General features: G+C 70.4%; 48 protein-coding genes and 2 tRNA genes (2 of these 50 running past the window's edge). 21 read left to right on the top strand and 29 right to left on the bottom strand.

Going from position 1 to position 57671, the window contains the following annotated elements:
• The 6 genes from ITJ54_RS13370 to ITJ54_RS13395 all read left to right on the top strand — a co-directional run.
• On the top strand, window positions 1-198 hold the final stretch of the coding sequence (locus ITJ54_RS13370) for a carbohydrate ABC transporter permease (protein WP_194629042.1). 681 nt of this gene lie to the left of the window's left edge; 198 of the gene's 879 nt are visible here — the last part of the coding sequence; the start codon falls outside the window, past its left edge; its stop codon occupies window positions 196-198.
• Entirely contained in the window at window positions 195-1160 is a 966-nt protein-coding gene (locus tag ITJ54_RS13375) for a carbohydrate ABC transporter permease (protein ID WP_228509408.1), read from the top strand. Before ITJ54_RS13370 ends, ITJ54_RS13375 begins: the two co-directional genes overlap by 4 nt.
• Window positions 1160-2533 carry a glycoside hydrolase 5 family protein gene (locus ITJ54_RS13380; RefSeq protein WP_194629043.1) on the top strand — a complete coding sequence of 458 codons (1374 nt, stop codon included), beginning with the start codon at window positions 1160-1162 and terminating at the stop codon, window positions 2531-2533. The genes ITJ54_RS13375 and ITJ54_RS13380 overlap by 1 nt, the downstream gene beginning before the upstream one ends.
• A 25-nt stretch (window positions 2534-2558) precedes the next feature.
• Window positions 2559-5582, top strand: a complete 3024-nt coding sequence (locus ITJ54_RS13385; protein WP_194629044.1) for an alpha-mannosidase — start codon at window positions 2559-2561, stop codon at window positions 5580-5582.
• Between the two features lie 13 nt (window positions 5583-5595).
• Window positions 5596-6576: an endo-beta-N-acetylglucosaminidase H gene (locus ITJ54_RS13390; RefSeq protein WP_228509409.1), complete on the top strand. Its 981-nt coding sequence runs from the start codon at window positions 5596-5598 to the stop codon at window positions 6574-6576.
• 100 nt (window positions 6577-6676) lie between these two features.
• Window positions 6677-7624, top strand: a complete 948-nt coding sequence (locus ITJ54_RS13395; RefSeq protein ID WP_194629045.1) for a hypothetical protein — start codon at window positions 6677-6679, stop codon at window positions 7622-7624.
• 9 nt (window positions 7625-7633) lie between these two features.
• Here ITJ54_RS13395 and ITJ54_RS13400 read toward each other — a convergent pair whose 3' ends face one another.
• Window positions 7634-9538 (bottom strand): glycoside hydrolase family 2 protein, encoded by a 1905-nt coding sequence (locus tag ITJ54_RS13400; protein WP_194629046.1) that lies wholly within the window; start codon window positions 9536-9538, stop codon window positions 7634-7636.
• 50 nt (window positions 9539-9588) lie between these two features.
• Here ITJ54_RS13400 and ITJ54_RS13405 point away from each other — a divergent pair, with 50 nt between their 5' ends.
• On the top strand, window positions 9589-10614 hold the full coding sequence (locus ITJ54_RS13405; RefSeq protein WP_194629047.1) for a LacI family DNA-binding transcriptional regulator: 1026 nt from the start codon (window positions 9589-9591) through the stop codon (window positions 10612-10614).
• Window positions 10615-10796: 182 nt separating this feature from the next.
• On the opposite strand, the gene ITJ54_RS13410 is transcribed toward ITJ54_RS13405, so the two are convergent.
• The 6 genes from ITJ54_RS13410 to ITJ54_RS13435 form a co-directional block, all read right to left on the bottom strand.
• The gene (locus ITJ54_RS13410; RefSeq protein ID WP_194629048.1) at window positions 10797-13151 is read right to left on the bottom strand and encodes a glycoside hydrolase family 31 protein; all 2355 of its coding nucleotides are present in this window, start codon (window positions 13149-13151) and stop codon (window positions 10797-10799) included.
• Complete coding sequence (locus ITJ54_RS13415; protein ID WP_194629050.1) at window positions 13151-14059, bottom strand: carbohydrate ABC transporter permease; 909 nt, start codon at window positions 14057-14059, stop codon at window positions 13151-13153. The genes ITJ54_RS13410 and ITJ54_RS13415 overlap by 1 nt, the downstream gene beginning before the upstream one ends.
• Window positions 14056-15012: a carbohydrate ABC transporter permease gene (locus ITJ54_RS13420; protein ID WP_194629052.1), complete on the bottom strand. Its 957-nt coding sequence runs from the start codon at window positions 15010-15012 to the stop codon at window positions 14056-14058. Before ITJ54_RS13420 ends, ITJ54_RS13415 begins: the two co-directional genes overlap by 4 nt.
• Before the next feature lie 31 nt (window positions 15013-15043).
• Window positions 15044-16354: an ABC transporter substrate-binding protein gene (locus ITJ54_RS13425; RefSeq protein ID WP_194629054.1), complete on the bottom strand. Its 1311-nt coding sequence runs from the start codon at window positions 16352-16354 to the stop codon at window positions 15044-15046.
• 391 nt (window positions 16355-16745) lie between these two features.
• Window positions 16746-17153, bottom strand: a complete 408-nt coding sequence (locus ITJ54_RS13430; RefSeq protein ID WP_194629056.1) for a DUF3566 domain-containing protein — start codon at window positions 17151-17153, stop codon at window positions 16746-16748.
• 177 nt (window positions 17154-17330) lie between these two features.
• Window positions 17331-18155 carry an alpha/beta fold hydrolase gene (locus ITJ54_RS13435; protein WP_194629059.1) on the bottom strand — a complete coding sequence of 275 codons (825 nt, stop codon included), beginning with the start codon at window positions 18153-18155 and terminating at the stop codon, window positions 17331-17333.
• Window positions 18156-18363: 208 nt separating this feature from the next.
• On the opposite strand from ITJ54_RS13435, the gene ITJ54_RS13440 reads away from it, so the two are divergent.
• Window positions 18364-19590 carry an endo-1,4-beta-xylanase gene (locus tag ITJ54_RS13440; protein WP_194629061.1) on the top strand — a complete coding sequence of 409 codons (1227 nt, stop codon included), beginning with the start codon at window positions 18364-18366 and terminating at the stop codon, window positions 19588-19590.
• Here ITJ54_RS13440 and ITJ54_RS13445 read toward each other — a convergent pair.
• Window positions 19582-19652: transfer RNA gene (locus tag ITJ54_RS13445), tRNA-Gly, on the bottom strand. The two genes, ITJ54_RS13440 and ITJ54_RS13445, sit on opposite strands and share 9 nt — an antisense overlap.
• A 49-nt stretch (window positions 19653-19701) precedes the next feature.
• On the opposite strand from ITJ54_RS13445, the gene ITJ54_RS13450 reads away from it, so the two are divergent.
• The 3 genes from ITJ54_RS13450 (at window position 19702) to tig (ending at window position 21535) form a co-directional block, all read left to right on the top strand.
• The gene (locus tag ITJ54_RS13450) at window positions 19702-20058 is read left to right on the top strand and encodes a hypothetical protein (protein WP_194629063.1); all 357 of its coding nucleotides are present in this window, start codon (window positions 19702-19704) and stop codon (window positions 20056-20058) included.
• A gap of 57 nt (window positions 20059-20115) precedes the next feature.
• Window positions 20116-20192, top strand: a tRNA-Pro gene (locus ITJ54_RS13455).
• A 35-nt stretch (window positions 20193-20227) separates the two neighbouring features.
• Window positions 20228-21535, top strand: coding sequence for a trigger factor (gene tig, locus ITJ54_RS13460; protein WP_194629065.1), 1308 nt, complete (start codon window positions 20228-20230; stop codon window positions 21533-21535).
• Window positions 21536-21619: 84 nt separating this feature from the next.
• On the opposite strand, the gene ITJ54_RS13465 is transcribed toward tig, so the two are convergent.
• From ITJ54_RS13465 to ITJ54_RS13535, 15 genes are all read right to left on the bottom strand, one after another.
• Window positions 21620-22504 carry a carbohydrate ABC transporter permease gene (locus ITJ54_RS13465; protein WP_323741721.1) on the bottom strand — a complete coding sequence of 295 codons (885 nt, stop codon included), beginning with the start codon at window positions 22502-22504 and terminating at the stop codon, window positions 21620-21622.
• Window positions 22501-23577 carry a carbohydrate ABC transporter permease gene (locus ITJ54_RS13470; protein ID WP_194629067.1) on the bottom strand — a complete coding sequence of 359 codons (1077 nt, stop codon included), beginning with the start codon at window positions 23575-23577 and terminating at the stop codon, window positions 22501-22503. The genes ITJ54_RS13465 and ITJ54_RS13470 overlap by 4 nt, the downstream gene beginning before the upstream one ends.
• Before the next feature lie 3 nt (window positions 23578-23580).
• Window positions 23581-24906 (bottom strand): sugar ABC transporter substrate-binding protein, encoded by a 1326-nt coding sequence (locus tag ITJ54_RS13475; protein ID WP_194629069.1) that lies wholly within the window; start codon window positions 24904-24906, stop codon window positions 23581-23583.
• A gap of 287 nt (window positions 24907-25193) precedes the next feature.
• On the bottom strand, window positions 25194-26381 hold the full coding sequence (locus tag ITJ54_RS13480) for an ABC transporter permease (RefSeq protein WP_194629072.1): 1188 nt from the start codon (window positions 26379-26381) through the stop codon (window positions 25194-25196).
• Window positions 26378-27181, bottom strand: coding sequence for an ABC transporter ATP-binding protein (locus ITJ54_RS13485; protein ID WP_194629074.1), 804 nt, complete (start codon window positions 27179-27181; stop codon window positions 26378-26380). The genes ITJ54_RS13480 and ITJ54_RS13485 overlap by 4 nt, the downstream gene beginning before the upstream one ends.
• Complete coding sequence (locus ITJ54_RS13490) at window positions 27178-28194, bottom strand: peptidoglycan-binding protein (RefSeq protein WP_194629076.1); 1017 nt, start codon at window positions 28192-28194, stop codon at window positions 27178-27180. The genes ITJ54_RS13485 and ITJ54_RS13490 overlap by 4 nt, the downstream gene beginning before the upstream one ends.
• Before the next feature lie 32 nt (window positions 28195-28226).
• Window positions 28227-28763: a hypothetical protein gene (locus ITJ54_RS13495; RefSeq protein WP_194629078.1), complete on the bottom strand. Its 537-nt coding sequence runs from the start codon at window positions 28761-28763 to the stop codon at window positions 28227-28229.
• A gap of 47 nt (window positions 28764-28810) precedes the next feature.
• Window positions 28811-29974: a sensor histidine kinase gene (locus tag ITJ54_RS13500; protein ID WP_194629079.1), complete on the bottom strand. Its 1164-nt coding sequence runs from the start codon at window positions 29972-29974 to the stop codon at window positions 28811-28813.
• The gene (locus ITJ54_RS13505; RefSeq protein WP_194629080.1) at window positions 29971-30624 is read right to left on the bottom strand and encodes a response regulator transcription factor; all 654 of its coding nucleotides are present in this window, start codon (window positions 30622-30624) and stop codon (window positions 29971-29973) included. Before ITJ54_RS13505 ends, ITJ54_RS13500 begins: the two co-directional genes overlap by 4 nt.
• Before the next feature lie 57 nt (window positions 30625-30681).
• Window positions 30682-31242, bottom strand: coding sequence for a DUF2231 domain-containing protein (locus ITJ54_RS13510; RefSeq protein WP_194629081.1), 561 nt, complete (start codon window positions 31240-31242; stop codon window positions 30682-30684).
• Between the two features lie 67 nt (window positions 31243-31309).
• Complete coding sequence (locus ITJ54_RS13515; RefSeq protein WP_194629082.1) at window positions 31310-33478, bottom strand: ATP-dependent Clp protease ATP-binding subunit; 2169 nt, start codon at window positions 33476-33478, stop codon at window positions 31310-31312.
• A gap of 91 nt (window positions 33479-33569) precedes the next feature.
• A complete protein-coding gene (locus ITJ54_RS13520) occupies window positions 33570-34979 on the bottom strand; it encodes an MFS transporter (protein ID WP_194629083.1) in 1410 nt (469 codons plus the stop codon).
• 126 nt (window positions 34980-35105) lie between these two features.
• Complete coding sequence (gene tatA / locus ITJ54_RS13525) at window positions 35106-35396, bottom strand: twin-arginine translocase TatA/TatE family subunit (protein WP_416354908.1); 291 nt, start codon at window positions 35394-35396, stop codon at window positions 35106-35108.
• A gap of 144 nt (window positions 35397-35540) precedes the next feature.
• Window positions 35541-37025 (bottom strand): sugar transferase, encoded by a 1485-nt coding sequence (locus ITJ54_RS13530; RefSeq protein ID WP_194629084.1) that lies wholly within the window; start codon window positions 37023-37025, stop codon window positions 35541-35543.
• A gap of 110 nt (window positions 37026-37135) precedes the next feature.
• Window positions 37136-39826, bottom strand: coding sequence for a glycoside hydrolase family 2 protein (locus ITJ54_RS13535; protein WP_194629086.1), 2691 nt, complete (start codon window positions 39824-39826; stop codon window positions 37136-37138).
• Window positions 39827-40053: 227 nt separating this feature from the next.
• Here ITJ54_RS13535 and ITJ54_RS13540 point away from each other — a divergent pair, with 227 nt between their 5' ends.
• Window positions 40054-40473, top strand: a complete 420-nt coding sequence (locus tag ITJ54_RS13540; protein ID WP_194629088.1) for a pilus assembly protein CpaE — start codon at window positions 40054-40056, stop codon at window positions 40471-40473.
• Window positions 40474-40546: 73 nt separating this feature from the next.
• A complete protein-coding gene (locus tag ITJ54_RS13545; RefSeq protein ID WP_194629090.1) occupies window positions 40547-41377 on the top strand; it encodes an aldo/keto reductase in 831 nt (276 codons plus the stop codon).
• Window positions 41378-41472: 95 nt separating this feature from the next.
• On the opposite strand, the gene ITJ54_RS18345 is transcribed toward ITJ54_RS13545, so the two are convergent.
• Window positions 41473-42612 carry a class I SAM-dependent methyltransferase gene (locus tag ITJ54_RS18345; RefSeq protein WP_323741722.1) on the bottom strand — a complete coding sequence of 380 codons (1140 nt, stop codon included), beginning with the start codon at window positions 42610-42612 and terminating at the stop codon, window positions 41473-41475.
• A gap of 115 nt (window positions 42613-42727) precedes the next feature.
• Here ITJ54_RS18345 and ITJ54_RS13555 point away from each other — a divergent pair, with 115 nt between their 5' ends.
• A complete protein-coding gene (locus ITJ54_RS13555) occupies window positions 42728-45151 on the top strand; it encodes a hypothetical protein (protein ID WP_194629092.1) in 2424 nt (807 codons plus the stop codon).
• A gap of 75 nt (window positions 45152-45226) precedes the next feature.
• Here the strand turns inward: ITJ54_RS13555 and ITJ54_RS13560 are convergent, their stop codons facing one another.
• From ITJ54_RS13560 to dnaK, 4 genes are all read right to left on the bottom strand, one after another.
• A complete protein-coding gene (locus ITJ54_RS13560; protein WP_194629367.1) occupies window positions 45227-45637 on the bottom strand; it encodes a heat shock protein transcriptional repressor HspR in 411 nt (136 codons plus the stop codon).
• Between the two features lie 119 nt (window positions 45638-45756).
• Window positions 45757-46767 (bottom strand): DnaJ C-terminal domain-containing protein, encoded by a 1011-nt coding sequence (locus tag ITJ54_RS13565; RefSeq protein ID WP_194629094.1) that lies wholly within the window; start codon window positions 46765-46767, stop codon window positions 45757-45759.
• A gap of 41 nt (window positions 46768-46808) precedes the next feature.
• Entirely contained in the window at window positions 46809-47438 is a 630-nt protein-coding gene (locus ITJ54_RS13570; protein ID WP_194629096.1) for a nucleotide exchange factor GrpE, read from the bottom strand.
• A gap of 3 nt (window positions 47439-47441) precedes the next feature.
• Window positions 47442-49313: a molecular chaperone DnaK gene (gene dnaK / locus ITJ54_RS13575; RefSeq protein ID WP_194629098.1), complete on the bottom strand. Its 1872-nt coding sequence runs from the start codon at window positions 49311-49313 to the stop codon at window positions 47442-47444.
• Between the two features lie 859 nt (window positions 49314-50172).
• Here dnaK and ITJ54_RS18135 point away from each other — a divergent pair.
• The 3 genes from ITJ54_RS18135 to ITJ54_RS13590 all read left to right on the top strand — a co-directional run bounded on the left by ITJ54_RS18135 (window position 50173) and on the right by ITJ54_RS13590 (window position 54488).
• Window positions 50173-52488, top strand: a complete 2316-nt coding sequence (locus ITJ54_RS18135; RefSeq protein WP_194629100.1) for an Ig-like domain-containing protein — start codon at window positions 50173-50175, stop codon at window positions 52486-52488.
• Window positions 52489-52617: 129 nt separating this feature from the next.
• Window positions 52618-54057 (top strand): polysaccharide biosynthesis tyrosine autokinase, encoded by a 1440-nt coding sequence (locus ITJ54_RS13585; protein ID WP_194629102.1) that lies wholly within the window; start codon window positions 52618-52620, stop codon window positions 54055-54057.
• Entirely contained in the window at window positions 54054-54488 is a 435-nt protein-coding gene (locus tag ITJ54_RS13590; protein ID WP_194629105.1) for a DUF3060 domain-containing protein, read from the top strand. The genes ITJ54_RS13585 and ITJ54_RS13590 overlap by 4 nt, the downstream gene beginning before the upstream one ends.
• Window positions 54489-54607: 119 nt before the next feature.
• Here the strand turns inward: ITJ54_RS13590 and ITJ54_RS13595 are convergent, their stop codons facing one another.
• Window positions 54608-55141 (bottom strand): acyltransferase, encoded by a 534-nt coding sequence (locus ITJ54_RS13595; protein WP_194629109.1) that lies wholly within the window; start codon window positions 55139-55141, stop codon window positions 54608-54610.
• Window positions 55142-55198: 57 nt separating this feature from the next.
• On the opposite strand from ITJ54_RS13595, the gene ITJ54_RS13600 reads away from it, so the two are divergent.
• The 4 genes in view from ITJ54_RS13600 to ITJ54_RS13615 are tightly spaced (each overlapping or abutting the next) and all read left to right on the top strand, a layout consistent with a single transcriptional unit that may run on beyond the window.
• Window positions 55199-56305 carry a glycosyltransferase gene (locus ITJ54_RS13600; RefSeq protein ID WP_194629111.1) on the top strand — a complete coding sequence of 369 codons (1107 nt, stop codon included), beginning with the start codon at window positions 55199-55201 and terminating at the stop codon, window positions 56303-56305.
• Window positions 56302-56757: a polysaccharide biosynthesis protein gene (locus ITJ54_RS13605; RefSeq protein ID WP_194629113.1), complete on the top strand. Its 456-nt coding sequence runs from the start codon at window positions 56302-56304 to the stop codon at window positions 56755-56757. Before ITJ54_RS13600 ends, ITJ54_RS13605 begins: the two co-directional genes overlap by 4 nt.
• Complete coding sequence (locus ITJ54_RS13610) at window positions 56754-57278, top strand: glycosyltransferase (RefSeq protein ID WP_194629115.1); 525 nt, start codon at window positions 56754-56756, stop codon at window positions 57276-57278. The genes ITJ54_RS13605 and ITJ54_RS13610 overlap by 4 nt, the downstream gene beginning before the upstream one ends.
• Window positions 57275-57671 carry the start of a hypothetical protein gene (locus ITJ54_RS13615; protein WP_194629117.1) on the top strand. Its footprint extends 482 nt past the window's final position, so the window shows 397 of its 879 coding nt (coding positions 1-397); it begins with the start codon at window positions 57275-57277; the stop codon falls past the right edge of the window. Before ITJ54_RS13610 ends, ITJ54_RS13615 begins: the two co-directional genes overlap by 4 nt.

The following is a 57671-nucleotide window of genomic DNA, read 5'->3' on the forward strand; positions in this document are numbered from 1 at the left end:
AGCGAGCTCTACATCCTGACGAACGGGACGGGCGGCCCCGGCGGTCAGGACAACTCCCTCGTCATGCTCATCCAGCAGTACGCACGGGGGTTCACCGGCAACCTCGGGTACGCGTCCGCGCTGAGCCTCCTGCTCTTCGCCGTGACGCTCATCCCGATGCTCGCCCTCGCGCGGATGAACAGCAAGGCGGACCGATGACGAACACCACCGACACCAGCGAACCGACCCTCGGCGGGGTGCAGGGCACAGCCAGCCCGACGCCGGACGTGACCGGCGCGACGGGCGGAGGGGGAGCCTCCAGGCCGCCCCGCAAGCGACGCCGCGTGGTCTGGGGCGTCATGTCCACCCGCGAGAAGGCCATCCGCTACGTCCTGCTCATCGTGGTGCTGTTCATCACGATCGGCCCGTTCCTCTGGCAGCTCTCCACCTCGCTCAAGGGCCCGGGGGAGGACATCTACACGGCGAACCCGTCGTTCATCCCGAGCCAGCCGACGATCGGCAACTACCTCCGGGTGGGCGACGCGATCCCGGTGTTCGGCTACATCGGCAACTCGCTCATCGTCGCCGCGATCGACGTCATCGGGAACATCGTGTTCGCGACCCTCGCCGGGTTCGCGCTCGCCCGGCTGCAGTGGCGCTTCCGCAAGGCCGTGCTCGGCCTGTTCCTCGCCACGCTCGTGCTCCCCGGCGAGGCGACGATCATCTCCCAGTTCGTCACCGTCAAGGACCTGGGCCTCGCCGACAACCTGGTCGGCGTCGCCCTGCCCGGCATGATCGCGGCGCTCAACGTGCTGCTCATGTTCAACGCGTTCCGGCAGATCCCCGAGGAGATCGACCAGGCCGCGGTGATGGACGGCGCGAACGCCTGGCAGCGGCTGCGGTACATCTCGCTGCCCGCGGTCCAGGGCACGATCGCCGTCATCGCGATCTTCGCCTTCATCGGCGCGTGGGACGACTTCCTCTGGCCGCTCATCGTCCTGCAGTCCCCGGACAAGCTGACGCTGACCGTCGGGCTCGAGTACCTGCGCGGCACGTTCGGCACCGACCAACGCCTGATCGCGGCCGGCACCATGATCGCGTTCATCCCGATCGCCGTGATCTTCGCCGTCCTGCAGCGCTTCTTCTTCAAGGGCGTCGAAGAGGGCGGCGTGAAGGGCTGATGCGGTTCGGCGTCAACTACACACCGTCGGTCGGCTGGTTCCACTCCTGGCTCGACTTCTCGGCGGACGACACCGCACGCGACCTCGAGGCGATCGCGGGACTCGGCGCCGACCACGTGCGGGTCTTCCCGCTCTGGCCGGTCGTCCAGCCGAACCGGACGCTCATCCGGCCGCAGGCGCTCGCCGACGTGGCGCGGGTCGTGGACATCGCGGCGTCGTTCGGCCTCGACGTCAACGTCGACGCCCTGCAGGGCCACCTGTCGAGCTTCGACTTCCTGCCGTCCTGGCTCGACTCGTGGCACCGGCGCAACATGTTCACCGACCCCGACGTCGTCGCGTCCACGGCCGCGTACGTCGAGGCCCTCGCCGCGGCGGTCGCCGACCGGCCGAACCTGCTCGGGATCACCATCGGCAACGAGGTCAACCAGTTCGCCCACGCCCCGCACCCGGCCCCGCACGCGATCACGGCGGAGCAGGGACACGCGTGGGCAGCGGCGATGGTCGCCGCGGCCCGGTCCGGGCTGGCATCCGCCGGCCGGGAGGCCCGGAGCAGCTCCGACGCGCCGGTCGCCCCCGGCAGCGGGTCGGCCCCGGCACCCCTGGTGACGGTCGCCCAGTACGACGCCGCCTGGTACGACGACGCCCAGCCCTTCGGGCCGGAGCACGCGGCTGACCACGGCGACGCCACCGTCACGCACTCGTGGGTGTTCAACGGCTCGGCTGCGGTGCACGGTGCCCTGGGCGCCGGGTCCGTGCGGCACGGGGAGTACCTGCTGCAGCTCGCCGCCGCCTGGAACCGCGACGCCGCCCGGCCGAACTGGCTGCAGGAGGTCGGTGCCCCGACGAACGTGGTCGACGTCGCCGACGCACCGTCCTTCACCGAGCAGACCATCCGGCACGCCCTCGACGTGCAGCACCTGCTCGGCGTCACGTGGTGGTGCTCCCACGACGTGTCCCGGTCCCTCGCGGACTTCCCGGAGCTCGAGTACGACCTCGGCCTGCTGACGAACGACGGCCGCGTGAAGCCGACGGGGGAGCGCTTCCGTGCCATGGCGTCCGCGTTCGGCAACGGCGCGTCCCCGGCGTCGACCGCGCCGAGCGTCGGGCTCGTGCTCGACGACGTGGCCCCGGACGGCGCACCCCGGGGCGGTGTCCGCGCCGACTGCGCCCCCGGCGGACGCTTCGCCGCCGCGTGGCTCGCCGTCGCCGAGGAGCACGGCGTCGGCCCGCAGGTCGTCCTGCGCTCCCGGCTCGGCGACACGGACCTGCTGGCCGCCCGCGGGGTGACGAGCACGATGGACGTGCCGACCGACCTCGACGCGAGCACCCGACACACCCCGATCTCGGTCGCGCACCCCGCGACCATGCCCTGACCCTCCCCAGCCCCCGGAAGGCACCATGCACGACGACATCCCCCTCACCATCGGCCGCGCACGACGGGTCCTCGACGAACGCATCACCCCCGCGGTGCACGCCACCGCGACGCCGCTCGACACCGCCTGGCACGAGCTGCCCGGCGAGCCGATCGCCCCCGCCGAGGGGCTCGCGCTGACGTTCGAGCCGTACGAGGTCGGCACGCCGTGGGGCGCCGCGTGGGGCACGACCTGGTTCCGCCTGTCCGGCACCGTCCCCGTCGCCTGGGCCGGGCGCCGCGTCGAGGCCGTCATCGACCTGGGCTTCGACAAGAACATGCCGGGCTTCCAGTGCGAGGGCCTCGTGTACCTGGCCGACGGCACCCCGGTGAAGTCGATCAACCCCCGCAACCAGTGGGTGCTCATCGCCGAGGAAGCCGTCGGCGGGGAGACCGTCGAGTTCTTCGTCGAAGCGGCGTCGAACCCCGTGCTGCTCGACTACCACCCCTTCCTCGTGACGCAGGAGGGCGACATCCAGACCTCGTCATCGAAGCGGCTCTACACGTCGCGCCGGATGGACCTCGCCGTGTTCGAGTCCGCCGTGCACGAGCTCGCACTCGACATCGACGTGCTGCTCGAACTGCAGGAGGAGCTGCCGCAGGGACCGCGTCGGATGCGCATCTTGCAAGCCCTCGACGACGCGCTCGACGCCCTCGACCTGCAGCACATCGCCGAGACCGCGCCCGACGCCCGGGCTGCACTCGTCGACGTGCTCGCCGCGCCCGCCGAAGCGTCCGCACACCGGATCTCCGCCGTCGGCCACGCCCACATCGACTCCGCCTGGCTCTGGCCGGTACGCGAGACGATCCGCAAGGTCGCCCGGACCACCTCCAGCATGACCGAGCTCATCGACCAGACCGACGACTTCCTGTACGGCATGTCCAGCGCGCAGCAGTACGCCTGGATCAAGGAGCACCGCCCCGAGGTCTACGCGAAGGTCAAGGACGCCGTCGCCGCCGGTCGGTTCCTGCCGCTCGGCGGGATGTGGGTCGAGTCCGACACCGTGATGCCCACCGGCGAGAGCATCGTCCGGCAGTTCTCCCAGGGCCAGCGGTTCTTCGAGCGCGAGTTCGGCATCCGGCCGAAGGGCGTCTGGCTGCCCGACAGCTTCGGGTACTCGCCGGCGCTCCCGCAGCTGATGCGGCGCGCGGGCTTCGAGTGGTTCTTCACGCAGAAGATCTCGTGGAACCAGGTCAACAAGTTCCCGCACCACACGTTCCTCTGGGAGGGCATCGACGGCTCGCGGGTGTTCTCGCACTTCCCGTCGATGGACACCTACAACTCCCGGCTCTCCGGGTCCGAGGTCGCCAAGGCCTCGCGCCAGTTCCGCGAGAACCGGCTGGCCTCCGGCTCGATCGCCCCGGTCGGCTGGGGCGACGGCGGCGGCGGCACCACGCGCGAGATGACCGGTACCGCTGCGCGCCTGGCGGACCTCGAGGGCAGTGCCCGCGTGACGTGGGAGCACCCGGACGCGTTCTTCGACCGGGCGAAGTCCGAACTGGAGCACCCGCCCGTGTGGGTCGGCGAGCTCTACCTCGAACTGCACCGCGCGACCCTCACCAGCCAGCACCAGACCAAGCAGGGCAACCGCCGCAGCGAGCACCTGCTCGTCGAGGCCGAGCTCTGGGCAGCGACCGCCGCCGCCCGCACCGACTCCGCGTACCCGTACGAGGAGCTCGACGCGCTGTGGCAGCAGGTCCTGTTGCAGCAGTTCCACGACATCCTGCCGGGCACCTCGATCGCGTGGGTGCACCGCGAGGCCGTCGAGCGGTACGCGGAGATCGCGGACCGCCTGGAGGCCCTCATCGCCTCCGCCCTGTCGGCGCTCGCTGGGAACGGGGACCGCACGATCGTCGTGAACCCGGCCCCGAGCCTCCAGGGCGGTGCCCTCGCGCAGAGCGCGGTCCTGACCAGCGACCTCGAGGCGACGACCCCGGTCACGCTGACCGAGGCCGACGGCGGGTTCGTGCTCACGAACGACCTGGTGCGCGTCGTCGTCGACGCCCGCGGGCTCGTGACGAGCGCCGTGGACCTGTCCACCGGCCGCGACGCGATCGCCACCGGCCAGGTCGCGAACCTGCTGCAGCTGCACCAGGACTTCCCGAACATGTGGGACGCATGGGACGTCGACCGGTACTACCGCAACCGCGTCGAGGACCTGGTGTCGGTGACGTCGATGTCGTCCTCGGTGGACCACGCCGGTGTCGCCCGGGTCGTCGTGTCCCGGGCCTTCGGCGATTCGACCGTGACGCAGGAGATCGTGCTCGAGCCCGGGTCGCGGACGCTCGAGTTCGACCAGACGACGGACTGGCACGAAACCGAGAAGTTCCTCAAGGTGGCGTTCCCGCTCGACGTCCGCGCCGAACACACCGTCGCCGAGACCCAGTTCGGCGCACAGAAGCGGGCGACCCACACGAACACCTCGTGGGAGGCCGCCAAGTTCGAGACCTCGATGCACCGCTACGTGCTCGTCGAGGAGCCCGGCTTCGGCGTGGCCCTGGTGAACGACTCCATCCACGGGTTCGACGTCACGCGCGACGCGGTCGACGGCCACGTCACGACGACGCTCCGGCTCTCGCTGCTGCGGGCACCGCGGTTCCCCGACCCGGAGACCGACCAGGGCGTGCAGACGCACCGGTACGGGCTGGTCGTCGGCACGGACGTCGTCGGTGCGACCACCGCCGGCATCCTGATGAACACGAGCGTGCGGACCGTCACGGGCGGGTCCGGCTTCGGGCCGCTCGTGCAGGCATCCGGCGACGTCGTGGTGTCGAGCGTCAAACTCGCCGACGACCGCTCGGGCGACCTGGTCGTCCGCGTGTACGAGCCGTCCGGACGTCGGGGGACCGGTGGCCTGGCGGTCGACGGGCCCTTCGGCGAGCCGGTCGAGGTGACGCTGCTCGAGGAGCGCGACCCCGCGCTGCCGGGCGTGGCCGCCGTGACCGACGGGGTGGCCGCCTTCGCGGTCGACGCCTTCGAGGTCAGGACCTTCCGCTTCCCGCGGATCTGAGATGAGGAGTGACATGAAGCAGAGCATGAAGATCGGGATCGTCGCGGCACTCGTGGCGATGGTGGCGGTGCCGATGGTGCCGGCCGCAGCGTCGGCCGCCCCCGCGTCAGCGCAGGGCCACGGCAACGGGCACGGCAACGGCAACGGACACGGGCACGGCAACGGGCAGGGACACGGCAGGCCGGGGCACGGCGTTCCGACGAAGTCGGGTCCGACGAGCATCGCGTACGTCGAGGTCAACAACGACGAGCTGGCGAACGTCGGCCGGTACACGTTGGCGAACGGCGCGAACGCGTTCGACGTGGCGATCATCTTCGCCGCGAACATCAACTACGAGGACGGCAAGGCCGTGCTCGTGAAGAACGAGAACGTGCAGCGCACGCTCGATGCGGCAGCGACGCAGATCCGGCCGCTGCAGGCCAAGGGCATCAAGGTGTCGCTCTCGGTGCTCGGCAACCACCAGGGCGCCGGGCTCGCCAACTTCACCTCGAAGGCCGCGGCGCGGGACTTCGCGGCGCAGGTCGCGGCGACCGTGAAGCAGTACGGGCTCGACGGCGTCGACCTCGACGACGAGTACTCGGACTACGGCGTGAACGGCACCCCGCAGCCGAACCAGCAGTCGATCGGCTGGCTCATCTCGGCGCTGCGGGCGGACATGCCCGGCAAGCTGATCTCGTTCTACGACATCGGCCCGTCGTCCGACGCCCTGAAGACCGCGAACCCGTCGATCGGCAAGAAGCTCGACTACGCCTGGAACCCGTACTACGGCACCTACACGGCGCCGACGATCCCGGGCCTGCCGAAGTCGAAGATCTCCGCGGCGGCGGTCGACATCCAGAACACCCCGCAGGCGACGGCCGTGACGCTCGCGCAGCGCACGAAGGCCGACGGCTACGGCGTGTTCATGACGTACAACCTGCCGGGTGGGGACGAGAGCGCGTACGTGTCCTCGTTCACGAACGTGCTCTACGGCCAGGCGGCGGTCTACAAGTAGGACTTCCTCCCGCGCGGTGACGGATCCGGTTCGCTCCCCTCGGGGACCGCGAACCGGATCCGTCAGGGCTGCGGGCTGCGGGCTGCAATACGGTGTCGGGATGGACACGGACCTCGGGCAGGACGACGGAGTGACGGACGCGGTCAGGTGGGCGCACGAGGTGCTCGCCGAGCAGGGGACCGCGGTGCTCGGGGTCGACGAGGTGCACCGTCGTGCGTGGAGCACGGTCTGGCGGGTGCGCACCGACGCTGAGGTCGACGCCGGCGCCGACGCCGACGCCGACGCCGACGCCGACGCCGACGCTGGAGGGGCCGCGTCGGGGGACCTGTTCCTGAAGACCGCGCCCGCCGGGGTCTCGCCGGAGCCCGCGCTGCTCCAGGTCCTCGCCCTGCACGGGGTCCCGCACGTGCAGCGTCCCGTTGCCGCCGAGGGCGCCCACGTGCTGCTGCCGGACGGCGGCCCGCTCGTCCGGACCGCACCGGACCACGACGCCCGCTGGCTCGAGGTCATGCGGCACTACGCCGAGGTGCAGTGGGCGACCGAACCCGCGGCCGCCGAGGACCTGGTCCGCGCCGGCGTGCCCGACCTCCGGCTGTCCGTGCTGCCCGACGCTGCCGCCGAGCTCGTCGCACGCTGGGTGCCCGAGCGGCCGGAGTTCGTGTCCGTCCTGCGCGACCTGACGGCCGAGCTCGACGAACTGCTGCCGATGGTGACCCTCGACCACGGCGACCTGCACGACGGCAACGCCTTCGCCGCGGGTGCCGTGCCGTTCGACTGGGGCGACGCCTGCGTCTCGCACCCGTTCCTCAGCCTGCTCGTCGCCGGGCAGCAGGAGGTGCCGGGTGCGCTGGCGGCCTACCTCGAGACGTTCTTCGACGAGCCCGGCGCGGCCGAGGACCCGGACGTGCAACACATCGTCGGCCTCGCGACCCGGCTGGCCGTCGTGCCGCGGGCGCTGAGCTGGCAGCGCGCCATCGACGCCGTCGGCACCGCGATGCCGCCCGAGTACGCGGACGCCCCAGCCGACTGGCTCCGCACGCTCGGGTGAGCCTCCCGGCTAGCGCCCCGTGACCGCGCGCCGGATCTGCTCGATCGGGACCTTCGGGCTGCGGTCGGCGTTGAGCAGGCCGTTCGTCTCCTGCATGGTGTCGGTCAGCTGGGTCCAGCACGACCCGGCGAGGAACGAGCTCGCGCGTACGGCGTCGTAGAGCGCGGTGATGCGGGCGACCCAGTCGTCGCCGTCGCTCGCCGCGGTGTAGCCCCAGCCGTCCTCGCGCGCCGAGCCGGGCTGGTAGGCGACCCCGCCGAACTCGGTCAGCATCACGGGCTGACCGGCATCGGACGCCCCGCCGACGAACTGGAAGTGCCCGGACGGCGCGATGCCCGACACCGCGGCGGCGCGTGCGGCGTCGTCGGCGTAGGTGGCGGCGAGCCGGCTGCCGTCGCCCTCGTAGTCGTGGATCGTGACGATGTCGGTGTGCTGCTGCTCCCACCCGTCGTTCGTGATCACGGGGCGCGAGGGGTCGAGCGCCCGGGTCAGGTCGGTGAGGGCCCTGGCGTAGGCCTGCTGCGCCGGGTCGTCGACGACGTGCTGGATGCCCCACGACTCGTTGAACGGCACCCACGTGGCGATCGACGGGTGTGAGGCGTCCCGCTCGACGATGGCGATCCACTCGGCCGTCAGACGCTGCACGGCGACGGGGGAGAACTCGTAGGCGCCGGGGGCCTCGGCCCAGACGAGGAGCCCGAGTCGGTCCGCCCAGTACAGGAAGCGCGGGTCCTCCGTCTTCTGATGCACCCGGGCGGCGGTGAAGCCGAGCTCCTTGATGAGCTCGACCTCACGGCGGTGGGCGAGCGGCTCCGGGGCGGCGAGGTGCGACTCCGGCCAGAACGCCTGGTCGAGCACGCTCCGGACGTCGTACGGGTGGTGGTTCAGCAGGAAACGCCCGCCCCCGACCCCGACGGTGCGCACGCCGAGGTAGCTCGTGACCGTGTCGAGCGCCCGGCCGTCGGCGTCGACGAGCTCCAGGGTGGCGTCGACGAGCCGGGGCCGCTCGGGGGACCAGGTCAGCTCGTCCTCCGCCTGGCCGTTGCGCTGCCGTCCGATCGGCACCGTCACGTCGAGCGTCGGGTGGTGCGAAGCCGCGTCGAACTCGGTCGTACCGAGGTCCTCGTCGCGCTCGTCGAACCGCAGCGCGACGCGCAGCCGGGCCCCGACGGGCGGACGCCCGCGGAACCGGACGCTCAGGTCCACCGCGGTCGGCCCGGCCGGGGTCCACCGGAGTGCGGCGACGGACGCGGTGGGCACGGCCTCCAGCCACACGGTCTGCCAGATGCCGGTGGTGCGGCGGTACCAGATCGCGTGGGCGTCCTGGTGCCAGTCCTGCTTGCCGCGCGGCTGGGTGAGGTCGTGCGGGTCGTCCTCGGCGCGGACGACGAGCCGGTGCTCGGTGACCGGTGCGCCCCCACCCGTGCCGGCACCGGCGCCGACACCGCTGCCGCTGCCGCGCAGCACCTCGGTGACGTCGAACGTGAACGGTGTGTGCCCGCCCTCGTGCTCGCCGACGAACTGCCCGTCGATCCACACCCGGGCTCGGTGGTCGACCGCGCCGAAGTGCAGCAGCAACCGCGGACGATCGACCCCGTGGCCGACGGTGACGAGGTCCTCCGGCCGGATGGTCCTGGCGTACCAGACCACGGGGTGGAAGCCGGTGTCGCCGATGCCCGACGCGGGGGACTCCGGCGGGAAGGGCACGACGATGTCCCGCGCGTCGGGGAAGCCCTGCGCCCAGCCGGCGTCCGAGCCCGCGTCCTCGTCGTCGTGGCGGAAGTCCCACGTCCCCGTGAGGTCGGCCCACGCGCCGCGCAGCAGCTGCGGCCTGGGGTGGGTGCCGTCCTGACGACTGGCGAGCGGGGGAGCGGCAGGGGCGGCGACGGCGACGTCGTCGATGACGGAACTCATGCCCGTAATTTACAGCGCTGTAAATCACCCGTCAACGGTACGGTGACCCGATGGGCAAGGTCACGCTGCAGGACGTCGCCGACCACGCGGGCGTGTCGATGAAGACCGTGTCCAACGTGGTGCGGGGCTACCGGCACGTCAGCACGCCGATGCGCGACCGGGTGCAGGCCGCGGTCGACGAGCTCGGGTACCGGCCGAACGTCTCCGGGCGCAGCCTGGCGACCGGACGCTCCAACATGCTCGCGTTCGCCTTCCCCGATCTCCGTCGGCCCTACTTCGCCGAGCTCGCGCACGTCTTCTCCCGCGTCGCGGTGCAGCACGGCTACCAACTGCTGCTCGAGGAGACCGGCGGGGCGGCGGACGGGGAGCGCTCGGCCGTCCGCGGGCGCGAGGCCGGCGTGGTCGACGGCGTGGTCATCCACCCGCAGATCATGACGCCGGCGGAGATCGACGCGATCCGCGGGGACACCGCCGTCGTGTTCCTCGGCGAGGACGTCCCACCCGAACACGCCGACCAGGTCGCGATCGACAACGTCCGCGCCGCCGCCGAGGCCGTCGACCACCTCGTGGCCCTCGGCCGCCGCCGGATCGGGTTCCTCGGACACGAGGTCGGCCCGGCCTCGCGCACCTCCACCTTCCGCCTCGACGGCTACCACGCGGGCCTGGAGCGGTCAGGGCTCCCCGTCGACGACCACCTGCTCGTCGCCCGCGAACTCGGCGACGCCCGCGGTGCCGAGGAGTCCTTCGGCCGGGCGCTCGACGACGGCCTGGTCATCGACGGCCTGGTCTGCCGCGACGACCTCGCTGCCGTCGGTGCCCTCCGCGCCATGCGGCTGCGCGGCCTCGAGGCCCCGCGCGACATCGCCGTCGTCGGCTGGGACGCCATCGGGCTCGCCGCCAGCCTGGTCCCGAGCCTGACCTCGGTCGCGCCGGACACCGTCGCGCTCGCCGAGACGGCCCTGACGCTGCTGTTCGAGCGGATGGACGGCCACGACGGCCCCGGCCGGACCGTGTCGGTCGGGCACCGCCTGCTCGTCGGCGAGAGCGCGCCGTACCCGGACGGGTCCGTGGACTGACGGCTCGGCCTGCCGGGCCCGCCACGGTGCGTGGTCGGCAACCGACACGGCCAGGAGGCCCGGCACCGGTCCGCCCCGCCGCTCGCGGTCCGGAGCACCAGCGGTCCGCAGCGTCTGCTGACCGTGGCGTCTGCGGTCCGCAGCTTCCCCGGCGGGCCCGGGCCGAGCCTCCCGTCCGGTGGTCAGGCCGCGGGGTGGACGCTCCCCAGCAGCTCGACGAGGGCGGCACGGAGCGGGTCCGGCAGCCCGATCGTCTCGAGCTCCGCGATCCGGTCCGCGCGCGGGGTGTCGCGGGCCAGCAGGGTCCACGCCTCGAGCTTCTCCGGGTTGCCGACCTGCGCGCGTTCCAGTACCTGGCGGACCGCGTCGCGGGCGTCGAGCCCCACCGTGGGCGTGCCGGCGAGCGTGACGGACGCACCCGTGGCGGTGTCGGCCGTGACGTCGACCGAGAACCGGTCGTGGCCCTGGGCGTCCACGTGCTGTCCGGGTGCGGGTGCCGCCAGGAACGTCACGCGCCAGTGCCGCGCTGTCGGGACGGCCGTGCGGTCGCCCTCGGCGGCGTCGATGTGGAACGTCGCCGTGTCCGCGTCCCATGACAGCCGCGTGGTGCAGGTCGAGGCGGGGGCGCCCTCACGGTCCTCGACCAGGGTGAACGAGCCGGAGGCGCCGGGGGCGACGAGCACCTCGAAGGAGGTCGGGTTGACGGTGGCGTCGACCTCGTCCTCGGCGGCCAGGGGCAGCACACCACCCGCGCGGAGCAGCACCGGGACGCCGTCGAGCCCGCGGTGCAGGTCCACCCAGCGGTCGCCGGCGTACGTCGTGCCGGTGAAGACGTCCGTCCAGCTGCCCGGCGGCAGCCAGGCGCGGGCGCGACCGAGCAGCGTCGCGGGGTCGCGTGGCTCGACGATCGGCGCGACGACGAGCTCGCTGCCGAAGGCGTACACGTTCGGCGCGCGGTACGCCTCGTCGCGGTGCGGCTCGAGGTGGTACAGCGGCCGGACGAGCGGGGTGCCAGCGGCGGCGCGGTGGTTCATCGTGTGCAGGTACGGCACCAGGCGGTGGCGGAAGCGCAGGGCGTCGCCCATCGCCGCGCGGGCCTCCGCCGGGAACGCCCACGGCTCCTTGCGGATGAACGGGTTGTTCGCGGAGTGCAGCCGCATGATCGGCGAGAACACGCCGAACTGCACCCAGCGGGTCGCGAGCTCGTCGTCGCGGACACCACGGGTGTGCCCGCCGACGTCGTGGCTCCACCAGCCGTAGCCGATGTTCGCGGCCGTGGCGGTGAACTCCGGCTGGAACGCCAGCGACGCCCACGACACCACGGCGTCGCCGGAGAACCCGACGGCGTAGCGGTGGCTGCCCGGGCCGGCGTAGCGCGAGAACGTCATGCCGGCGCCGCCGTCGCGCGCGGAGTCGAGGTGGTGGAAGTGGTTCAGCAGCCACAGCGGGTCGACGCCGGGCAGGCTCGTCGTGCGGCCCTGCTGCCAGTCGATCCACCAGAAGTCGACGCCCTGCTCCTCGAGCGGACGGTGCAGCACCGCGAAGTACGCGCGGAGGAACGTCGGGGCGGTCGGGTCGAACGGGATCGGGGTCTCCGTCGCCGGGTCGATGCCCATCGCCTCCGCCATCGCGGGGTAGGCGTCCTCGAACGCCCGGACGCCGTCGGCGGGGTGCAGGTTCAGCGTCGTGCGCATCCCGCGGCGGTGCAGCTCCCCGAGGAACGCGGTGGGGTCGGGGATCAGCTCGGGCTCCCACGAGTACCCGGTCCAGCCGTTGCCGAAGCGGTCCGGCACGGAGTCCACGCGGTGCCAGTCCATGTCGATGACGGCGACGGAGAACGGCAGGGACTCCTCGGCGAACCGGTCCATCAGCGCCAGGTACTCGGTGTCCGAGTACGGGTGGTAGCGGCTCCACCAGTTGCCGAGCGCCCAGCGGGGGAGCAGCGACGGCGCCCCGGACACGGCGTAGTAGGCCTGGATGGCGGCCTCGTAGTCCCGCCCGTGGGCGAAGACCGTGACGTCACGGCGGCCGGGCATGCGGGTGCCGATCCAGCCGTCGTCCTCGAACAGGAACGACTCTGAGTCGTCGAGCACGGTGATGCCGTCGCGCGCCAGGAGCCCCTGCTCGAAGGGCATCCGACCGTCCACGTCGTCGAGCGTCCTGCCCGTGCCGCCGAGGTCCCGCGCGGGCTGTCCCCAACGCCAGCGGTTGGCGTCGGGGCCGAACGTCTCGACGACGAAGCCGCCGGGGGAGAACTCCTGGCCGTCGTAGCGGAGCCGGGCTCGTGCCGTGGTGACCTCGACCCCGCTGCCGACGCGGACGACGGTGTGCTCGGGGACGGGCAGGTCGCGGCGGAGGGCGAAGGTCGAGGCACGGTCCTCGAAGCTGCCGTCCGCGCTCCACTCGACGCGGAACAGGCCGTCGCCGAGGACGGTGACGCGCCAGTGCTCGCCCGTCGTCACGGCCGCCGGGTCCGCGTGGGGGGCGGAGCCGGGGAAGGGGCGGATGACGTCGGTGGTGTTCTCTTCGTGGTGCATCAGTTCTTCACCGCTCCCTGGGTCACGCCGCTGATCACCCAGCGCTGGGCGAACAGGTAGACGATGATCGTCGGCGCCATCGCCATCAGGTACGAGGCGAAGGCGACGTTGTAGTTCGTGCCGAACTTGCTCTGGAAGATGTTCTGCACCACCGGCAGCGTCTGCAGCGTCGGGTCCGCGGTGATGAGCGACGGCAGCATGAAGTCGTTCCAGGACGCCAGGAACGCGAAGATGCCGACCGTGGCGTTCATCGGTGCGAGCAGCGGCAGGATGATCTGCCAGAAGATCTGCCACGTGCTCGCCCCGTCGATGCGGGCGCTCTCCTCGAGCTCGACCGGGATCGACCTGAGGTACGCCGAGTACAGCAGCACCGAGAACGACAGCTGGAACATGGCGTGCAGGATGCCCACGCCCACCGGGTTGTCGAGTCCGATCTCGGCCGTCAGCTTGATCTGCGGCAGCGCGATCACCGGGAACGGCAGGAACATCGCGGCGAGCAGGTAGACGAACGACCAGCGGAAGAAGCGTCGGTGCCAGTTCCGGACGATCGCGTACGACGCGAACGAGCTGAGCAGCAGGGTGGCCACCACGGTCAGCGCCGCGACCCCGAGCGAGACGGAGAACGACACCGGGAAGCGGGTGAGCTGCCAGGCCTCGGCGAAGCTCGCCGGGTTGAACGGGTTCGGCAGGGACAGCGCGTTGCCGTCGACGGACTGGGCGCTCGTCTTGAACGCCATGGCGACCGTCACGAAGAGCGGGACGAGCACCGTCAGGGAGGCCACGGCCAGGATCGTGGTCAGGATCCAGTTGGTCCCGCCCAGGCGTCCACGGCGCCGACGCGGAGGCTGGTCGGGTGCGGACGTCTTCGGTGGGCGCTGGGCTGGGGTGCGGGTGTCGAGGGCGGTCATGCGAGTCGCAGGTTCCTTCCGCGGGTCGCCGCGAGCTGCAGCACGGAGATGAGGACGGTGATGATGAAGAAGACGGTCGCGTTGGCCATCTGGTAGGCGTAATCGCCCCCGGTGAAGCCGCTGAAGATCGTCATCGCGACGCTGCTGGTCGCCGTGCCGGGGCCACCGCCGGTCAGGCCCACGATGACGTCGTACGCGCCGAGGTACCCCTTCACGCCGAGCACCGTGTTGATGACGATGAACCCGCTGATGAGCGGCAGGGTGATCGACCGCAGCTGCTTCCACGCGCCGGCGCCGTCGAGCGCGCTGGCCTCGTACAGGTCGGTCGGGATCGAGGTGAGCCCCGCCGTGTAGACCAGCAGCGCCCCGGGCACGGTCTGCCAGGCGGAGACGAGCACGATCGAGACCCAGGCGAGGTTCGGGTCGCCGAGGATGCTCTGCTCGAGCGGCGCGAACCCGACCGAGGTCGCCAGGGCCGGCAGCGTGTTCGAGAACAGGTAGTTGAAGACGTAGGCGACGATGATGCCGGACACGACCATCGGGATGACGAACACCGAGCGGAGCCCGGCGGCGAACTTCACGCGCTTCGTGAGTGCGATCGCCAGCGAGAGCGCGATGGCCTGCGTGACGATGACCGTGACGACGGCGAACCCGAGCGTGAACCCGTACGAGCCGAGGATCGACGGGTCGGACACCAGGGCACGGTAGTTCTCCAGCCCCAGGAACTTCCACTGCCCGAAGCCGAGGTAGTCCGTGAAGCTGTAGAAGATGCCGACGCACGCCGGTGCCACGACGAAGGCCGTGAAGAGCACGAGCGTGGGGATGATGAACGCGTAGTACATGCGCTCGGTGCGGCGCACGGACCCGACGCGGTGGTGCACGCGGGTGGCCGCGGTGGCCGGGCCGGGCGCGGGCTGGTCCGTGTCGGGGGACAGCGGGGTCTGCATGGTCATGAGGGCTCCTGGGGTCTCGGTCGCTGCCGGGTCAGACGGTGGCGGACCGGCCGGCGAGGCGTCGCCAGTCCGCGTCGAGCCGCTGCAGCATCGAGGTGAAGTCACCGCTCCGGATCGCCGACTGCAGGTAGTTGCCGAGGGGGATGGATGTCGGGATGAAGGTGCCGGCGCCCTGGTAGAACGCGGCGTCGTCGACGTAGCTCTGCAGGCCCGCGAGTCGTTCGTCGGACTGCGGCGGGGCGTCCTTCGTCGTCGAGTAGGCCAGGTTGTCGCGGTTGTAGGCGTCGAGCACCTCGGGCTGCATGAGGAACTCGACGAGCTCCTCGGCGCGTTCGACGTTGCCGCTCGCCGTCGGGATCCACAGGCCGAGGTCGATGTTCACGCGGGTCTTGCGGTCGGCGGGGTCGTTCGTCACGGGGAGCGCGAACGTCCCGACCTCGAGCTTGTCGTCGATGAGCGCGATCTGCCCGAGCGCCCACGGGCCCTGCAGGTACATCGCGGCCTTGCCCTTGCCGAACGCCAGGTTGCCGTCGGCGTAGGACCTGGTGGCGTGGTCCGGGTTGAAGAACGTGGAGATGCGCTTCGCCCGCTCCATCGGCACCGCGAGGGTCTTCTCGAACGACACCTCGGAGTCGGGGCCGACGTCCGCGCCGATGGTCTTCATCTTCCGGAAGAAGGCGCCGGGTTCGACCAGGCTGCCGACCGAGTAGTCGAAGAGCCCCTGCCAGAGCGTCCACGTGTCGCGGTCGGTGGCGTAGATCGGCGTGACGCCGTCTTTCTGCAGGGTGGTGCACACGTCGACGAACTCGTTCCACGTCGTGGGGACGGGCAGGTCGTGCTCGGCGAAGATCTTCTTGTTGTAGATCACGCCGGCAGCCGCCAGCGAGTACGGCAGCACGCTCGTCTGGCCCTGGTACGTGGCGTACTGCTGGCCGAGGGTCTTGATGCTGGGGCGTATGCGGTCGGCCGACGGCAGGGAGCCGAGGTCCCGCAGCACGCCGCGCTCGACGTACCGGGCGAGCTCGAGGTTGTCGTTGAAGCAGCCGACGTCGGACGGCTGCCCGCGCACGAACTGCGGGGCGATCGCCGTCGTGCTGTCGTGCACGACCCGGACGCCGGTGTTCTCGCGCTCGAACCGGCGCAGGAGCTTGTCGAAGTAGGCGATGACCTCCTGCTTCTGCTCGTAGAAGCGGATCGTCGTCGCGCCGCCCGAGGCCGCTCCGCCGGGAGCCGCGCACCCGGCGAGCGCCATCGTGCCGAGGGCGATGCCGCCCGCCGCGCTCGTGAGGAACCCGCGTCGACTGAGTGCGGTCCCGATGGTGCCTGTCCTGCTGCCGGCCATTGCTGCTCCCTCTGGCGCTCCGTCGCGCTGGACCATCTTTACAGCGCTGTAAACGCATGTCAACGATGTAACTCGGGCGGGCGTGCAACGGGTCGGGTGGGGGTGGCGAGCGGTCACGACACCCCGCTCAGGTCTGCCGACGGGTCACAGGCCGTCGGTCGGGGCGTCGCGGAGCGACGACCTCCGACTCCTCGGCGGGACGCACTCGGGGCGTCGTGACCACTCGCGTGGCCGGCACGGGCCGGACTGGAGGCTCGGTGCGGGCTGGCACCGAGCCTCCAGTCCGGCGGGTGGCTGCGCCGGGCAGTCGAGGGGGCAGGAATCGTCGGGTGCGGTCAGGTGACCCGACGATTCCTGATCCCTCGGTGAGGGTCTGAGCGTCGTGTCGGGGTCAGTCGTTGGCGAAGCCGACGTTCAGGCCGCCGGTGACCAGCACGCTGAGGTTGTAGAGGATGCTCACCACGGCGCCGAGCACCGTCCCGATGACGACGTCGAGGATGCCGAGGACGCTCGCGAACCCGAGCACCTGGCCCAGCGACACCTCGTTCTCGATCGAGTACGCCTTCTGCTGCAGGACGTCCCGCAGCAGGGCATCGACCTTGTCGAACACGCCGGTCTGGTCGAGGACCATCCACACCAGCGCCACGGCGACGACGAGCACGATCGCACCGGCCAGGGCGATGAGGAACGACAGCTTCACCACGGACCAGAAGTCGAGGTACACCAGCCGGAGCCGGACCTGACGGGTGCTGACGGGCTGCTTCGTCTTCTGCTGGAGCTTCTCGGCGACAGTGGTCATTGCTCGACTCGTCATCTCCGGCCTCGGTGGGCGCGGGTCGGGGAACGGGGTTCCAGTCTGGGAACGGCGAGCCCACGGCACATCGGTCGCGCGACGGACACCCTTCACCGCTGCGGATGACGTGCGGTGCCTGCCGGAGGTGCGGCAGCCGTCGCCGGGCTGCCGCACCTCGGGGCGTCAGGCGCGGAGCCAGGCCAGGATGTCGGCGTTGATCGTGTCAGCCTCGGTCGTCGGCATGCCGTGCGGGAAGCCGGGGTAGGCCTTCAGGGTGCCGTTCTGCACGAGCTCGGCCGAGAGCGGGCCGGCGTCGGCGAACGGCACGATCTGGTCGTCCTCGCCGTGCATGACGAGGGTCGGCACGCTGATCTTCTTGAGGTCCTCGGTGAAGTCGGTCTGCGAGAACGCGACGATGCCGTCGTAATGGGCCTTCGCGCCGCCCATCATCCCCTGACGCCACCAGTTCTCGATGATCGCCTCCGATGCCTCGACGCCCGGACGGTTGTAGCCGTAGAACGGTCCGGAGGGCAGCGCCCGGTAGAAGTTCGACCGGTTCGCGGCGAGCTGGGCCTGCAGGTCGTCGAAGACGCTCTTGGGCAGGCCGCCGGGGTTGGCGTCGGTCTGCACCATGATCGGCGGGACCGCGCTGATCAGGACGGCTCGTGCGACCCGCTCCTCGCCGTACTGGGCGATGTAGTGGGCGACCTCGCCACCACCGGTCGAGTGACCGATGTGGACGGCGTCGTGGAGGTCGAGGTGTTCCGTCAGCGCCGCGAGGTCGGCGGCGTAGTGGTCCATGTCGTGCCCGTCCGACGTCTGGCTGGACCGGCCGTGACCACGTCGGTCGTGCGCGATGACGCGGTACCCCTGGGCCAGGAAGAACAGCATCTGGGTGTCCCAGTCGTCGGCGGACAGCGGCCAGCCGTGGCTGAAGACGATGGGCTGCCCCGAGCCCCAGTCCTTGAAGAAGATGTCGGTGCCGTCGGTCGTGGTGATCGTTCCCATGAGAGCTCCTTTGTGTGCGACGCCGCCAGTACTGGCGACTCCGGGTGGGAGGAGGCCTGGCGACGGTGGCTGCTCGCCGGGTCTGCCCTCAGTGTGGCGACCCTTGGAGCCGTCGACGGGAAAGTTGACACATTGTTCACGAAAGGGCAGCCCGATGCTATGTTGGCGCGCACAACAAAACCCGGACGACGACGTCGGAGGACGCGCGATGACGCACGGAACAGACCACCGCACCGGAACGACGACCCTCACGGTGGTGGACGGGAACGGCGCCCCGGTCCCCGGCACTGACGTCACCGTCGAGCAGACCCGCCATGCCTTCTCCTTCGGCAACATCGGGTTCGACTTCATCGGGCTCGCGAACGGGGAGCCTGGCGTCGGCGACGACCACCTCGCCGACCTCTACGCCGACGTGTTCAACGTGGCGACGCTGCCGTTCTACTGGGGTCGGTTCGAGCCGGAGCGCGGGCACCCGGACACCGCGCGGCTGCTGACCACGGCGCAGTGGTTCCGCGACCGCGGCGTCGCCCTCAAGGGGCACCCGCTCGTCTGGCACACCGTGCAGCCCGACTGGCTGCTCGGCCTGCCGCTGGACGAGGTCGAGGAACTGCAGCGCGCACGCATCCGCCGCGAGGTCAGCGAGTTCGCCGGCCTCATCGACACCTGGGACGCGATCAACGAGGTCGTGATCATGCCCGTGTTCGACAACGGCGACAACGCGATCACCCCGCTCGCCCGGGCTCGAGGCCGAATCCCGATGATCCGGATGGCGTTCGAGGAGGCCCGCGCAGCGAACCCGCACGCCACGCTCCTGCTGAACGACTTCGACCTGTCGAGCGCGTACGAGTGCCTGATCGAGGGCGTCCTCGAAGCCGGTGTGCAGCTCGACGCCATCGGGCTGCAGACCCACATGCACCAGGGCTACTGGGGCGAGGACACGATGCTCGCGATGGTCGACCGGTTCGCTCGCTACGGCCTGCCGCTGCACCTGACCGAGACGTCGCTCGTGTCGGGCGACCTCATGCCCGCGCACATCGTCGACCTCAACGACCACCAGGTCGAGTCGTGGCCGTCCACACCGGAAGGTCAGGCGCGGCAGGCGGACGACGTCGAGCGGCACTACCGGAGCCTCGTGGGGCACCCGTCCGTCGAGGCGATCACGTACTGGGGGATCACCGACGCCGACGCGTGGCTCGGCGCCCCGATCGGGCTCGTCCGCGCCGACGGCACGCCGAAGCCCGCGTACGACGCGCTGCGCCGCCTGGTGAAGGAGGAGTGGTGGCTCGCTCCCACCACGGTGCGCACCGACGAGCGGGGCCAGGTGCAGGTGCGCGGGTTCCGGGGGGAGTACCGCGTCGAGGTGCGTGGGGCGGCGACCGCGTTCACCATCGGTGACGAGCAATCCGAGGTGCGGGTGAATCAACAGAGGGGATGACGGGAATCGAACCCGCGTAGCCAGTTTGGAAGACTGGGGCTCTACCATTGAGCTACATCCCCGCGCCTGCGCACGAGGCGCAGCCCCACCACTGTAGCGGACGAACGGCACGTGAGCGGACGACCAACACCGAAGCGGACGGCTCCCGCCAGCGTGGTCGTGCTCCCGCCGGACGAGGCCTCGCAGCGCACGATCCGCCGCTCCCGGGTCCTCTCCTACGCCCTCGTCGTGCTCGCCGCGGTCGTGCTCTCGCTGCGCCCGGAGGTCCTCGGCGACCCGCAGGCCCAGCCGTGGCACGCGCTCCTGCACGTGTGGCGGATCGTGCTCGGCCTGGTGCTGGCGCTCGCCGCACTCGCCGTGCAGATCGTCGTCGGCGTGCAGTGGCGGAAGGGGCTCGCGGCTGTGGAGGACGACGAGCTTCCCACAGGCCGCGCGGCTCCCGGGGACGGCGCAGCACATCCCCGCTAGACTCATCGGCGTCGCATGCGCCCTACCGGTGTGCGCGAGCACCCTGGCCCAGTCAAACGGGGCGTAGCTCAGCTTGGTAGAGCGCCCGCTTTGGGAGCGGGAGGTCGCAGGTTCAACTCCTGTCGCCCCGACCAGGACACACCACCGCCAACCATCAGGAGAATCCCCCTTGGCCAACAGCACCGTCGACAAGGTGAGCGAGACCCGCGTCAAGCTCACGGTGAACGTGACGCCGGAAGAGCTCAAGCCGAGCCTCGACCACGCCTACAAGCACATCGCCGAGCAGATCAACATCCCCGGCTTCCGCAAGGGCAAGGTCCCGCCGGCGATCGTCGACCAGCGTGTCGGCCGCGGCGAGGTCCTGAACCACGCCGTCGGCGACGCGATCGACACCTTCTACCGCCAGGCGGTCGAAGAGCAGGAGCTGCGCATCCTCGGCCGTGCCGAGGCCGACGTCGCCGAGCTCCCGAACGTCAACGACTTCACCGGTGACCTCGTCCTCACCTTCGAGGTGGACGTCCGTCCCGAGTTCGACCTCCCCGACTACTCCTCGTACGAGCTGACCGTCGACGCGGTCGAGGTCTCCGACGACGAGATCGACGAAGAGCTGCAGAACCTCCGCACGCGCTTCGGCACCCTCGTCACGGTCGACCGTCCGGCCACGACCGGCGACTTCGCCCAGATCGACCTCACCGCCACCATCGGTGACGACGAGGTCGACTCGGCCACCGGCGTCTCCTACGAGCTCGGCTCGGGCGACCTGCTCGAGGGCATCGACGAGGCCCTCGAGTCCCTCACCGCCGGCGAGTCCACCACCTTCGAGTCGAAGCTCGTCGGTGGGGACCGCGAGGGCGAGACCGCTCAGATCGCCGTGACGGTCACCGCCGTCAAGGAGCGCGAGCTGCCCGAGGCCGACGACGAGTTCGCTCAGATCGCCAGCCAGTTCGACACCATCGACGAGCTCAAGGCGGACCTGAAGGAGCAGATCGCGAAGTCGAAGACCTTCGGTCAGGGCTCCGCGGCGCGCGACCAGCTCGTCGAGAAGCTGCTCGAGGACGTCAACATCCCGATCTCCGAGAAGCTCATCGAGGACGAGGTCCACCGTCACCTCGAGCAGGAGAACCGCCTCGAGGACGACGAGCACCGGAAAGAGGTCGCCGAGTCCAGCGAGACCGCCTTCCGCTCGCAGATCCTGCTCGACTCCATCGCGGAGAAGGAGCAGATCCAGGTCTCCCAGGAAGAACTCACGCAGTACCTCATCCAGGCCGCCGCGCAGTACGGCATGGAGCCCGGCGAGTTCATCAAGGTGATCGACCAGAACGGGCAGATCCCCGGCATGGTCGGCGAGGTCGCTCGTTCCAAGGCCGTCGCCACCGTCCTCGCGCAGGTCACGGTGAAGGACTCCAACGGCGAGCCCGTCGACCTGTCCGCGTTCACCGCGGGCGTCGCCGAGCCGACCACGGTCGACGCCGAGTAGTCCGCCGCTCGACGCGACCAGCGTCATCGACAGGAGGCGCGGTGCCAGCTGGCACCGCGCCTCCCGTCCGTCACCCAGGGGGTGCTACCCCTTCACGGCACCGGCCGTCATGCCCGTGACCAGGCGGCGCTGCACGATGAGGAAGAAGACGACGACGGGCAGCGAGAACAGCACGCTCGCGGCCATCAGCCCGCCGAAGTCCGTCCCCTTGTTCGTCGAGAAGCCCGCCAGCCACACCGGCAGCGTGTACATCCCCTGGTCCTTGAGCATCACGTACGCCGTCAGGTAGTCGTTCCACGCCGCGATGAACGCGAAGACGCTCGTGGCGATGACCCCTGGCATGACGAGCGGCAACAGCACGCTCCACATGATCCGGAAGGTCCCGGCGCCGTCGGTCTTCGCCGCCTCCTCGATCTCGATCGGGACCGCGACGAAGAACCCGCGCATCACCCAGATCGAGAACGGCAGCACGCTCGCGACGTACGCCAGGATCAGCCCGAGGTAGCTGTTGAGCAGCCCGAGCGACTGGAACGACAGGAACAGCGGGATGAGCAGCGCACCGGACGGGATCATCTGCACGAACAGGATCCCGACCAGGATCGCCCGGCGCCCGCGGAACCGGAAGCGCGAGAGGGCCGCCGACGCCAGGAACCCGACGACGATCGACAGCAGCACGGCCGCCACCACGACGATCGCCGAGTTGCGGAGGTACCCGAGGAAGTTCTCCTGCGTCAGTGCGCGGGTGAAGTTCTCGATCGTCGGGTGCAGCGGGAACCAGATCGGGGTCATCGTGGTGACCTCGTCCGCCGGCTTGAACGCCGTGTTCACCATCCAGTAGATCGGGAAGACCCACACCAGGCAGAACAGCACCGCCAGGGTGTTGGCGAGCACCCGCGGGCGCTGCTTCCGCCGCCGGACGACGGGCCGCGCCACAGAACCGACTGCTGGACGCACTTCGGTGTCGGTCACAGGTCTTCCTCCCCGCTCCGGACGAGCCGGCGGATGTAGTAGCTGGAGAGCACGCCGAGGATGACGGTCGAGATGACCGCGATCGCCGCGCCCTGCCCGTAGGCGTTGGAGACGAACGACTTCACGAAGGTCCAGATGCCGAGCGTCAGGGTGGCGTCCTCTGGGCCGCCGCGGGTGAGCAACCAGATCTGGTTGAACACGTTGAAGTCCCAGATCACGGACAGGATCGTCACCAGGAGCAGGGTGGGCGCGAGCGCGGGCAGCGTGATCGCCCGGTACATCGCCCACGTGGTGGCGCCGTCGAGCGAGCCGGCCTCGTAGTACTCCGGCGCGATCTGCGACTGGGCGGCGTACAGCGTCAGCGCGACGAAGGGCACCGCCTGCCAGATCACGAGCGTCAACACGATCGTGTAGGCCTGGGCCGGGTGCGACGCCCAGTTGTCCTGCGTGTGGTCGCCGAACACCCGCATCTGCGTGACGACCCAGTTGAGCACGCCGTAGAAGGGCTGGAACAGCCACTGCCAGACCAGGCTCGACGCCACGTTCGGCATCGCCCAGGCCAGCACGAGCACCACGCTGACGACCGTGCGCATCACGACACCGAGCCGCGTGAGCAGCTGCGACACCGCCATCCCGATCAGCAGCGTGCCGAGCACCATCGCCGCGGTGACGACGATCGTGCGCAGGATGACCGGCCAGAAGCTCGCGTCCGTGAGCACGTTCGTGTAGTTCGTGACCCCGGCGAAGCCCGCCTGCCCGGTGAAGATCGCGCGCAGGCCGTACTCCTGGAAGGAGATGACGACGAGCCGGACCAGCGGGTAGACGACGAGTGCGAGCAGGATCACGGCGGCTGGGGCCAGGAGCACCAGCGGTGCCCGCGACGCCGTGACCGGACGCCGCCGGCCGGAGCGCGAGCGACCCAGTCGACCCGAGCGCCCCGGACGACCGGGACGCCCGGGACGCCCACCGCCCGGACCGGCAGCGGGACCGGCGGCGGCAGCACCACCGGCGTCAGCGCCGGCGACCGGCCCGGCAGCTGCCGGACCGGTCGTCGTGTCAGCGGTCGAGGTCATCGACTACAGACTCGCGTTGAGCGCCGAGGTGAGGTGCTTCGAGAAGTCCTTCGCCGACTCCTCCGACGTCTTCCGGCCGGTCGCCACGTCGGCGAACATCGACTGGAAGCTCGCGTCACCCTCGATCGTCGACCAGCCCGGGGTCGCCGGGGTCGGACGGCTCGTCGAGGCGGCCTCGAAGTACGGCTTGTGCAGCGTGTCGACGTCACCGGCGACCGCCGAGAGCAGCTGCGTGGAGTTCGGCTCCCAGCCGTCCACCCCGAAGACCTGGTCCTGCTGGAACTTCTTCGAGGTCAGGATCTTCATGTAGTACAGCGCCAGGTCCTGGTTCGCCGACTTCGCCGGGATGCCGAGGTCCGAGCCGCCGAGGAACACCGGCTGCGTCCCGGATCCCGACACGGACGGCATCGGGAACGTGCCGATCTGGTCCTTCAGCTCCGGCTTGGCGGTGGTGATCGATCCGATCTCCCACGCTGATCCGAGGAACGCCGAGGTGTTGCCCTGCGCGAAGATGTCCGACTGCGCCGGCTTGTCCGTGTTGATGTCCTGGGTGGACGTCGCCGAGTACGCGTTCTGGAACTCCTTCCAGGCGTCGAGCCCCTTGACGGCCTTCGCGGAGTCGAGCGTGCCGGTCCACTTGCCGCCCTTCTCGGTCGCGATCTGCCCGCCGGCGTCCCACACCCACTGCAGGCCGCCGTACCAGTACTGGCCGGGCATGTAGAACGCGGAGAAGTCGCTGCGCGTGTTCGCTGCCTTGACCTTGTCGAGGTCGGCGGTGAGCTCCTCGTACGTCGTCGGGGCCGCGGTGACGCCCGCGTCCGCCCAGACCTTCTTGTTGTAGATGACCGCACGGTTGCCCGCGAAGAGCGGTGCGCCGTAGAGCTTGCTGTCGACGGTGGCGGGCCCCTCGAGCCCGGAGAGCCACTCCTGGCCGCCCTTGAGCTCCGACTTGTACGGCGTCAGGTCCTTCAGCCCACCGGTCGCCGCGTACACCGGCACCTGGGTGTTGCCGAGGTCCACGATGTCAGGGGCGTCCGACTGGGCCAGCGCGGTGGTCAGCTTCGTGGTGATGCCGTCCCACTGCTGGGTCTGCAGCTTCACCTTCGCCCCGGTGGCCTTGGTGAACTGTGTCTCGGCGGCGTCGAGCACCTTCTCGCTGAGGTCGCCGTTCATCATCCAGACGGTGATGGTCTTGCCCTTGCCATCGGGTGTGCCGATGGACTTCGTGCCGCTGTCGGAAGCGCCGTTGCTCCCTGCTGAGCACCCGGTGAGGGCGAGCGCGGCCGCCAGGCCGAGCGCACCGAGTGCAGTGAATCGCGTGCGTGTCACGTTGACTCCCTAGGTCCGGCCTTTATGAAAGGTCGTTGCGTATTCCGTAATAGAAGACCCTGGGCGGCCCCGTGTCAACCGTTGGATCGGTCCCTGTGGACACCCGTGATCCGCGTGTTTCCGGGGGATCACGGATGGCGAACGAATCGACACCGATGCTTGACGAACTGGTCATGACCACCGATCATCCGCAGTTCGCGTCGTGGTCGGGAACCCGACTGCCTGGAGGCCCGGTGCCGGTCTCGCGGACCGGCACCGGGCCTCCAGGCGGTACAGCAGACACACCCCTAGACGGCCGCCAGCGCACTCGTCGGCGGGATGCGCGCTGCGCGCGCGGCCGGGTACCACCCGGACACCCCGCCGATGACGACCGTCGCGCCGAGGCCGCCGAGGACCGCCCACGGGGGGATCGCCACCGGCCACCCCTGTCCGACCGCGAACACGACCGTCACCGCGACGCCGATGACCACGCCGGCGACCCCGCCGAGGAACGACAGCAGCAGTGACTCGACGAGGAACTGGTCGCGGACGTCCCGTCGCCGAGCACCGAGTGCACGACGGACACCGACCTCGGCCCGCCGTTCGAGCACGGTGATGACCATCGTGTTCGCGACGCCGATGCCCCCGACGAGCAGTGCCACGCCGCCGATGCCGACGAGCAGCCCCGTGAAGGAGTCGTCCGTGGCGTTCTTCGCGGCGAGGGCGTCGGACGGCCGACTCACGCCCACGTCCTGCGGCGACCCCGGGCTGATCGCGCGGGCGAGCACGTCGCGCGCCGCGGCGACCTGAGCGGGGTCGACGCGGGAGTACACGGCGGTCGGGTGCCCGTCGAAGCCGAGCGACGCAGCGGTGCTCGGCGGGACGAACACCTGGGCGTCCAGGTCCTCGGCGAGCGCCATCGGGGCGAGCGTCCCGACCACCTGCACCCAGCGGCCACCGAGCCAGACGCGGGAGTCCGCTCGGACGTGGTCGATCCCGAGCGCTGCGGCGGCAGCGGCCCCGAGCACGACCTGGTCGGGCGCGTCCGACCCGGCCACGAGCCAGCGCCCGGACTGCACCGAGCCGCCGAGCACCGCGGGGACGTCGCCCTCCGCCGCCATCACGCCGATGCCCTTCGTCTCGGGTTCCGGCACGTACGGGGTGCGGTAGACGTGGGCACCCTCGACCTTCCCGACGGCGGCGGCGGACTCGACGTCGTCCTGGCGCAGCACCGACCCGAGCGCCGTCGGTGGCAGCGGGGGCGTCTCGGTGATGCCCTGCGCCGTCGTGACGGTGAGGACGTTCGTGCCGAGGGCGCTGAGGGCCCGGTCGAGCTCCGCCTTGCTCGAGGTCGAGATCCCGACGACGGCGATCATCGCCGCGATGCCGATCGCGATGCCGAGCGCCGACAGCACCACGCGGCCCGGGCGGGTGCGGAGTCCGAACACCCCGAGCCGGAGCAGGTCGCCCGGCCCGAGGGTCCTGCGGGCGCTCACCGTGGGCCGCCGATCGACGCGGCGAGCGCGGCGGCCGTGGACATGGGCGTGGCCGTGTCCGTGTCCGTGTCCGCCGCGTCCTGCTGCACGAGACCGTCCCGCATCCGGACCTGCCGTGGCAGCGACGCCGCCAGCTCCAGGTCGTGCGTGATCACGAGCACCGTCGTGCCGCTCGCGTTGAGGTCGCGCAGCAGCGCCAGGACCGCCGCCCCCGACGCGGTGTCGAGCGCCCCGGTCGGCTCGTCGGCGAGCAGGATCGTCGGCGCCCCGACGACCGCCCGCGCGATGGCCACACGCTGCTTCTCGCCACCGGAGAGCTCCGGCGGCCGGTGGTGCACGCGGTGCCCGAGCCCGACGCGGTCGAGCGCCTCGAGGGCACGCCGACGTCGCTCGGACCGGGTCGTGCCGCTGTAGAGCAGCCCGTCGGCGACGTTCTCCGCCGCAGTCGCTCCCTGCTGCAGGTGGAAGTGCTGGAACACGAAGCCGACGTGCTGCGCCCGCAGGAGTGACAGCGCGTCGTCGGTCATCGTCGCGACGTCGTTCCCGGCGATCGTCACCGTGCCCGTGGTCGGCCGGTCGAGCGTGCCGACGATGTTCAGCATCGTCGACTTGCCCGACCCGGACGGCCCGACCACGGCGACGAGCTCCCCGGCGGCGACGTCGAGCGTGACCCCGCGGAGGGCTCCGACGTCGCCGTACGTCTTCGTCACGTCCCGCAGCGACAGCACCGGACCAACGGAGCGCGCGCCCGCGGCACGCCCGCCGGCGTGCGGCAGCCCGGCCCCGGCCGTCCCGCTCATGCCGGCACCACCACCCGGTCGCCCGCGGTGACGTCCCCGGTGACCGCGACGCGGCCCGAGGCCGTGAGCCCGGGGACGACCCGCACACGCTCCGTCGTGCCGTCGCGGCGCACGACGTCGACGGCGTAGCGCCCGCCATCGACGGCCACCAGCGCCGCGACCGGCACCGACAGCACGTCCTGGGCCGTGGTGCCCTGCGCCTCGATCCGGGCAGAGCCCGCGGCGGGCAGCTGTCGGTCGCCAGCGTCGAAGGACACCGAGACGTCCACCTTCGTGGCGGCGTCGTCACCTGTCGCCGGTCGGACGTCCGTGACCTCGCCCGTCATCGCGTCCCCGATCCCGTTCACGCGGACGTCGACCGCCGTGCCGACCGCCAACCGTTCGGCGTCGCGCTGGGACACCGTCGCCGTGACGATGCGCTCCGTGCTCGTCACCTGGAGCACGTCGCCGCTCGCGGGCTGCCCGAGCTGCCCCACGACCGACGCCACCCGGACCGGCCCGTCGACGAACGCGACGTCGTCCGCCGTGAGCACCCCGGTGACCTCGTGCCCACGGGCGCGCTGCCACTGCTCGACCGCTCGCTGCGTCCGCGGGCCGAAGGCGTCGTCCTGCGCCACGTCGTACCCGAGCGCGGCCAGGTTCTCGTTGAGCTGTCGGACGTCGGTGCCCGAGGTCCCGCGCTCCAGGTCCCGCCACAGCGGCACCGTGCCGTACATCGACCGGACGGCGCGCTCGTCGACGGCGTACAGGAACCCGTCGCGGGAGATCACCTGCCCGGGCTCCGGCAGCCAGGTGAGCGTGCCCGATGCAGCTCCGGGCACGCCGGTGGGGGTCCCGTAGCCGAGCGACCCCGCGAACACCTCCGAGTCGGTGAGGTCGCCCTTCGTCACGGTCGTGGTCGGCCCCGTGTACCGGTCACCCGCGCCGGCGGACGCCGCTGCCGATGCACCTGTCCGCGCCTCCGCGACCGCCCACGTCCCGGCACCGGCGGCGAGCACAGCGACGAGTCCCACGGTGACGAACAGCCGTGTGCGCCCCGAGGCCATCACGGCGCGACCCCGGCCAGGCTCCCGCCGAAGGCCTCCTCGGTGCAGGACTTGGCGACCTCGTCGAACGCCGCCTCGTCGTCGGGGCGGTACTGGATCTTCCCCTCCTCGTCGTCGGGGTAGTCGGCGAAGCCGTGGTCCCGGATGCACGCAGCCGCCTTCCGGGTCCGCTCCGGGTCCAGGTCCATCGGCTTCGCCGCCGGCGCGTCACCGGCACCGGTGCCGTCCCCGAGGCAGCCCTTCAGGTCGTCGCGGTACTGGTCGGGGTCGACGCCGTCCGGCGCGCTCAGCTGCATGGTGGAGCCGGAACCGTCAGGGTCCGGCATGTCGTACCCCTGCTCACGCATGCACGCGGCCAGGGACGAGCCCTTCGCCGCGGACCCAGGGGTCGTCGAACCGGTGGCCGTCTCGTCGCCCTCGGGCGATCCGCCCGAACAGGCGGCGAGGAGCCCCGGCAGCAGCAGCATGGCCGCGGTGGTGGCGAGGAAGGCGCGGGTCCGACGGGTGGTCCTGGTGGTGTCTGTCGTGGTGTCCATGCACCCAGCACACCGGACCGGCTGTTGCGGCCCGCGTCCCCGTCAGCTCACATCGACGAAACACCGACCCGGACGCGCAGGCCGCCGCGCTCGCGCGACTCGACCCGCAGGTGCCACCCGTGCGCCTGCGCGACGGCCGCGACGATCGACAGCCCGAGGCCGCTGTGTCGTCGTCCGGGCACTGCGTCGGCGCACCGCCGGAAGGGCTCGACGAGCAGCGGTGCCACGTCCCCGGGCACGACTGGCCCGGAGTTCTCGACGACGATCCCGTCTTCCGCGGTGGTGACGTCGACGAACCCGTCCGGCACGTTGTACTCGACGGCGTTGCCGACCAGGTTCACCAGGAGCTGCCGCAGCAGGGTCGGCTCGCCCAGGACGGTGCCAGGACCGCCGGGAGGCCCGGTGCGGCTCCGGAGCGTGACGGTCACCCCCGCCTCGGCTGCCGTCCCGGTGACGCCCTGGACGACCTCGTCGGCGAGCGCGGCGAGGTCGACGGACCGGGTCGCACCGGCGAGGCCCCGGTCCGCTTCGGCGAGCACGAGGAGCGACTCGACGAGGTGCTCGGTCCGGCGGTTCTGCTCGAGGAGCTCGTCGCGGGTGGCGCGGAGCTCCTCGGCGTCGCTGTGCTCGTGCAGCCCGATCTGCAGGGCCGCGCGCTGGACGGCGAGCGGCGTGCGGAGTTCGTGGGACGCCTGGGCCACGAACCGACGCTGGCTCTCGAACGCCGTCTCCAGCCGGTCGAGCAGGTCGTCGACGGTCCGCGAGAGCCGGCGGAGCTCGTCGTCCGGGCCGTCCAGGGCGATGCGCTCGTGCAGGTTCGACGCCGAGATCCGGTTCGCCGTCGCGGTGATGCGGTCGATCGGCCCGAGCATCCGCCGGCTCAGCAGCCACCCGATGCCGGCGGCGACGACCCCCGCCCCGGCGACACCCACTGCCGCCCACTGCCACTGCTGCACGGCGACGACCCGGACGATCGCCAGCTCGGTCCCGCTGCCCGTTCCGTCGGCCCCCGGGTCCCGCTGGGTGGCGACGCCGCCCGGCACGGCGGATGCCATCGGGGCGAACGGCTCCAGCGGCGTCGCCGGCACCGCTGCCCCGATCGCCGCCTGGGACATCAGGTTCGTGAAGACCACGACCGCGGTCGCGAGCGCCATCGCGGCGACGGCGAACACCAGGGCGGTCCTGGCCCGGATGCTCCACGTGCGCCTCACAGCGCGTAGCCCTGGCCCGGCACCGTCCGCACCGGGTCGGGGTCCCCGAGCTTCCGGCGGAGCTTCGACATCGTCACCCGCACGGCCGAGGTGAACGGGTCGATGTTCATGTCCCAGACCTTCTCGAGCAGCTCCTCGGCAGGGACGACCCGTCCGTCGGCACGCAGCAGGGTCTCGAGGACGCCGAACTCCTTGGCGGTCAGGTCGAGCGGCCGGCCGTCCCGCGTGGCCATCCGTCGGTTCGTGTCGAGGGCCAGTCCGTCGCGCTCCAGGACGGGTGCGACCGGGGCGACGCTCCGCCGTCCGAGTGCGCGGACCCGGGCGACGAGTTCCGGGTACTCGAACGGCTTCGTCAGGTAGTCGTCCGCGCCGAGCTCGAGTCCGTGCACGCGGTCGGACAGGGTCGTCGCCGCGGTCAGCATGAGGACCCGGGTCACGCCACCCCTGCCGGCGACACGTCGGGCGACCTCGTCGCCGTGGACGCCGGGCAGGTCCCGGTCGAGCACGACGACGTCGTAGTCGTTCACCGCCAACAGCTCGTCGGCGACGTCGCCCCGGTAGGCGACGTCGACGGCCATGCCCTGCCGGGTCAGCCCCGTCGCGATGAGGTCAGCGAGGGCGGTTTCGTCGTCGGCCACGAGGATGCGCATACAGACATTGCACGTGACATACCTCTGAACCGGCTGAGCCAGCCAGGCGACGCGGTGTCAGCGCGAGGCGTCGAAGGGCACTTCGCCATGCTGGCTCACTCCCGCGCGCTGCCGGTAGGCCAGGTGCCCGCCGAGGTAGCCCCCGACGCTCACGACCGTCAGAGCGGCGAACCCGGTGAGCTTGCCGGCACCGTGGTTGCCCGCCTTCCGCTGCAGCCAGGACAGCCCGTAGAGCGAGATGCCCACCCAGTTGACGGCCTGGTGCACCCAGCCGGTGCGGAGCTGCTCGCGGTCGAGCTCGGACCAGTCGACGTACCCGGCGAGGCTGGCGCTGCCCGAGGACACGAGCCCGACCCCCACGAGTGTCTTGGCCGCCTTCGCGTTGCCCTTCCCACCGAGCAGGTCGAGCACCGCGGCGGAGATCCAGGCGCCCAGCGGCACCTGCACCATGAGCGGGTGGATCGGGTGCCCGAACGGCACCCCGTGCAGCAGTTGGCGCAGCGCTCGCGGCTTGGCGGTCAACTGCACGACCTTGCGGTCGAAGTCGACGGCGGGGTCGATGATGCTCGCGCCCTCGATGGCGTCGGTGAGGCGACGGAACGCACGGATCTCAGGCATGGTGCCGACGGTATGCCGGGAGGCCCGGTGCCGGTCCCAGGGACCGGCACCGGGCCTCCCGTCCGCACTACTCCTCGACGACCTCCGCCAGCTCGAACGGCTCCACCAGCAGCGCGTCGCCGCCGGCGGCGACGTCCACCCGCACGGTGTCGCCGTCCCGGACGTCCCCGGCCAGGATCGCCCGCGCCAGCTGGTCGTCGATCTGCCGCTGCATGAGGCGGCGGAGCGGCCGCGCCCCGTACACCGGGTCGTACCCGCGCTCGGCGAGCCAGCCGCGGGCCTGCGGGGTGACCGCGAGCTCCAGCCGGCGGTCGGAGAGTCGGCGTGCCAGCCGGTCGACGTAGAGCGAGACGATCTGCCCGAGGTCCTCTTCCGTGAGCGCCTGGAACACGACCATGTCGTCGAGCCGGTTGATGAACTCGGGCCGGAAGGCCTGCTGGACCAGCTCGCGCACCGCGGTCTCGCGCTCCTCGGGGGTCAGGGACATGTCGGTCAGGAACTGCGAACCGAGGTTCGACGTCAGCACCATGATCGTGTTCCGGAAGTCGACCGTGCGGCCCTGCCCGTCGGTGAGCCGACCGTCGTCGAGCACCTGGAGCAGCACGTCGAAGACCTCGGGGTGCGCCTTCTCGACCTCGTCGAGCAGGATCACCGAGTACGGGCGACGACGGACGGCCTCGGTGAGCTGCCCGCCGGCCTCGTACCCGACGTACCCGGGCGGGGCGCCGATGAGCCGCGCGACGGAGTGCTTCTCGCCGTACTCGCTCATGTCGATGCGGACGAGGGCCTTCTCGTCGTCGAACAGGAACTCGGCGAGCGCCTTCGCGAGCTCGGTCTTGCCCACGCCGGTCGGCCCGAGGAACAGGAACGACCCGGTCGGACGGTCCGGGTCGGAGATGCCGGCGCGCGTGCGTCGGACGGCCTCGGACACGGTGCTGACGGCGGTGCGCTGCCCGATGATCCGGCGGCCGAGCTCGCGCTCCAGGTGCAGCAGCTTCTCGGTCTCGCCCTGCAGCAGGCGTCCGAGCGGGATGCCCGTCCACTGCGCGATCACGGCGGCGATGTCCTCGTCGGTGACGCTGTCGTTCACCATCCGGTCGGCGGACTCGGCCTGCTCGGCGGCGGCCAGCTCGGCCTCGATCCGCGGGAGCTCCGCGTACCGGATGCGCGAGACGGTCTCGAAGTCGTTCTCGCGGTTCGCCTTCGCCTCGGCCATGTTCAGCTCGTCGATGCGCTGCTTCAGCTCACCGATGCGGTTCAGGGACGCCCGCTCGGCCTGCCAGCGGGTCTCGAGCTCACCGAGCCGTTCCTCGCGGGACTGCAGCTCGGCGCGCAGGGTCGACAGCCGGGCTTTCGAGGCGTCGTCCTTCTCCTGCTTCAGGGCGAACTCCTCGACGCGCAGCCGGTCGACGCTCCGCTTGAGCTCGTCGATCTCGACCGGGCTGGAGTCGATCTCCATGCGCAGGCGCGACGCTGCCTCGTCGATGAGGTCGATCGCCTTGTCGGGCAGCTGGCGCCCGGAGATGTACCGGTTCGACAGGCTCGCCGCGGCCACGAGCGCGGAGTCGTTGATCGTCACCTTGTGGTGGGCCTCGTAGCGCTCCTTGAGCCCGCGGAGGATCGCCACGGAGTCCTCGACGCTCGGCTCCCCCACGTAGACCTGCTGGAAGCGACGCTCGAGGGCGGCGTCCTTCTCGATGTACTGCCGGTACTCGTCGAGCGTCGTCGCCCCGATCATCCGCAGCTCACCGCGCGCCAGCATCGGCTTGAGCATGTTCGACGCGGCCACGGAGCCCTCGCCACCACCGGCGCCCATGAGCGTGTGCAGCTCGTCGATGAACGTGATGACCTGCCCGTCGGAGTCGTTGATCTCCTTGAGCACGGCCTTGAGTCGTTCCTCGAACTCGCCGCGGTACTTCGCGCCGGCGATGAGCGAGGAGATGTCGAGGGACACGAGCCGCTTGTCCTTGAGGGAGTCGGCGACGTCGCCGGCCACGATGCGCTGCGCGAGCCCCTCGACGACGGCGGTCTTGCCGACCCCGGGCTCGCCGATGAGCACCGGGTTGTTCTTGGTGCGGCGCGTCAGCACCTGCGAGACGCGCCGGATCTCGGCGTCGCGGCCGATCACGGGGTCGAGCTTGCCGCTCTTCGCGATCGCCGTCAGGTCGACGCCGTACTGCTCGAGGGCGGTCTTCTGCTGCTCCGCAGAGTCAGGAGCGCCCTGGAGGTTCGCCATGCGTTGTCGTCCTTTCGTTGCGGTGGTCGTGTGGTCACGAAGCCCTCGGACTCACTTGAGTCCCACTGGCTCAAGTTTACAACGCTGGCAGTCATTCCGCTTCGCGCGATCGTACGTTCACGATGCCGACGGCACTCACCGCGGCGCCGGCCAGCAGCAGGACGGCCATCACGACCATGGCGCGGTGGACCCCGCCGACGCTCACCTCGCCGCCGAGCACGACACCGGCCAGCGCCACCATCACGAGGCCGGCGATCCGGGCGACCGCGTTGTTGACCGCCGACCCGACGCCGGCTTCGGACTGCGGCACGGATCCGAGCACCGCGCTCGTCAGCGGCGTGACCATGAGCGTGATGCCGAGCCCGACGAGCACGAGCCCCGGCAGGACCGCGAACCAGTACCCCGACGGGTCGTCGCCCACCGTGAGCATGAGCAGCGCACCGGCAGCGGCGACCGCGGGACCCGCCGCCATGAACCACCGCGGGCCGAAGCGTCCCGCCAGGCCACCGACCGTCGTGGAGAGCAGCAGGAGCACCACGGTCGGGGGCAGCGTCGCCAGGCCGGCGAGCCACGCGGGGAACGCCCACACCTCCTGCAGGAACAGGGTGATGACGAAGAAGACCATGCCGAGCGCGCCGTAGATCGACAGCGTCGCGATGTTGCCGACCGCGAAGTTCCTGGCGCGGAACAGCTCGAGCGGCACCAGCGGGGCGCCCGAGGTCCGCGTCACCCGGAGCTCCCACGGCACGAACGCCAGCAGCGCAGCTCCACCGAGGACCAGCGCCGCGACGACCACCGGCGATCCCCAGCCCAGGCGCTCCTGCTCGATCAACCCGAGCACCACGCCGCCGACCCCGACCACGGCGAGCACCGCCCCGACGACGTCCACGCGCGGACGGTGTCCGGCCACCACGTCCCCGTTGATCCGACGGACGAGCGGGATCGTCACCGCGATCGGCACCGCGGTGACCACGAAGATCCACCGCCAGCCGATGCCGTCCACGATCAGCCCGCCCACGACCGGGCCGAGGATCGACGCCGCGCTCGACCACGCCGTCCACGTGCCGATCGCCTTCGCCTGCGCCGCACCACGGAACGCCGCCACGATGAGTGCGAGGGCGCTCGGGGTGACGAGCGCACCGCCGACGCCCTGCAGTGCTCGCGCGACGATGAGGACCTCGCCCGTGGGGGCGATCGCGCACACGATGGAGGCGATGCCGAACACGACGAGCCCCCACGTGATGATCCGAACCCGGCCGAACAGGTCCGACAGTGAGCCGGCGACGAGGATGAGCGACCCGAGCGTCACCAGGTACGCGTCGACGGTCCACTGCTGCACGACCAGTCCCCCGCCGAGCTCCGTCCGGATCGCCGGCAGGGCGACGTTCACCACGCTGGAGTCGAGCCCCACCACGAACGAGGACAGGATCGCGACGACGAGCACCACGCGGCGGTCGTCACGGAGCGGCGCGGTGTGCGCCGGCGCGGACGAGGAGGTCATGCCGTCATCATCCGCCTGTCGGCGCTCCGCCGCGCCCGGGCATGACGAAGCCCGCGTGCACAGCGCCGGGCATGACGAAGCCCCGGTGTGGGATCACCGGGGCTTCAGCAACGGGGCAGGGCCGGATCAGATCCGGTGGTCTGTGGTGGCGCTCGGCTGTGCCGAGGGGCCGGGGTTCACGACGGGGGCCTGGGAGACCACCGGCGTCTGCGGGACCGTGGGGTCGGCGGTGGCGTTCTGGACCGTGCCGTCGGCGTTCTTGGTCTTCTTGTCGTCGATGTCCATCTCCTTCTTGAAGATGTTGATCGACTGGCCGAGGCCCTTGGCGAGGGCCGGGAGCTTCGTCGCACCGAACAGCAGCACCACGATGCCGAGGATGATCAGCAGGTGCATACCGGTGAGGTTTCCGAGCATCATGACTCCTTGATTCTGGAACTGTTCGCCGTCAGCGGGTCATCGTCGATCCACCCGGCGGAAGCCCGTGTGCGTCCCATCGTAACTCGGTCGCGGCCGGATGCCCAGAACAGAGGGTCGACGGTCACCTCGCGCTCAGGAACCCGATCAGTAGGCGCCTCGGGACCGCAGCACCGACGGGATCGTCCGCGCGAGGATCACCAGGTCGTGCACGAAGGACCAGTTCTCGACGTAGTGCAGGTCGAGCCGGACCCCGTCGGCCCAGTCGAGGTCGGACCGGCCGCTCACCTGCCAGAGCCCGGTGATGCCCGGCGTGACCAGGAGCCGGCGATCGGCGAAGTCCTCGTACAGGGCGACCTCGCGCGGCAGCGCTGGACGGGGTCCGACCAGGCTCATCGTGCCGACGAGCACGTTCCACAGCTGCGGGAGCTCGTCGAGCGAGGTCCGGCGGAGGAACGCCCCGACGCGCGTGACCCGGGGGTCGTCCTTCATCTTGAACAGCGGTCCGGCGCCCTCGTTCTCCTCGTGCAGGGCCGCCATCCGGGCTTCGGCGTCCACGCACATGGTCCGGAACTTCAGGATGGAGAACTCCGTGGCACCCCGCCCCACCCGGGTCTGCCGGAAGAACACCGGCCCGCCGTCGTCGAGCCGGATCACGAGCGCGATCACGGCGAAGACGGGCGCGAGCAGCAGCAACCCGGTGCCGGCACCGACCACGTCGAGCACCCGCTTGCCGAACCGGCGCGTGTACACGGGCGTCTCGACGTGCATCAGCGGCAGGCCGTCGACCGGTCGCTCGTGGACCCGCCCGGCTGCGACGTCCGCGATCGGCGACGAGACCACGAGTTCGACGCCGCGCTCCTCGAGCTGCCACCCGAGCCGCCGGAGTCGCTCGTGTCCGCCGGTGATCGCGCCGGCGACGACCACGGCGGTGACGCCGGCGTCCTGCGCCAGGTCGAGCACGTCGGCGACCCGACCGACGACCGGCGCCGTCGCCGAACCCAGCGCCACCTCGGAACCCGAGGGCTCGCAGTCGGTGACGACGGCACGGACCCGGTACCCGGCGCCCGGACTGCTCGCGATCCGACGGCCGACGTAGCGGACGTCCTCGAGGTCACCGACGAGCAGGACGTCCATCAGCCGGTCACCGGCAGCGCGACGTCGGGCCAGGCGCGTCCGGACGACCTTGCGCCCGACGACGAGCAGCAGGAGCCCGACCGGGAACGCGATCGCGACGTACCCCCGCGCGATGTCGATGCTCGCTGCGTAGGCCGTGACGGCGACGAGGGCACCGGTGACCAGGCTGGCGGTGACGAGCCGGCGGTACTCGTCCCCGCCGACCCCGGCGATGCGCGGGTCACGGGTCCGGAAGGCGGAGAGCATGGCCATCCAGACCACGACGACCGCCGGGGCGACCAGGATCTCCAGCCGCCCGGCGTCCACCGCACCGCGGGAGATCTCCCAGGGGAACCGGGCGAAGTGCGCGACGGCGAAGGCGATCAGGAGCAGGACGAGGTCGACGGCAGCGACCCCGCCACCGCCTGCCCGACGACGGAGCCTGCGAGGCACGCGAGGCGTGCGCGTCGACGCAGTGGTGGGCGTTTCGGGGAGCACGCGGATCGCGAGTGACATCGAGGACCTCCTACGAGCGGGAAGGAGGTCGTCCGTCCCGTGCGCCGAGACCGCGGGGTTCCGGTCACCAGCGGCGCAGAACCCAGGATATCACCCCGGAATATCGCACATCAACGGCTGAGTGCCCGGTCCAGGGACCACATGGCAGGGCCGTCGATGAGCCGTGGGACATCGGCCTCGGTCACGCCCTGCAGGCGGTAGGACACCCGCTCCCCCGGCAGCAGGGTCATGAACCCGCGGTCGACCGTGCCCTCCGGCTGCACGCGGTCGGGCTGCAGGAGCAGGTCCCGCACGAGCGACTCGGCCTCGACGACGAGCTCGAGCCCGGCGCCGTCCTCGGCCTCCGAGAACGAGGCCCGGTAGTGCGCGGGCTGCCAGCGCATGTCCTGGTCCGGCGACGGGGTCCAGACGGCGCGACGCCAGTCCATGTCCGCGACGACGAGTTCACCGACGCGGTCCTGCACGATGCCGACCGACTCGGGCAGGGTGACGACCCCGACACCCGCGCCGTCGAGCCGCACGGGCAGGTGCACCTCGGCCAGGGTCTGCCCGGCCATGTCGATCCGCCGCACCCGCACGACGCTGTCGAGGCCCCGCCGGGTCGAGCGCACGACGACCTCGATCGGTGCCACCGGACGGTCGATGACCGCGGTGTCCCCACGTGCCGTGGACCCGGCCGTGTCGGGGACCGGCAGGGACGCGGTGGACTGGTCCGAGCCTCCAGTCCGGCCAGCCGTGTCCGCGGGCGCACCACCGGGCGCGACCCGCACCGTGGAGACCGGACGGATGGCCAGCAGGACGTCGTCGTACAGGCGGCGCAGCTCGTGCGCGAGCGGCTTCAGCCGCCCCGCCGAGTCGATGGCCGACCACGACGACACCGGCCACAGGTCGTTGAGCTGCCAGACGATGACGCCCGTGTTCCGCGGCCAGTGCGAGCGCCAGTGCTCCACGCCCGTCGCGATCGCGCGCGCCTGCTGCAGCTGCGTGAGCCAGTGCCAGCGGTCCAGGTCGCCGTCGGGGACGGTGCCGAACCGGGGCTCCAGTCCGCGTGCCAGCTTGCCCATGCCGTCGGCGGCCTTCTGGTGGTGCACGACCCCTGGCGACGTCGGCGTCATCGGGTCGTCCGACACGGCGTCGCGGAGCGTGCGCCAGGCGGGCGGCGCCTGCCAGCCGAACTCCGAGACGAAGCGCGGCACCCAGTCGCGGTAGTGGTCGTCGGACACCCGGTTCCAGACGTCCCACGAGTGGTGGGTCTCGTGGTCGACGTCGTTCGCCGGCAGCGACTCGGAACCGGACCACGGCGACGCGACCGTGTAGAAGCGCGACGGGTCGACGGCGTCCACGATCGTCGGCAGCAGGTCGAGGTAGTAGTCGAGCCCCCAGCCGCGCTCCCCGAGCTCGTCGGCCCAGCCGTCGGCGTCGTGCAGCCAGATGTTCTCGTTGTTGCCGTTCCAGACCACGAGCGACGGGTGGCGCGAGAGCCGGGCGACGTTGTCCCTGGCCTCGGCGACGACCTCGCTGCGGAGCGGTTCGTCCTCGGGGTAGGCGGAGCAGGCGAACGGGAAGTCCTGCCACACGAGCAGGCCGAGCTCGTCGCAGACCTCGTAGAAGTCGTGCGACTCGTAGACGCCCCCGCCCCACACCCGCACCAGGTTGGCGTTGAGGTCGGCGGCCGCTGCGAGACGGCCCTGGTACCGCTGCCGGTCGACCCGCGACACGATCACGTCGTCCGGGATCCAGTTCACGCCGCGGACGTCGATGAGCGTGCCGTTGACGTGGATGTTGAACGGGCGGCCGATCTGGTCGGGCGTGGTGTCGATGCGCGTCGACCGGAAGCCGGTGCGGAAGGTCTGCCGGTCGAGGACCTCGCCCTCCACGGTCTGCAGCTCGACGAACACGTCGTACAGCGGCTGCGCGCCGTAGCCGCGCGGCCACCAGAGCCGGGCTTCGGGGATCCGGACCGTCACGACGGTCTCGTCCTCCTTCGGGGTGACCTGGGCGCGGGACCGCTGGCGGGTCTTCGTGCCCTCGACGGTCTCGCCGGACACGGTCACGACGAGCACCAGGTCGTCGTCCTCGCCGTCCTGGTCGAGGTCGTTCATGCCGGAGCGCTCGAACGCGATGTGGGCGTCGAGCACGCCCTCGCCCGCCTCGACGTCGACGAGCGGACGGACGTCGCGCAGGCGTGCGGTCGACCAGCGCTCGATCGCGACGTCACGCCAGGGGCCGCTGGTCACCGCGGTCAGGCCCCAGTCCCAGCCGAAGTTCGACGCCATCTTCCGCACGTACGGGAACGGCTCGTCGTACGGGCCCGGCATGCTGCCTGCCCGGGCGGCGACCCGGCCGGCCTCGCGGTACGGCGACTCGAACAGGACCTCGAGCTCGCGCTCGGTGGCCGCGTTGCTGCCGCCCGTCGCGTCGAGCAGGTCGAAGCGGTAGCGCCGGTGCATGTTCCTGGTGGCACCGATCTGCACGCCGTCGACGGTCAGCTCCGTCACCGTGTCCAGGCCGTCGCAGACCAGGTCCACGCGCTCGTGGCCGCGCGGGTCGACGTCGATGGTGCGGCGGTACGTCCAGTCCGATCGACCGACCCAGCGGGTGGCGGCTTCGTTCCGGTCGTGGGTCGGGTCCGGCAGCAGGCCCTCGCGCTGCAGGTCCGTGTGCACCTGGCCCGGGACCGTCGCGGGGATCCCGGCGCCGCGCAGGGCGTCGCGCACCTCGCTGGGCACACCGGCCGGGGCGTTGTCCTCGACGATCGAGACCGTCCAGGCGTCGAGGAGTTCCTCGCGGTCGAGGGTCATGCGGGGTCCTTCTCTGGACGGGCCGCTGGGCGGTCCGCCGCGGTCGGGCCCGTCTCGGTTCCGTCCCGGGGCCGGTCAACGGCCTGGAGGCACGGCACCGGTCGTCCGGGCGTCGTCGCGTCGCGCGCGCGGAGCGTCGACGGCCCGCGCACGATGGGTGCTCCGCGATGGTAGTACGGGTTGCCATCCGGAACACGTGTACCGCCCGAGCGTGGCAGGTTGGTGTCGTGATCACCGTCGAACTCGCCAAGACCCTCCGCGACGCGGGACTCCGCTGGCACCCCGAGACCGGGGACCGGTTCGTCATCGACAAGCCCGGTGTGGACGAGGACGTCTACACCGTCTCCGAGATGACCGTCGAGCGCCACGACCACCCCTCCGGCACGATCCTCGGCTTCAACGGGACGACCGAGTGGGCCCTCGACTCCGTCACTGCGGACGAGTCGCTCTGGCTGCCCCGCGAGGACCAGCTCCGCGAGCTCCTCGGGCCGGCGTTCATCGGCCTGACGCGGGTCGCCGCCGGCGAGCGGGTCGTGCACACCGTCACCGCGACGATCGCCGGGGTCGACCGCACGTTCGCGGCGGAGGACCCGGCGATCGCGTACGGGCAGGCGTTGGCGGCGTACATCGCGGCGGCGTTGGCGTAACGGACCATCCCATCGACCCCGAGCCTGGGTGTTGCTGGGGTGCGCGTCGGGTGCGGGCTGGTTGTCTGGAGCCATGACCGTTCCGAACATCACACTCAACGACGGCAAGACCATCCCGCAGCTCGGCTTCGGTGTGTTCCAGATCGATCCCTCCGAGACGAAGGCCGCCACGCTGGCCGCGCTCGAGGTCGGCTACCGCCACATCGACACTGCCGAGATGTACGGCAACGAGAAAGAGGTGGGCGAGGCCATCGCGGAGTCCGGCATCGACCGCTCCGAGATCTTCGTCACCTCGAAGCTCAACAACGGCTTCCACGACCACGACCTCGCGCTGGAGAACGGCAAGAAGTCGGCCGACCTGCTCGGCGGCTACACCGACCTCTTCCTCATCCACTGGCCGCTCCCGACCGTGTCGGACTTCGTCCCCACGTGGAAGGCCTTCGAGGAGCTCTACGCCGCCGGCACCGCCCGCTCCATCGGCGTCTCGAACTTCCAGGCGCACCACCTGCGTCGCCTGATCGCCGAGACGAACGTGCCGCCGGCTGTCAACCAGATCGAGGTGCACCCGTACCTCGCGCAGGACGAGCTCCGCGCCGTCGACCGTGAGCTCGGCATCGCGACCGAGGCCTGGTCCCCGATCGCCCAGGGCCTCGTGCTCGACGACGAGACCATCGTCCGCATCGCCGGCGCCGTCGAGAAGACCCCGGCACAGGTCGTCCTCCGCTGGCACATCCAGCGCGGCGACATCGTCTTCCCGAAGTCCGTCACCCGTGCCCGCGTCGAGGAGAACTTCGCGATCTTCGACTTCGAGCTCTCGGACGAGGACATGACGGACATCACCACGCTCGACAAGGGACACCGCACGGGTCCCGACCCCGACACGTTCGACTACGTCCCGGCCTGATCACCGGAACGACCAAGGGCGGCTGCGCATCTGCGCAGCCGCCCTTCGGCATCTCCGGAGCCGACCCCGGGCCTGGCCCGGCCGGGTCGGGTCGCTCAGGGTCGTCGCGACGCCGTGACCGTGAAGCGGTCGGTCCGCAGGACCTGACGGGTCGGCCCGACGGCCTTCTCGAGCACCGGCCGGTAGCGCAGGTGCGAGTTCCAGACGCACCACAGCTCTCCCCCGGACTGGAGGATCGTGGCCGCGTTCCGGAACATCGCCTCGGCCGCGTCGGTGCTCACCGTGGTGTCCGCGTGGAACGGCGGGTTGCACAGCACCAGCTGCGCCGACCCCTCGTCGAGCTCGTCACCCGCGTCGCTCCGCACGGTGCTGACCCGGTCACCGACGCCGTTCAGGTCCGCCGTCATCCGCGTGCTCCGCACCGCCGCCGATGACACGTCCGTCGCGATGACCCGGATCGCCGGACGCCGACGGGCGATCTCCGTCGCGATCACGCCGTTGCCGCTGCCCAGGTCGACGGCCACGCGGGCGGTGGGCACCGCGGCGTCCATCGCCTCGATCAGCACGCGCGTACCGAGGTCGAGGGACGCGCCGGCGAAGACCCCACCGTGAGCCGCGATCGTGATCCCGAGTTCGTCCAGGTGCACCTGCTTGGGCCACGGCGACGTGATGGCGGCACGGTTCGCCGCGGCGGTCAGCGGGTCCTGCGCGACGAGCAGCCGGGACTTCGCACGCCCCCGTGACGCCACGACGTCACCGAACGACCGCCGGAGCACGTCGTTCTGCGACAGCGTCATGAACTTGGTCCGCCCACCCGCGAGCAGCACGACGTCCGGGGCGGCGAAGCGAGCGACCGCGCGGGCGATCTCGTCCAGGCGGTCGTGCGACTTCGTCAGCCGGAGCAGCACGAGTCGGGCGTCGCGGAAGGCGTCTTCGAACGAGTCGGGATGGTGGAACCCGCGCAGGCCGAACGTCCCCGCGTTGGCCTGCAGCGCGCGCTGTCCGACGAGGGAGTCCTGCACCACCCGGACGTTCGAGGCTCCGTGCAGGGCGATGAGGCCGAGCGTCAGGAACCCGCGGACGTCGTCGACCACGACGACGGCCCCCGGGGCTCGGACCGCGTCCCCGTGGACGTGCGGTGCCTCGTCGAGCATGAACCGGTCCGTGCCGTCGAGGGCGATGAGGTCCGGCTCGTCGTCGGGGTCGCGGCGGAAGCGGTCGGCGAAGTCTGGCACCGCGTCAGCGTACCGGGGGCCACTGGGACGGCCGTTTCCATGGCACCCGGCATACCCTCGGTTCCAAATATCACATGTGAATATGCTACTGGTTCCCCACCTACAAGGAGCCCACATGGCACCCTCCCCCTTCCGCACCACCGCGTTGGTCTGCGGCATCGTCACCGCATCGCTCGGAGTCGGCCTGTTGACGCCCGTCGCCGCGACCGCCGCGACCACCGCGAGCCCGGCACCGACCGCCGCGACCGCGGCCAGTCCGGCACCGACCGCCAGCGCACCCGCGGGCGATGCGTCGACCAACGAGTACCCCGAGTTCGCGGACATCCCGATCGACCCGTCCCTCCCCCCTCTCGAGGTCCTGCAGGACTGGAGTACGCCCTACGGCTCCCGCGTCCTCGCTGGCTACTCCAACGGCGACGACATCTGGCTCATGATGGGCGACCGTGTGCTGGACAGGACGAACTGGGGTGCGGCGTTCTTCCTCACGGTCCCGAACGTGTACAAGGACGCCGACCTCGAGGTGGTCCGGATCCACACCGCCGAAGACGGCACCCGGACGCGGAGCGATCGCCTCCCGATGCCCCGCGGCATCACCGTCGAGGGGCTGGAGCGGAAGAACCACTTCGAGCCGGGCGTCACGCCGTTCGCCGGCAGCGCGACCTCGGGCGCCACGATCGTCGCGACCGACACCGGTTCCGGCGACGAACTCTTCACGACCACGGCCAGCACCACCCGCGACGGCACCGGGACGTGGAGCGCCGAAGCGGAGCTCAGCGACGCCGAGCACACGATCACGCTCACCCAGACGACGCCTGACGGTCGCAAGAACGAACTGCGCGACATCCGCTTCACCCCGGGTGACGCCGATGCCCCGGCCGCACCCACGCTCGACACGAACGAGCGTCGTCTCAACGGGGACTTCGTCCTGACCGGCCAGTTCGACGCCGACACGAAGTCGGTCGTCGTCGAGGACGAAGCCGGCGAGAAGATCGCGACCGCCGCACTCACCGTGACCGGGTACGTCGCCACGATCCCGCAGGACCGCATCGGCACGACCGTCTACGTCGTCGCCCACTCCGAGAAGGGCACACCCTCCACCCGCACCGCGGCGCAGCTCCAGCAGCTGCCCACCGACGCCTCCGTCGCCGCCCCCTCACTCCGGGACGTCATGGTCTACCCGAACGGCCGCGTGCAGGTCGTCGGCGAGCGGGACGACGCGCCCGGCCTCTGGGTCCTCGACGGCGACCGCGTCGTGTCAGGCGTCCTGAACAAGGAAGGGTGGAGCTACACCATCCCGGCCGACGAGACCGCCAAGCAGATCGACATCGTGAACCTCAGCATGGACGGTACACGGTACGGCGCGACCTCCGAGCGAGTGCACCTGCCCCGCCTCCTCAAGGTCGAGGGGGTCGCCGAGGAGAACACCTACGAGCCCGGGACCCACGCGTTCTCCGGCAGCGCCGAGGCCGGCGCGACGATCACCGCGACCGACCAGGACGGCAACGAGCTGTTCTCCACCGAGGCCTCGGGTGCACGCTCCGGCGTCGGCTCCTGGAGCGCGGACGCCGACCTCGCCAGCTCCGCCGGGTACAAGGTGACCTTCACGCAGACCACCACGGACGGCCGCACCTCAGTCATGCAGGACATCGCGTTCGCCGCCGACGAGGACGCCACACCGCGTGACCTCACCCTCACCTCGCACCAGTCAGGGACGTTCACACCGGGGAACCAGCGCTTCACCGGCACCGCGACCCCTGGCGCGACCGTGACCTTCAACCCAGCCGGCTTCGACCCCAGCAACGCCCGCTACGACCTCACCACGACCGCGAACTCCACCGGCGCCTGGACGATCGAACGCAGCCTCGCCGACTCGCAGTACAAGAACGCGGCATTCCGGCAGGACACAGCCGGCGACGTCATCAAGCAGATCAAGACCACACTCACCCCAGAGGTGAAGGACGCCACACCGCGTGACCTCACCCTCACCTCGCACCAGTCAGGGACGTTCACACCGGGGAACCAGCGCTTCACCGGCACCGCGACCCCCGGCGCGACCGTGACCTTCAACCCAGCCGGCTTCGACCCCAGCAACGCCCGCTACGACCTCACCACGACCGCGAACTCCACCGGCGCCTGGACGATCGAGCGCAGCCTCGCCGACTGGCAGTACAAGGACGCGGCATTCCGGCAGGACACTGCCGGCGACGTCATCAAGCAGATCAAGACCACACTCACCCCAGAGGTGAAGGACGCCACACCGCGTGACCTCACCCTCACCTCGCACCAGTCAGGGACGTTCACACCGGGGAACCAGCGCTTCGCCGGCACCGCGACCCCCGGCGCGACCGTGACCTTCAACCCAGCCGGCTTCGACCCCAGCAACGCCCGCTACGACCTCACCACGACCGCGAACTCCACCGGCGCCTGGACGATCGAGCGCAGCCTCGCCGACTGGCAGTACAAGGACGCGGCGTTCCGGCAGGACACTGCCGGCGACGTCGTCAAGCAGATCACGACCCCCCTGACCCCGGAGTCCTGACCCGCAGCACGACGAACGCCCCGGACAGCAGTGCTGGCCGGGGCGTTCCTCGTGCATGCGACGCTCCGGTCGCCGTCAGTGCGGTCCGCGGTACAACACGATCTGCGTGTTCCGCTGCGGCCGGGCGCCGGCCCGCAGCGAGATCGCCGCACCGGACGCCGTCGCCGCGAACACGCGTGCGCCCGGACGGCTGATCAGCTGGTCCGCGAGTGCCCGCTCGAGCTCGCGCACCCGGTCCCGCAGCACCGTGTTCTCGTTCTCGAGTTCCAGCACCCGCCGGATGCCCTCCAGGGACACCCCCTCGGAGCCGAGCCGTGCGATCTCCCGCAGCTGCACCACGTCCCGCATCGAGTACCGACGCGACCCACCGCGCGTCCGCCCCGGCACGACCAGGCCGAGCCGGTCGTACTGCCGCAGCGTCTGCGGGTGCATCTCCGCCAGCTCCGCGGCGACCGCGATCGCGAAGACGGGCGAGTTCTCGTCCATGTCGGTCATGGGGCTTCCTTCCGTCGTTCGCGTGGTCCTGGAAATCAGACTGGAGGCTCGGTGCGGGTTCCTGACGGAGCCGCACCGAGCCTCCTGGCCGGGTGTGCTGGTAGTGCTGTCTAGCTGCGCGCCTTGGCGAGCAGGTCCTCACGGGGGTCCTCGTCCGGCAGTGCGGCGGCGAGTGCCTCGACGGCCTCGCGCGCCTTGTCCGACAGGTGCGACGGCACCGCGACCTGGACGGTGGCGAGCAGGTCGCCCGTGCCGTCCTTCGTCACGACGCCGCGTCCCTTGACGCGGAGGACACGACCCGAGGGCGTACCCTGCGCGACCCGGAGCTTGACGGGCTCACCACCGAGCGTCGGCACCTGGATCGTGGCTCCGAGCGCTGCCTCGACGAACGTCACGGGGACGTCCACGCGGAGGTGCTGCCCGTCGCGCTCGAAGACCGGGTGCTTGCGGACGTGCACCAGCACGACCAGGTCGCCGGCGTCGCCGCCGTCGGGCGAGGGCTCGCCCCGACCACGCAACCGGATCTTCTGCCCGTCGGCGACGCCCGCGGGGATGCGGACGTTGACCGGGCGGCCGTTGCCCTGCGACAGCTTGATCGTGTCGCCGGCGATGGCCGTCGTGAAGTCCAGGGTCGTCGACGCGGTGACGTCGCGGCCCTTGGACGGACCACCGAAGCCGCGGTAGCCCCCGGAGGGCTGGCCGAAACCAGCCCCGCTGGCGCCCCCGCCGAACATGCCGCCGAGGATGTCCTCGAAGCCGCCGCCCTGGCCGAAGCGGACGCGCTGTCCACCGCCGCCGGGCTGGCCGCCGCCACCGAACATCCCGCCGAAGACGTCCTCGAACCCGCCGCCCTGACCCGGGCCACCCGCGGTGAAGCGGGCGCCCGAGCCCATGGCACGGACCTGGTCGTACTCGGCGCGCTGTTCCTTGTCGGAGAGCACCGAGTAGGCCTCGCTGATCTCCTTGAACTTCGCCTCGGCCGCAGCGTCACCCGGGTTGGAGTCCGGGTGGAACTGCCGCGCGAGCTTGCGGTAGGTCTTCTTCAGGTCGGCGTCTGACGCCTTCTTGTCGACGCCGAGGACCGCGTAGAAGTCCTTGTCGAACCAGTCCTGACTGGCCACGGCTACCTACCTTCTTCTTCCATGTCCGAGCGCTCCCCGGCTCAGGCCGGGACCGCCACGGCGACCTTGGCCGCTCGGATGACGCGCTCACCGAGCTTGTAGCCCGGCTCGACGACGTCCGCCACGGTCTGGCCGGTGGCGCCCGGGGTGGGGAGCTGGACGATCGCCTCGTGGATGTTCGGGTCGAAGGCCTCGCCCTTCTCGCCGATCTGGACGAGCTTGAACTTCTCGAAGCCGCCGCGGATCTTCTGGCCGATGACCTGCATGGGGCCCTCGGTCAGGTCGCCGTGGGCCTCGGCGCGGCTCAGGTCGTCGAGCGCCGGGAGGAGTGCACGCACGACCTCGGCGATCGCGACCTCGCGGTTGGCCTCACGGTCACGCTCGACGCGCTTCCGGAAGTTCACCAGCTCGGCCTGCGCACGGAGCATGTCCGTCCGCATCTCGGCGACCAGGTCGCGGTCGCTCGCGGACAGGCCGTCCTCGGCGATGCCGCGGGCGGCGTCGTCGAGCAGGGCCTGGTCCTCGGGGCTCAGGTCGCTCGGCACCTCGACGTCGGGACCCTCGGCCTCGATGAGGTCCTCCGGCTGCTCCGCGTTCGTGGCGTCGCCCTCGACCTGGGGCTCCGGCTCGTTCTGGACGTTGTCGTCGTTGGCGTTCTTGTCGTCAGCCATCGCTTACTTCTTGTCCTTGTCGTCCTCGTCGTCCACGACCTCGGCGTCGACGATGTCCTCGTCGTTGCCGTCCTGGGGCTGCTCGCCCGCACCCTCGGCACCCGGGGCACCGGCAGCGCCGGCATCCTGCTGGGAGTAGATGGCCTGGCCGAGCTTGCCCTGCGACTCGTTGAGCTTGTCGTAGGCGGTCTTGACCGCGTCGTCGTCCTCACCCGCGAGGGCGGACTTCAGCGCGTCGACGTCGGCCTGCACCTCGGACTTGACGTCCGCGGGGAGCTTCTCGTCGTTCTCCTTGATAAGCTTCTCGATCGAGTAGACGAGCTGCTCGGCCTGGTTGCGACGCTCGTTGGCCTCACGACGGGCCTTGTCCTCGGCCGCGTGCTCCTCGGCTTCGCGGACCATGCGCTCGATGTCCTCCTTCGGCAGCGACGAACCGCCGGAGATGACCATCGACTGCTCCTTGCCGGTGCCCTTGTCCTTCGCGGACACGTGCACGATGCCGTTGGCGTCGATGTCGAAGGTGACCTCGACCTGCGGCACGCCACGCGGGGCCGGCGCGATGCCGGTCAGCTCGAAGGTGCCGAGCGCCTTGTTGTCGCGGGTGAACTCGCGCTCGCCCTGGAAGACCTGGATCGCGACCGACGGCTGGTTGTCGTCAGCGGTCGTGAAGGTCTCACTGCGCTTGGTCGGGATCGCGGTGTTGCGGTCGATGAGCTTCGTCATCAGGCCGCCCTTGGTCTCGATGCCGAGCGAGAGCGGCGTGACGTCGATGAGCAGGACGTCCTTGCGCTCGCCCTTGAGGACACCGGCCTGCAGTGCGGCGCCGACGGCGACGACCTCGTCCGGGTTCACGCCCTGGTTCGGCGACTTGCCACCGGTCAGCGACTTGACGACCTCGGCCACGGCGGGCATGCGGGTCGAGCCACCGACGAGGACCACGTGCGCGATGTCGTTGACCGACACACCCGCTTCCTTGATGACGTCGTTGAAGGGCTTCTTGGTGCGGTCCAGCAGGTCGGAGGTCATCTGCTCGAACTGGGCGCGCGAGATGGTCTCGTCGAGGTTCAGCGGGCCGTTGGCCGTCAGCGTCAGGTACGGGAGCTGGATGTTCGCCGACATCTGCGACGACAGTTCCTTCTTGGCCTGCTCAGCGGCTTCCTTGAGACGCTGCTTCGCGATCTTGTCCGTGGACAGGTCGACGCCGTGCTCGTCCTTGAACTTCTTGACGAGGTGGTCGACGATGCGCTGGTCCCAGTCGTCGCCGCCGAGGCGGTTGTCGCCGGAGGTCGAGCGGACCTGGATCGTGGAGAAGTCGTCGTCCTTGCCCACCTCGAGCAGGGAGACGTCGAACGTGCCGCCACCGAGGTCGAAGACCAGGATGAGCTCGTCTTCCTTGCCCTTGTCGAGGCCGTAGGCCAGAGCGGCCGCGGTCGGCTCGTTGATGATGCGCAGGACGTTGAGGCCGGCGATCTCACCGGCGTCCTTCGTGGCCTGGCGCTCGGCGTCGTTGAAGTACGCCGGGACGGTGATGACCGCGTCGGTGACGTCCTCACCGAGGTACTGCTCGGCGTCGCGCTTGAGCTTGCCGAGGGTACGGGCCGAGATCTCCTGCGGCGTGTACTTCTTGCCGTCGATGTCCGTCGTCCAGTCGGTGCCGATGTGGCGCTTCACGCTGGCGATGGTGCGGTCGACGTTCGTGACTGCCTGACGCTTCGCGGTCTCACCGACGAGGACTTCCCCGTCCTTGGTGAACGCGACGATCGACGGCGTGGTGCGGAGACCCTCGGCGTTGGCGATGACCGTGGGCTCGCCGCCCTCGAGCACGCTGACGACCGAGTTGGTGGTTCCGAGGTCGATGCCTACTGCACGTCCCATGTGTGGGTGCTCCTTCTTGCTAGGGGTAAGTCGCTGGACTTGCGTCCGATGGACTCAACTCTACTCAGGACCGCCTGGGCGTCAAGTCGAGCGGGCAGAAGTTGCGTTGATCCGGCTCAACTCACAGATAGGGGCAGAGCGGGCCGCTGGCTGTCCGTTCGTATTTCACATGATATTCTTGATACACACGTTGCGTCATGTGGCGCAACTACCCCTTCCCGCAAGCCGCGCTCGATGCGGCCTGTCCTGAAAGATGCACATGTCTCACAAGAAGAGGGCCGCGACTGCCCTCAAGTCCATGGGTGCGGCCGGGCTGGCCGCAGCCACCATCGTCAGCGGCTTGTCCTTCGGTGCCGCTCCTGCCTCCGCCGAGAGCTCCCCTGGTGTACCGCACCAACGAGCAGGAACCAACGCTGTAAGCCTCGGCAAGGCACCAATGGTTTGGAAGTCTGGGAGCTCGTGGTACGCGATCGCGTTCGACTCGAACCGGGTGATGAAGGCAATCGCCTACTCCTCGCAGGCCGCTGCTGAGAGCGCCTCCCTCGTCTCGCCAGAGCTACGTATCACTGATACGGGGAAGCTCCAGTTCGCCAATGACGACCGAACGTGCGCTGAGGGTGCTTACAACAACACCTGGAAGGCGAACGTCTTTGCCACCGGCGGCACTTGCGGATCGGGCAACGACCTTTGGGAGGTGACTTCCGATGCCCGAATCCGTAATGTTGCGACTGGTAGCTATGTGGGGCCCACGGTGAGTTTTGAGTCTTTCAGTACCGGGCTTTACTACCAGCTCGGCATGGGCAGCGGCTACCAGTTCCCGGGCATCAAAGCCCGTGTAGAGGCTGCACCCAAGGCACTCGTGGCGAATGTCGCAAAGGTGAACAACATTGCGAAGAGTGCGGTGATCTCGGGGACGGCGACGCCGGGTGCGAAGGTGTCGATCGGTTCGCAGGAAGTCGAGGCCGACAAGACCTCCGGTGCGTGGTCGATGACGGTGACCGGGCTCGCGGTGGGCAAGAACGACCTCGTCGTGATCCAGAAGGTCAACGGTACCGAGTTCGACCAGAAGACGGTCTCCCCCGAGATCGTCGAGGGGGGCGGCCTGTTCGCCGTTGACCAGGGGCCCGTCGAGCTCGAGCGCGGTGCGACCACCCAGGTGCCGTTCGTCGTCGAGAACCGCGTCACGCGCACCGACACCAAGGGCACCGTCGTGCTGACCGCTCCGGACGGGGCGACCTTCTCCGAGCAGGACACCGTCCAGGGCTCGTGGCGTCGAGTCGGCAACACCGCGTGGAACGCCTCCACCTCCATCCCGCTCACCAACGGCCGTCTGTCGAACGACAACACGACCCTGACGTTCGACGCGGACTGGGCCAGCGAGCGTCCCGCCGACCAGCAGTACCGCTTCATGGTCGACGTCACCGCCGGCGACGACGCCCCCGAGGAGCCGAGCTCCATGGACTTCGTCTTCAGCGGCACGAGCAGCACGAACGACTTCCGTGCAGAGGGCAAGACCACCACGACTGTCGCCGCGAGCGTCGCGGCGCCGACGGGTACCGTCACCTTCGAGTCGGACGTGACGAAGAAGGCGATCGTGTCGGGCACCGGTGTCGACGGCGCCACGATCACCCTCTACGCCGGCGACTCCACCACCGTCATCGGCACCGCCATCGTGGAGAACGGCACCTGGTCGACCACGATCGACCCGATCGGCGCGGGCGACCAGAAGATCCGCATCGAACAGTCCGGCATCGAGGGCATCCAGACCGCCGAGACCACCGCGGAGTACGGCGCCGCGGTCAGCCTCGACGAGCCCGCCTCCTCCACCGTCACCCCCGGCGCCGTCACCGTCACGGGCACCGGTCAGGCCGACACCACGGTCACCATCACCGGCGGCGCCAAGTCGGTCACGACCAAGGTCCGCGCCGACGGCACCTTCACCACCGAGGTCGAACTCGCACCCTCGAACAGCGCGAAGACCCTCACCGCGCAGCAGCACTCCAAGGGCAACCTGACCACCTCCGACACGATCACGGTCACCCCCAACGGTGCTCAGACCGCGCGCGAGGTCGTCATCACCGAGCCGACCAGCCACACCTACCAGCCCAACCGCGAAACCACGATCAGTGGCACCGCGACCCCGTATGCCACGGTCGAGCTCCGCTTCCAGTGGAACGACAACGTCTACGGCACGGCCACGGCAGACATCAACGGCAACTGGTCGATCAACCGCAGCTTCGGCCCGGCAGCGAAGTACGAACTGACCGCGACGCAGACCCGCTTCGACACCACCACCTCCACGTCCGCCATGTTCACCCTCGACCCCGAGGGCATCACGAACCAGGACGTCGTGATCACCGGACCGGCCGAGCACACCTACAAGCCCGGCGAGCCGACCCTGGTCACCGGCACCGCCACCCCGTATGCGCGGATCCAGCTCCGCTTCCAGTGGAACGACAACGTCTACGGCACGGCCGTCGCCAACGCTGAGGGTGAGTGGAGCATCCTCCGCACCTACGGCCCCGCCGCGACCTACGAACTGACCGCGACGCAGCTCCGAGGCGACGGCACCACCTCGCAGTCGAACACCTTCACCCTCAACCCCGAGGGCATCACGAACCAGGAAGTCGTGATCACCGGGCCGGCCGACCACGCCTACAAGCCCGGCGAGCCGACCCTGGTCACCGGCACCGCCACCCCGTATGCGCGGATCGAGCTCCGCTTCCAGTGGAACGACAGCGTCTGGGGCACGGCAGTCGCCAACGCTGAGGGCGAGTGGAGCATCCTCCGCAACTACGGCCCCGCCGCGACCTACGAACTGACCGCGACGCAGCTCCGAGCCGACGGCACCACCTCGCAGTCGAACACCTTCACCCTCGAAGCCACCGGCATCGACCGTCCGTTCACGCTGACCACGCCCGCGATGGACTCGACCTTCGAGCCCAACACCGCCGTGTCCTTCACCGGCACCGGCACCCGCGGCGCGACGATCACCGCCATCGCCCCGGCCTGGAACAACAACGAGATCTTCAAGACCGAGGTCGACGACAACGGCAAGTGGGAGATCCGCCGCGGCTTCGCCCCCGGGGTCACCTACGACCTCACCCTCGTCCAGCAGCCCACCGAAGGAGACCCCGAGACCATCACCGGCGTCCACCTCACCCCCGCCAACTGACCCCCACCAGCAGCTGACCACCACCAGCTGACCCCACCGGAACCACAAGAGCGGCGACTCCACCGAGTTGCCGCTCTTGCCATGTCATGTGATATACTAACGGCACACATCAACCCGAACTGGAGCATGATGACGCTCTCCGACTTCCTCCGCATCATCCGGCGATCGCTGGTCGTGCTCCTCGTGGCGACGCTCCTCGGTGGCGGCACCGGCGCGCTCATCGCCGTCGTCAGCAGCCCCCAGTACCGCTCAACCGGCCAGGTCTTCGTGTCGGTGCAACCAGGCGCCCCGGACGTGAGCGACCTGGCGCAGGGGAACAACGCGGCACAGCAGAAGGTGAACTCCTACGTGCAGGTCGTGCGGAGCGCCAGCGTGCTGCAACCCGTGATCGACGAGCTCCGGTTGCACACCACGGTGACCGAGCTCGCGCAGCACGTGACGTCCACCGCAACGGTCGACAGCGTGCTGCTGGACATCTCGGTGACCGAAGACGACCCCGAGAAGGCAGCCCGTGTCGCCACCGCCGTCATCTCCAGCTTCACGCACGTGGTCACCGAGAACCTCGAGAAGCCGACCGACGGTGGCGCTTCACTCGTCCGCATCGAGACCGTGCAGCCGCCGCTCGTCCCCGAAGGACCCAGCTCACCAGACCTCGTGAAGTACGTCGCTCTGGGGCTCGCGTTCGGACTCGCACTCGGCGTCGGTGCAGCGCTCGTCCGACAGACACTCGACTCCAAGGTACGAACACAGGAGGACGTCGCAAGGGTCACCTCGGTACCGGTGCTCGGGGTGATCGGGTTCGACGCCGCAGCGACCACGAACCCGCTCGTGGTCCACTCTGATCCGCGGAATCCGCGAGCGGAGTCCTTCCGCTCCCTGCGCACGAACATCCAGTTCGTGGAGACCGATGCCCAACGGCGGAGCTTCACCGTCACCTCGGCCCTGCCGTCAGAGGGGAAGTCGACGACGGCCGCGAACCTCGCGATCACCATGGCCGAGGGCGGCTCGCGCGTCGTCCTCGTCGACGCCGACCTCCGGCGTCCGCGCATCGCCGAACTCATGGGCATCGAAGGGGCAGTCGGGCTCTCCGACCTCCTCATCGGCAGGACAGAGCTCGAGGACGTGACGATCCCGTGGGGACGCGGCAGCCTCTCTGTCCTGCCAGCCGGTCAGATCCCGCCCAACCCGAGCGAGCTCCTCGGGAGCAACGCGATGCTCGCGCTGATCGACCAGCTGACCACCGAGTTCGACTTCGTCATCTTCGACGCGCCCCCGCTGCTGCCGGTCACCGACGCGGCCGTCCTGAGTCGCCTCACGGGCGGCGCCGTCCTGATCTCGTCCGTCCGCCGCGTCACGCAGAAGCAACTCGCCTCCGCACTCGACACCCTCCGGAGCATCGGCAGCAAGACGCTCGGAGTCGTCATGACGATGGTCCCCGTCAAGGACCGCGGTGCCTACGACACCTACTACGCAGCAGAGGTCGCAGCTCCCACTGCCCCCAAGCAGGGTCGGCGAACCCGCGCGCTGCCCACTGACCACCCCACCTCCGACAGAAAGAGAACCTCATGAACCGCAAGACCGTCGCCTCCGTGGCCCTCGGCGCCGCCCTGATTGCCGCACTCGCCGGCTGCAGCGGTGGTGCGACCCCGGACAAGTCCGCTTCCCCGACCCCCTCCCCCACGAAGACGAGCGCCGCCAACGAGACCGTCTACAACAAGTGCATCGACGGTCTCGCGACGATCAACGCCAAGGACGCCACCGCCGAGAAGCCACTCGCCGTGGGCGACTGCGCACACGTCGCCGTGTTGGGCGCTGCTGAGGACGGATCGACGATCACGCTCGGCGCCGTCGAGGACCTCCTCGTCGAAGCGAGCGGTGCCACGATCGACGTCCAGAGCGCCAAGAGCATCACGGTGCCCGGGTCGGACAACACCGTGAAGTACTCCGGTGAGACCGCTGTCAAGGACCTCGGCAAGGGCAACACGATCTCTGCACGCTGACGACCCACGGCACTGATCGGGAGCAGGACGACCGCTCCCGATCAGTGCCGTTGCTCGTGACAGGGATCGACGGCGGCCTTCGACGCCGCAGCAGCAACCGGTCCCCGAGGTGCCGCGCCTCAGCCCGGGTGGTCCTCGGCGATGGACGCGACCCGGTCCGCAGCGGTCCGACCGCGCTTGTCGTCCTCGGCCGGCCAGGCCGCGATCTTCGCCATGAGATCGCTGGTCCGACCGATCACCTTCGCGGGCACACCGCCGACGACCGAGCCCGCCGGAACCGACTTCGTGACGACCGCCCCGGCGGCGACCACCGAGTCGGAGCCGATGCGGACACCCGGCATGAGCGTGGCCCTGGCCCCGATGAAGCACCGGTCGCCAACGGTCACGGGCGCGTAGCGGTACCGACGACCTCGCTCGTCTCGGTACAACCAGCCGGTGCCGTCATGGGTGACGAAGAGCACGTCCACCGAGATCGTCGTGTCGTCGCCGATGGACACCATCGAGTACTCCGACGCGACGCGGCACGAGTAGATCCGGCAGCCGCTCCCGACCTCGACTCCCAAGCGCCGGGCGGCGACGTCGCCCCCGGCGATGCGCGACACGAGAGCGAACACCCAGGGTCGCGGGAGTCGAGCCGGGATCGGATTGCGCATGTCATACCTCTCATGTACCGTTATACATATCAGATTGTAGCTCATCCGAAGGACCCCGTGGCCTCCTACATCTTCGTCCAACCGCATCTCCGCTTCGGCGGCGCGGAACGCCAGACGGTCATCGTCGCCAACCGGCTCACCGAGAACGGCCACCGAGTCACCGTGGTCCTCCACTCCGGCGGCGGTGGGCTCGTCACGCTGCTGCGCCCGGACGTCTCCGTCCACGTCCTCGGGATCGAGAGCCATGCGGCAACCGTCGACGTCGCACGACGACTGCACGCGGTCCTCCGATCGCTGCCCCGATCGCTCGTCGTCGTGAAGCTCTGGTCGTCGATCCTCGCGTGCGCCATGATCGACCGGCGCCGATCCGTCGCCCACCACGTCTTCAACTACTGCGAAGACCTCGACCCGACCGACCACGCCGAGTACATCCGCTTCGGTCAGCTCAAACAGCGCCTGATCGGGTCGGTCTTCCGTGCTCGACCGGCCCTCACCGCCAACACGCACACGGTCGCCGACTCCATGACCGAGGTCTACGGTCTCGACCACCGACCCGCCGTCATCCCGAGCACCGTCGATCCGGTCGCGATCCGGTCGACCGCGGCGGCGAGCCCACGCGAACGTCACGATGCGTTCACCGTCGTGTCGGTGGGCAGCCTCATCCGACGCAAGGGACTGGACGTCACACTCGCAGCCCTCGAAGGCCTCGGCGTACGGGTGCACTGGCGCGTCGTCGGCGCCGGACCGCTCGCACAGGAACTGGCTCGTCACCACGACCCGAAGGGGCTCGTGACGGTGTCCGTCGAAGGTGCTCACGCTGAGCCGTACTCCTTCGTCGCAGCAGCCGACGTCCTCGTCCACAGCGCTCGGAGCGAGGCCTGGGGGATCGTCCTCCTCGAAGCGCTCGCGGTCGGGACCCCGGTCCTCGCGGCCGACGCCATCGGTCCGTCGGAGATGCAGGGGCTGCTCGGGGTGCGGAACGACCTCCTCGAACTCTTCGAGAACGGCTCCGTGTCCGATCTGCAAGCCCGTCTGCGCGCCCGACTGCACATGCCGCGGCCCCGTCTCGACGACTGCGACACCTACATCGAACCGGTGACGCTCGACCACGCCGTCGCTCTGTGGGAGCGGCGCGCACACGACCTCATGGAGTCTCCAGCATGAGCAAGATCCTCTTCGTCTGCAGCAGCGGTGGTCACCTCGACCAGCTGCTCGCGCTCCTGCCGGCACCCGACGGCACCGACGTCGCGATCGCGACGTTCATGAAGCCCGACGCCCTGGCCAAGGTCGCCGGTCACCGGACGTACGGCCTGCACTGGCCGACCAACCGGAGCGTCACCGCGCTCGTGCGGAACCTCGTGATCGCCGCCCGGACGTTGCGCCAGGAACGTCCGGACCTGATCGTCAGCAGCGGCGCAGCCGCAGCGGTCCCCTTCTTCTGGTTGGGCAAGGTGTTCTTCCAGACGCGCACCGTCTTCATCGAGTGCGTCGACCGGATCGACAACCCCACGCTCACGGCGAAGCTGGTCCGCCCGGTGACGGACCGCTTCATCGCACAGTGGGACGACCAGCTCGCGGGGTTCCCGCGGCGCGAACGCGTGGCGGTCAGCCGATGAAGGTCCTCCTCACCGTGGGGACGCACGAGCAGTCGTTCCAACGCCTGCTCGACGCCGCCCAGCAGACACTCCTCGTCCGACCCGACGACGAATGGGTCGTCCAGTACGGCGTCGGCTCGTGGAGCCTCCCCCTCCCGAGCGTCCGTGCTGCTGCGGACTACTTCGACGCCCCGAGCATGCAGGCACACCTCGCGTGGGCAGACGTGGTCGTCAGCCAGTGCAGCCCCGGCACCGTGTTCGGCGCACTCGCTGCGGGCGCGTGGCCCCTCGTCCTCGGACGGCAGATCGCGTACGACGAGCACGTCGACGACCACCAGGTCCTCTTCGCGCGGGAGCTGGACCGGGCTGGCCTCGCGCTCGACCTCAGGACTGCAGGACGACTCACCGACGCTCTCGCCGAGGAAGACCAGCAGGACAGCACCGACCGGCAGCGACGGTGCCGCCAGGCGGCCGACCGGTCAGCGGAGAACGCCACGCGGTTCCGGGCCGATGTCTGGCGCGTCCTCGGGAGCGTCGCATGACGCTCGCACCGCGGAAGTCCTTCATCCGACGCGCACCGGTCGCGGCGCTGGCCTTCGTCACGCAGCTCTGCCGTGCCGCGGGCCACTCCGTCCGGACGCGTCCGGTGACCGGGACCGCACCGGTCGTCGTGTCGCTCACGTCGCACGGCCGCCGACTCCGGTCGGTGTCGCTGGCGATCGAGTCCATCGTCAGCGGGAGCGTGCGGCCGCAGCGCCTCGTCCTCTGGGTCGACGACGAGGCCGAACGCGAGCGCGCCCTGCGCTCCCGTCCGCTCCGCCGGCTCATCGAGCGTGGACTCGAACTCCGGGTCGGCGAGCCGGTGGGTCCGCACGGCAAGTGGTGGCCGTACGTGCAGTCCGAAGCGCACCACACGCTCCCACTCGTCACGGCGG

Source organism: Curtobacterium sp. VKM Ac-2865 (genome assembly GCF_015350905.1).
Taxonomy (GTDB): domain Bacteria; phylum Actinomycetota; class Actinomycetes; order Actinomycetales; family Microbacteriaceae; genus Curtobacterium.

Coding starts and splice junctions, on each gene's coding strand:
- ITJ54_RS13380 (WP_194629043.1), top strand. CDS start 1,160: ATGCGGTTCGGCGTCAACTACACACCGTCGGTCGGCTGGTTCCACTCC.
- ITJ54_RS13430 (WP_194629056.1), bottom strand. CDS start 17,153: ATGACCACTGTCGCCGAGAAGCTCCAGCAGAAGACGAAGCAGCCCGTC.
- ITJ54_RS13410 (WP_194629048.1), bottom strand. CDS start 13,151: ATGCACCACGAAGAGAACACCACCGACGTCATCCGCCCCTTCCCCGGC.
- ITJ54_RS13585 (WP_194629102.1), top strand. CDS start 52,618: ATGACGCTCTCCGACTTCCTCCGCATCATCCGGCGATCGCTGGTCGTG.
- ITJ54_RS13470 (WP_194629067.1), bottom strand. CDS start 23,577: ATGACCTCGACCGCTGACACGACGACCGGTCCGGCAGCTGCCGGGCCG.
- ITJ54_RS13545 (WP_194629090.1), top strand. CDS start 40,547: ATGACCGTTCCGAACATCACACTCAACGACGGCAAGACCATCCCGCAG.
- ITJ54_RS13560 (WP_194629367.1), bottom strand. CDS start 45,637: ATGGACGAGAACTCGCCCGTCTTCGCGATCGCGGTCGCCGCGGAGCTG.
- ITJ54_RS13530 (WP_194629084.1), bottom strand. CDS start 37,025: ATGTCACTCGCGATCCGCGTGCTCCCCGAAACGCCCACCACTGCGTCG.
- tatA (WP_416354908.1), bottom strand. CDS start 35,396: ATGATGCTCGGAAACCTCACCGGTATGCACCTGCTGATCATCCTCGGC.
- ITJ54_RS13405 (WP_194629047.1), top strand. CDS start 9,589: ATGGGCAAGGTCACGCTGCAGGACGTCGCCGACCACGCGGGCGTGTCG.
- ITJ54_RS13510 (WP_194629081.1), bottom strand. CDS start 31,242: ATGCCTGAGATCCGTGCGTTCCGTCGCCTCACCGACGCCATCGAGGGC.
- ITJ54_RS13570 (WP_194629096.1), bottom strand. CDS start 47,438: ATGGCTGACGACAAGAACGCCAACGACGACAACGTCCAGAACGAGCCG.
- ITJ54_RS13425 (WP_194629054.1), bottom strand. CDS start 16,354: ATGGCCGGCAGCAGGACAGGCACCATCGGGACCGCACTCAGTCGACGC.
- ITJ54_RS13555 (WP_194629092.1), top strand. CDS start 42,728: ATGGCACCCTCCCCCTTCCGCACCACCGCGTTGGTCTGCGGCATCGTC.
- ITJ54_RS13395 (WP_194629045.1), top strand. CDS start 6,677: ATGGACACGGACCTCGGGCAGGACGACGGAGTGACGGACGCGGTCAGG.
- ITJ54_RS13400 (WP_194629046.1), bottom strand. CDS start 9,538: ATGAGTTCCGTCATCGACGACGTCGCCGTCGCCGCCCCTGCCGCTCCC.
- ITJ54_RS13415 (WP_194629050.1), bottom strand. CDS start 14,059: ATGACCGCCCTCGACACCCGCACCCCAGCCCAGCGCCCACCGAAGACG.
- ITJ54_RS13610 (WP_194629115.1), top strand. CDS start 56,754: ATGAAGGTCCTCCTCACCGTGGGGACGCACGAGCAGTCGTTCCAACGC.
- ITJ54_RS13440 (WP_194629061.1), top strand. CDS start 18,364: ATGACGCACGGAACAGACCACCGCACCGGAACGACGACCCTCACGGTG.
- ITJ54_RS13520 (WP_194629083.1), bottom strand. CDS start 34,979: ATGACCTCCTCGTCCGCGCCGGCGCACACCGCGCCGCTCCGTGACGAC.
- ITJ54_RS13515 (WP_194629082.1), bottom strand. CDS start 33,478: ATGGCGAACCTCCAGGGCGCTCCTGACTCTGCGGAGCAGCAGAAGACC.
- ITJ54_RS13505 (WP_194629080.1), bottom strand. CDS start 30,624: ATGCGCATCCTCGTGGCCGACGACGAAACCGCCCTCGCTGACCTCATC.
- dnaK (WP_194629098.1), bottom strand. CDS start 49,313: ATGGGACGTGCAGTAGGCATCGACCTCGGAACCACCAACTCGGTCGTC.
- ITJ54_RS13595 (WP_194629109.1), bottom strand. CDS start 55,141: ATGCGCAATCCGATCCCGGCTCGACTCCCGCGACCCTGGGTGTTCGCT.
- ITJ54_RS13390 (WP_228509409.1), top strand. CDS start 5,596: ATGAAGCAGAGCATGAAGATCGGGATCGTCGCGGCACTCGTGGCGATG.
- ITJ54_RS13375 (WP_228509408.1), top strand. CDS start 195: ATGACGAACACCACCGACACCAGCGAACCGACCCTCGGCGGGGTGCAG.
- ITJ54_RS13495 (WP_194629078.1), bottom strand. CDS start 28,763: ATGGACACCACGACAGACACCACCAGGACCACCCGTCGGACCCGCGCC.
- ITJ54_RS13385 (WP_194629044.1), top strand. CDS start 2,559: ATGCACGACGACATCCCCCTCACCATCGGCCGCGCACGACGGGTCCTC.
- ITJ54_RS13485 (WP_194629074.1), bottom strand. CDS start 27,181: ATGAGCGGGACGGCCGGGGCCGGGCTGCCGCACGCCGGCGGGCGTGCC.
- ITJ54_RS13605 (WP_194629113.1), top strand. CDS start 56,302: ATGAGCAAGATCCTCTTCGTCTGCAGCAGCGGTGGTCACCTCGACCAG.
- ITJ54_RS13420 (WP_194629052.1), bottom strand. CDS start 15,012: ATGACCATGCAGACCCCGCTGTCCCCCGACACGGACCAGCCCGCGCCC.
- ITJ54_RS13590 (WP_194629105.1), top strand. CDS start 54,054: ATGAACCGCAAGACCGTCGCCTCCGTGGCCCTCGGCGCCGCCCTGATT.
- ITJ54_RS13535 (WP_194629086.1), bottom strand. CDS start 39,826: ATGACCCTCGACCGCGAGGAACTCCTCGACGCCTGGACGGTCTCGATC.
- ITJ54_RS13435 (WP_194629059.1), bottom strand. CDS start 18,155: ATGGGAACGATCACCACGACCGACGGCACCGACATCTTCTTCAAGGAC.